This is a genomic window from Pseudomonas sp. RT4P38, assembly GCF_054897765.1.
Genome location: NZ_CM142703.1, coordinates 5598826 through 5656138, shown reverse-complemented (window position 1 = coordinate 5656138; position 57313 = coordinate 5598826). Strand labels below are relative to the sequence as shown.

Genomic DNA, 57313 nt, shown 5'->3' with positions numbered 1-57313 from the left:
ATGTGAAAATCAATAAGTTCGTATGGGCTCGGGGAATAGTTATCAGTGGCTATTTGTTCGTCGCGTTGTCTTTTAGCTTTTTCTTGATATCGAATGTCTTTTGGCGAGTAATCCTCCACAAAGCCCACCGGGCATACATCATCTGCATTGCCCCAAGGCAGTCTGGCCTTGGCAAAACGCATGATCCACGGGCGTTCGGTTGAACGTTCTTGCTGAGGTACCTCGCTCGCCCCATAGGCAGTCTCGGTGTAATGCGGTTCATTGGTCATTTGTTACTGTCTCGTGATTTATTTGTCATTTCGCCGGCCCAATGAGTTTTCTTAGCTCAATCGACATACGTCACATGTCTAGCCATCAAGTTCGGTCGCTCAAACGTGTCGATGGTGTCGACCCGTTGATGCATTTCAGTGATGGCGTGCTTGAACGTCGCATCGTCCATGTCGATCCAGTAACGCGGGTGGCGGCCGGTGAGGCGGTCGTGTTCGGCGGTGGTCGGGTCGAGGTGGCGGTATTCCTCGTATTGGGGCAAGTCCGGCAACGGGCGGCTGACGTCCATGTAGTTCTGGATGAAATCCCACAGGGCGCAGGCCTGTTGCGTGTCGGGGCCGGGGCAGAGCAGCGCGCCGAAGTTGATCATGATGTTGCGGTAGCGATGGGCGAGGTAGAGCACGTTTATCGGCATGCCCTGACTGTCCGGGGACGTGGCGATATAGGCGTCGAACTCGTAGAACGGCGCGGTGAGTTCGCCGATGGTGCCGTTCTTTTTATATTCACCGTTGTTTTTGTAGTCGAAGACAGTAACCAGGCCGGTGCGACGGTTGAGTTCCCAGATGGGGCCTCGGGAGGGTTTTATCCAGAGACTTGGGAAGAACTTAATTACTACTGTACCAGTCCCCCTGCACACTAAGGGAAGTCCCAGCAAAACAAAAAGAGTTTCGCTGTAGTCGTCTATGATATTGATCAATGGTTTTTTTGTATCTATAAGCTCGGCGGTTAATATGAAAAATGAGAGAGTCAGAAAAATTAGAAACAAAGTGCGTCCTACTCCTAGCATATAAATCCAGAAGTGGGAGCTTGCGGGAAGAAGGGCATACCGAAAGCGTTCGTGGTCATCCCTGATGTGAAAATCAATGTGTTCGAACGAACTCGGAGTATAGGTGTTTGTGGCTATTTGTTCTTCACGTTCTTTCTTGAACCCTTGATGGAGACGGAGTTTTTTTGGTGAGAATTTTTCGAGTATGCTTACAGCCGTTATGTCATCCGCATTGCCCCAAGGCAGTCTGGCCTTGGCAAAACGCATGATCCACGGACGTTTAGTTGAGCGTTCTTGCTGAGGTACCTCCCTCGCCCCATAGGCAGTTTCGGCGTACCACGATTCATTGGTCATGAATTACTGTTCCGTGATTTATTTGACACTTCGTCTGCCCAGTAAAGTGGACTTTCGCTGCCGAAAGCACGCCACGCATTTTTTCTCGCTCAGTCGACATACGTCACATATCTGGCCATCAGGTTCGGCCGCTCAAACGTGTCGATGGCGTCGACACGCTGATGCATCTCAGTGATGACTTGCTTGAACGTTGCATCGTCCATGTCGATCCAGAAACGCGGGTTGCGACCAGTGAGGCGGTCGTGTTCGGCGGTGGTGGGGTCGAGGTGGCGGTATTCCTCGTATTGCGGCAAGTCCGGCAACGGGCGGCTGACGTCCATGTAGTTCTGGATGAAATCCCACAGGGCACAGGCCTGTTGCGTGTCGGGGCCGGGGCAGAGCAGCGCGCCGAAGTTGATCATGATGTTGCGGTAGCGGTGGGCGAGGTAGAGCACGTTTATCGGCATGCCCTGACTGTCCGGGGACGTGGCGATGTAGGCGTCAAACTCATAGAACGGCGCGGTGAGTTCGCCGATGGTGCCGTTCTTTTTGTATTCGCCGTTGTTTTTGTAGTCGAAGACAGTGACCAGGCCGGTGCGGCGGTTGAGTTCCCAGATGGGGCCGCGGGAAGATTTTATCCAGAGGCTGGGGAAGTGTTTGATGACTAATGAACCGATTGCCCATGATAGGAGCGGTAAGCCGAGAACCCAAGAGTAGTACTCGAATATTGAACGTTTTGTTAGCTCCCAGAATGGTTCTGTTGTTGCTGACGTCATCACGAAGTGACTTGGGATGCTAATTATAAAAAATATGTAAAAGAAGCATTTTCCAAATAGCCTCATATATAGCCAGAAGTGGGAGCTTGCTGGAAGAAATGCATACCTGAAACGCTCGTGGTCATCCCTTATGTGAAAATCAATAAGTTCGTATGGGCTCGGAGAATAGGTCTCTTTGGCGATCTGCTCATCGCGTTCTCTCTTGGTTTTTTCTTGATATCGAAGGTCGTTTGGCGAGTAATCCTCTACAAAACTTACCGGGCATACATCATCTGCGTTACCCCACGGCAATCTGGCCTTGGCGAAACGCATGATCCATGACCGTTCAGATGAACGCTCTTGCTGAGGCACCTCGTTAGCCCCGTAGGCAGTCTGGGCGTACCACGATTTATCAGTCATTAGTTGCTGTTCCGCGATTTATTTGTCACTTCGTCTGCCCAGTAAAGCTCACCCTCGCTACCGAAGTTGGGTTTGTTATGGGTTGCCTCAAAGGACGTACCATCCTTGGGCGGTGGCGCAGGAAAGTGCCAACGTTGATTTTGTTGCTCCAGCACACACTGCGCTCTAATTTGCCATTGTTGTGAGATACCTGATGATCCTGCGACCAAATCGAAGGCGTAGTTCGGTGGGGTTTCGAAAAACAGTTCCAGGCCCTGTGGTAGCAGCCGTTGTGCTTTGGGCGATACAACTTGGCTGTTAATCAGTTTTTTGAACGGCACGGTTTCACTTTTGAGGCGCCCACCTCTGAGTTCGAACGTATTGAGTCGGAAGTGAGCATTGATATTGATCGCGCCCATGTGGGTAACCAACCCCGGCAAGTTGCTTTCGATGCGAATGAAAGTGTTGGACGAAATCACTTGATAAGGCGTCTTGGCGTGAACGTCATGTTTGGCATTGGGTACGAACTCTGGGTTGCTGCCTATATTGATGCGAATGTCGGCAAACAAACTGATCAGGTAGTAGAAACCGCGTTGCGGATCTAGCAGGTGCGTATTGTCTGGATGAACTTGAGTGCCGAACGGGCCATTGACCAGCCATTCTTCGATGGGTTTGTCGGTCAGCCACCAGTCCGGCACCGATCACGATCAATATTAGCGCTACCCAACCGCCCGGACCCAGTTCAAGAAAGGTGACGGTACTAATGACCAGATTGCTGAGAGCACTGATGGAACCACCCACGGCCATCATCAGATACCCCCACATGGCATCATCGCCCCATCTTTGGGCGTACCAAACGTCGTACAAACTAATGAAGGTAAAGACAGACCCTGAGGCTATTTGCGCAATAAGTCGCCCGGTAAATTTTCTGACTAAACGCTTGGCATAAGAACCGAAGATTTTTTTCGCGACCTCATCTGAAATAGTAAAAAGAACTTTACGACCCGCCGCTAAAATGGATTGGGTGCCGGCGAGTTTCAACGTAAGCATTTCCACCGCAATGGCCAAGTCCAAAACTGCACCAGCAAAGCCAGCACTTACACGAAATGAACCCTTCTCCCTCGTTACTTGCTCCCGCCCCTGCCACTCCATCCTTACATTCCAAATCTCCAACATCAAAACCCCAGCCGCAAACGGCAACGAGCCCAGCACCCGATAAACCCTACTGTTAGCCAACCCCGCATGCTCATCCACGCCCCGCTGCAACGCACCTTTCACTTTCGCGCTGTCAGCCCCCCGAGCCTCCACATCCTCTTTATGCACCGCATTAATCCGCCGATTCAGCGCACTAAGATTGCGCGCTGTCGGATGATCCACCGGCATCACCAGCAGTTTGTAGTTACCGCCGCGAGGAACGCTCGGGGCCTCGAAAACATCAGCAGCATTCCCGACCTTCAACACCCGTCCCTGAGCATCCAGATACTCCCCCATCACCCGCCGTGGCCGCTGATCCCCAGCCGGCACATCGGACAAACCAAAGAGGTAATAACGCTGCGGATCAGCATCACGGCGATTGATAAAGTGCATTTCACCAAAAGTCTTGGGCATCAGGCTGCGCAACAGCCCCACGCCAAGGCCATGCAGATAGGCGCTCGTGGGGGCATGGGTGGCTTGTGCCCCGGACGATTTGTTCACCGCACTGCTGGCCGTTTCAACGGCGCCCGCAAGGTTTTCATAAATGCTGACCAACGTCCCGACCGCCGCTTTTGATTGGCCGGTGAGCGTGCTGCTCAGGCTGCCGCTGGCCAGTAACCCTTCAAGCAAGTGCCCGTCGAGGTGTTCGACCTGCGGGTAATAAGGCCCCGGATCGCTTTCGAATACGGCAAGGTGTTCGGCGCGCAAACGACCATCGCCGTCGTTGCTGGTTTTCTCGGTGGACGGCAGATAAGGCGCAGCCAACGCGGCTTCATCAACGGCGAGCCAGAGCATCCCGTGCAGCGGATGCGCCAGGTCGTCGGCGATGTCGTTGAGCAATGTCTGGCCGACGCTGGCCTGCGGTCTGAAGAGACTCAACCCGGTCACCGCGTTGGTGACATCACCATTGCTCGCCAGCGGATCGAGTTGCGCGGGCACGGTAGCGAGGCTCGCGAAAATCTGGCTGACGGCAAACAGCGCGGCGAGGTAGTCAAAACTATCCAGACTCAAATGATCGGCCAGGGTCTGCTGCGTGACCGGTTGTTGCAGGCACTCGGCAAGCAGCGTCTGCGCCATGTTCAGTTGTTGCCAGAGCAGGGCACGTTCTGCGGTGGCGGTGAAGCGGTTGATGTCACGGCGGCCGGCCTCCTTCACTTTGTCGAAACAGGCATGCAGCGGGTTTTTCTGGCCGCCGAGGGCGGCCGGCACGATCAGTTGCTGGACCATTACAGCGCTGGCGTGGTGGGGGTGAAAACTGGCGCGTTCGGCATACAGCGTCAGCAGTTGCTGTTGCTGCTGGATCTGTGAAACCAGGTGCCGCAAGCGGTAGCGAGGGTCCTCCAGCAACACGCCGCACAAGCGCCGTTGCCGAGCCGCTTCCAGCACATCGACGACGGTGGGCTGGGGTTGCCAGAGATCCGCTTCATCGGCGGGTGGCGTTTTTCCATGCAAGTGGTCCAACAGTGTGGCGAGGCAATCGGCCCAGGCGCTGCTTTCGAATGTTTCAGGAAGCGAGGGTGTGGCGCCTTGCTCCCACTGATCAAGGCAGGCCTTGGCTTCGGTTTTGCGCTGCGCAGCGAATTGTCCCGAAAGGTCGCACACGTAACGCCCCGGATGCTCCAGCACATATTCGAAACCGCTTTGGCGTGCCCGTTGCGCGGCGACCAGGCTGACTGGGAAGGCCCGTTCGGAGAGGTTTCGCCAGGTGACACTGGCTTTCGTTGCGCTATCAGACGCTTGTGCATCCCACGCATTGAAGTGACTGAAGGCCTCCAGCATTGCCTGTCCATCGGGCTGCTGGTCGAAAAGTCGTTCGAAGGTGTGGCTGTCGCATTGCAACGCGGGGCTCTGACAGCGCTGGGCGCGCAACGCCGGGTCTTCCTCTAGGCGTTTGAGGCGTGCAGCGCTGAGCTGGATGTCGCTGAAACACAGTTGCACGGCTTCGGCAGCTTGATTATTCCAGGTGGCGGGGAGCCAGATTTCGTTTAGGTCAACGCCGCTCGCCTGTCGGTAATCGCCGCTGAATCCGTCACTCTGGCGATACGCCTGCAGGTCGATGTCGCGGTAAGTCGTGAGTTCGTCGTCCTGCTGCACTTCCAGTTCACGCCAGAGACGATCGCGGTAAAACACATAGACATAGCCGCTGCGGCACAGTAGCGGCGTGCCGAGGTCGTAGCGGCTGCGAGTCCCGGGCAGCGCGACGAAAGGCAGGATCGGTACGATCTGATTCCACTGGGCTTCCAGCTGACGCGGGGTTACACGTACGTCATCCAGCAACGGCAGGCGAATGGGCGGCCCTTGGGTGGTGGCAATTTCAAGCCACAACTGGTGCTTGAGCTGTGCGGACCAATCCCACACAAACAGCTCGCTATGGACGCTGGTGGAACGCTCTGTTTCGCACACCACCTCATCGGTCAGGGCCTGGAGTTGTTCGAGGCCCGACTGATCGAAAATCACCAGTCGCTGGTTTTTCGAATGGGCAGTGCCAATGACTTGAACAATCAGCTTGTCGGGCTCGCAGCAGGGGCCGTCGGTCAGTCGCCCGAGGCGCTTCATGACTGAACCTTCGTGCAGTGGACGCTCAGGAAGTCGCTGATGGCGTCAGAGCGGTCGATGCCTTGGGTCAGCGCTTGTTCCATCAATTCAGTGGCGTGGACAAACGAGTGCTGTGGATGTTGCTGCCACCAGTCATAGAGAAACTGTTCGTTGCGCTGGCGAGTCAGGGCGTCTTCCTGTGCGGCACTCAGGGACAAAACCCCGTGTGTGCGTTCAATGCTCCAGTCCGTCGCATGGAGGTTGTCTAGCTGGTTCCAGCTGGCCTCGCCTGCCGCCTTGACGACCCACGTCGCACCGAACCAGCGCAGACGATTGATCGGGCCCAGCCACAGGCCGAGGTCTTGCGCCGTACAAGCGCCAAAAAAATAGCTGGCGACGGTCGGGTTACTGTAGCGCAGGACGCCTTTGCGTTGTTGGTCGAATTTGACGATCAGCATCTGTCGCAAATGAGCGAGTACAGAGGGTGCGTCACAGGTACTTTCGATCAGCAGCCCTGGCCATTGAGCCGGGTTTTGCTCGATCGCCTGATTGAGCGTTGGCTGGTTGTTTAGTCTAACCAACAGGGGGCTTTGCTCGGCGAAGCTGCTTAATTGAGTGTCGGCGAACAGCATTTGGGTGTCGGGATGGGGCGCGAGGCTGTACAGCGTTTTGAGCTGCGCGGCGGGTCGCTCCAACAGAATCCAGGTGTTCATGAGCGATCTCCATAGCCCAAGGCTTTACGGCACTGGCAGTCGCTCAGCGGGCAGTCCATGGGCGTACCACCCCTGGGCATCTGGCAGAGTTCAATCAATGCTTCGTCGCCAAGTAGTTGTTTGAGTAGCGCGGTTGAAACCGTTTCGGGTAGCGGTGGTTCGGTCGTGTCGAGACTGATCGGAGCGGCGGCCATCAGGGGCATCGGTGCGCCACCGACCTGAATCGGTACGCTACTGAAAACCCCTGTCGAATTGATCGTGATCCAGGCGCCATTGACCTGAAGGGTGACGCTGGCGCCGCCGTCGATGACGACGTTCTGGCCAGCACCCATGTGCACTTGCTGTTGAGCGCTCAACCGATGGTTGGTGGCGCGAACATGGCGGTCGCCATGCACCGTCAGGTGGTCGTCTTGCCTGATTTCCGTCAGTCGGTTGCCGTGGGTGATGTGCTGTTCTTCGGCGCGCAGTTCATGACTGGCGTTACCGCCAACCACGATGCTGCGCTGGTTGTCGACTTGCACCCGCTCGTCGTTCAGCACGTGTTGTACGTAATCGCGCTGGGCGCGGATGGATATTTCTTCGGCTCCCGTGCGATCTTCGATGCGCAGTTCGTTGAAGCCTCCGCCGCCGGGGCTGCTTTGGGTCTTGAAGGTGCTGCGGGTTTTCTCGGCGGGGAGATCGAGCGGAGGGCGATTGGCACCATTGGGCAGGCAGGCGACGATTAACGGTTTGTCCGGGTCGCCTTGATAGAAGCCGACGATCACTTCCATGCCGACGCGGGGTAGCAGCACGCTGCCGTAACGGTCGTGAGCCCAGCTGCTGGCGACTCGTACCCAGCAACTGGAGTGATCATTGTGGTCGCCGTCGCGGTCCCAGGGAAACTGAATACGTACACGACCGTATTCGTCGCAATGGATTTCTTCGCCGGACGGGCCGCAGACCACTGCATGCTGATACCCATTGATCGTGGCTTTGGGGTGATCGAGCGCGGGTCTGAAGGGCACGCCCCACGGTGTGGCGAGAAAAAAGTTGCGGTAGCCGTGAGAAAACTCGCCGCTTGTGGCAAGGGTGATCGGCTCTTGCAGCACTTGCGGTTGTTTGCCGGCATGGATGACTTCGGTCAGCAGCCATAAGTCATTCCATTCCTGGCGCGGGTGACCGGTCAGGGGCAGGAAATGACCACTGAGCAGCATCGGCTGATCACTGCGTCCAGTGGCTTGTCGATAATCGCTGCGGTGCCGTTCAAGTGCTCGTCGAGCGCGGTGTTTTCCGTGTTCGCGGTCGGTGAAATGACCGGGAAATCCGTAGTCTTCGAGTCGCAGCGGCGAAGGATCTTTCGCGGCACTCTCCAATTGCAGCAAAGGCTTCTCGAAGTCGTAGTCGCGGCGGGTCACGCCAGTGGGGCGGGTTTCCAGCGCTAGGGTGAAGGCATTGATTGCCGGCTCATCGGGGACCAGTCCGCTGTCTTGCAGGTAAGCGGTGGGGCGGTGGAGTCTGGGGAATGCCGTTTGATCATCGCCGAACACCAGCACATGCCTCTCGCGGCTGTGCTCAAAGTGGTAATGCAGGCCTTCTTCTTCGCAAAGTCGCTGCAGGAAATGGAGACAACTCTCGCCGTACTGGACGCAATAGTCCCGTGGGCGGTAATCCGTGCCGAGGGCAAAGCGGTAGGAATCGCCGAGGATTCCTTGGGCTTCCAGTACCTCGGCGATGATCTTCGGCACGCTCAGTTTCTGGAATATTTTGTGGTCGAAACGGTGACCCAGATAGGCGAGGCGCGGCATCAGACTGAGCTGATAGTGGGTCTGGCGCTTGCCTGAATCGCCCTGGCCGACGCTATAAACCTGACCGTGAACTCCGGCGCCGTGGCGATCAAAGCCGAGGAATGCCGGGCGATGCAGAAGGCTTTTCAGATCCAGGTCGGGACGTTCGCTGACCAGTTTCAGATCGAAGCGGAAGGGTTGACTGATGGCTTCCTTGCCGGTGAACTCAAGGACTTGCAGGTCGTCGGTAAAATCCTCGATGTCCAGGAGGAAAGCGGCTTGGTTGGCAGGGCGGAACATCACACATCCCTTGTGCTGATTTAGAAGGGCGGGACTGTGAATGAGTGAATGCAGGTTTGATGCAGGGCAAGTCTGTTTCTGTTGTAGGAAGAGTACTTTTGCTGGTTGGGATTTTTCTTAGCGAAGGTTTCCTTCATTTGAGGCTGTCAAAACGGAATTGGACGGCATTCAGTCCGCCAGGCGGGCTGCCGTGACAGCCTGATTACGTTATACTCGCCGGCTTTCAAAAGTTCGCCAACGAGTGCTGCCCGCCATGGAAATCAACCCGATCCTTAACAGTATCAAGGACCTGTCCGAGCGCTCCGAAACTATTCGGGGGTATCTTTGACTACGATCAAAAGCATGAGCGTCTGACTGAAGTCAATCGCGAGCTTGAAGATCCGAATGTCTGGAACAACCCGACGTACGCTCAGGAGCTGGGCCGCGAGCGGTCCCTGCTGGCTCAGATCGTCGAAACCCTCGACGAAATGCACACCGGCCTGGCCGACGCCAAGGACCTGCTGCTGATGTCCGCCGAAGAAGAAGACCAGGCTGCCGTCGATGACGTCGCTGCCGAAGTCGAGCGTCTGCGCGAGTCCCTGGAAAAACTCGAATTCCGTCGCATGTTCAGCGGTGAGATGGACGCCAACAACGCCTACCTGGACATCCAGGCCGGCTCCGGCGGTACCGAGGCTCAGGACTGGGCCAACATCCTGCTGCGCATGTACCTGCGCTGGGCCGATAAACGCGGTTTCGACGCGACCATCATGGAGCTGTCGGCCGGTGAAGTCGCCGGGATCAAGGGCGCCACGATCCACATCAAGGGCGAATACGCTTTTGGCTGGTTGCGTACCGAAATCGGCGTGCACCGTCTGGTGCGCAAGAGCCCGTACGACTCCGGTAACCGTCGTCACACCTCGTTCTCGGCCGTGTTCGTGTCGCCGGAAATCGATGACAACATCGAAATCGACATCAACCCGTCGGACCTGCGCATCGACACCTACCGCTCCTCCGGTGCCGGTGGTCAGCACGTAAACACCACCGACTCGGCCGTACGTATTACGCACGTACCGACCAACACCGTGGTCAGCTGCCAGAACGAACGCTCCCAGCACGCCAACAAAGACACCGCGATGAAAATGTTGCGGGCGCGCTTGTACGAGCAGGAAGTGCAGAAACGCAACGCCGCCTCGCAAGCCCTGGAAGACACCAAGTCGGACATCGGCTGGGGTCACCAGATTCGCTCTTACGTGCTCGACCAGTCGCGGATCAAGGATCTGCGCACTAACGTCGAACGCAGTGACTGCGACAAGGTGCTCGACGGCGACATTGACGAATACCTGGTGGCCAGCCTGAAACAAGGGCTCTAAGGCACGCGCTACAGGGGTGTCATGCCCCTGTAGGAGCGAGGCTTGCCCGCGAACCCTGCCGGTCAGGCAGGGGCAACGAACCTGTGATGGAATTTTTAAAGACATGAGCGACCTAGAACTCGATCCGCAAGCCCTGCAACAGGAAGAAAACTCCCTGATCGCCCTGCGCAAGGAAAAGCTGGCTGCCGAGCGCGCCAAGGGCAATGCCTTCCCGAACGACTTCCGCCGCGACAACTACTGCGAAGACTTGCAGAAACAGTACGCGGACAAGACCAAGGAAGAGCTCGCAGAGGCTGCAATCCCGGTCAAGGTTGCCGGTCGTCTCATGCTCAACCGTGGTTCGTTCATGGTGATCCAGGACATGTCCGGGCGGATTCAGGTTTACGTCAACCGTAAAACCCTGTCCGAGGAAACCCTGGCTGCGGTGAAAACCTGGGACCTGGGCGACATCATTGCCGCTGAAGGCACCCTGGCGCGTTCCGGCAAGGGCGACCTGTACGTCGAAATGACCCGCGTGCGCCTGCTGACCAAGTCCCTGCGCCCACTGCCGGACAAGCACCACGGCCTGTCCGACACCGAACAGCGCTATCGCCAGCGTTACGTTGACCTGATCGTCAACGATGACGTGCGCCAGACCTTCCGCGTTCGTTCGCAAGTGATTGCGCACATCCGCAGCTTCCTGATGCAGCGTGACTTCCTTGAAGTCGAAACGCCGATGCTGCAAACCATCCCCGGCGGTGCTGCAGCCAAGCCGTTCGAGACTCACCACAACGCGCTGGACATGGGAATGTTCCTGCGTATCGCGCCGGAGCTGTACCTCAAGCGCCTCGTTGTTGGCGGCTTCGAGAAAGTGTTCGAGATCAACCGCAACTTCCGTAACGAAGGCGTTTCGACTCGTCACAACCCTGAATTCACCATGTTGGAGTTCTACCAGGCTTACGCCGACTACGAAGACAACATGGACCTGACCGAAGAACTGTTCCGCGAGCTGGCTCAGCTTGTTCTCGGGACTACCGACGTGCCTTACGGCGACAAAGTGTTCCACTTCGGCGAACCGTTCGTGCGTCTGTCGGTGTTCGACTCGATCCTCAAGTACAACCCTGAGCTGACCGCTGACGACCTGACCGACATCGACAAGGCCCGCGCCATCGCCAAGAAGGCCGGCGCCAAGGTGCTGGGCTTCGAAGGTCTGGGCAAACTGCAGGTGATGATTTTCGAAGAGCTGGTCGAGCACAAGCTGGAGCAGCCGCACTTCATCACTCAGTACCCGTTCGAAGTGTCGCCACTGGCCCGTCGTAACGACGAGAACCCGAACGTCACCGACCGTTTCGAACTGTTCATCGGTGGCCGCGAAATCGCCAACGCCTACTCCGAGTTGAACGACGCGGAAGACCAGGCCGAGCGCTTCATGGCGCAGGTGGCCGACAAGGATGCTGGCGATGACGAAGCCATGCACTACGACGCCGACTTCGTTCGCGCGCTGGAGTACGGCATGCCGCCAACCGCCGGTGAAGGTATCGGCATCGACCGTCTGGTGATGCTGCTGACCAACTCCCCGTCGATCCGCGACGTGATCCTGTTCCCGCACATGCGGCCGCAAGCGTAAGTGTTTCAACTAAAAAGCCGCCTAAAACAGGCGGCTTTTTATTGCCTGTCTGGTACAAACGTATCAATTGGTTACTTTTGAAGTAAGAGAGGAATACCTGTCGTGAACCGTGCAATTGCTCAAGAGGGTGCAGCGGACGTCGCCACTGCGGTCGCTGAAAGTGTTCAGTACCAGGGCCGCAAGGCCAGCCGACAGGGCAGCGAGCAGCGTCGACAGGACATTCTCGATGCGGCGATGCGCATTGTCGTGCGCGATGGCGTGCGGGCCGTGCGTCATCGCGCGGTGGCTGCCGAGGCCGGTGTGCCGCTGTCGGCCACCACTTACTATTTCAAGGATATCGATGACCTGCTCACCGATACCTTTGCCCAATACGTGGAACGCAGCGCGGCGTTCATGGGCAAGCTGTGGGCCAGCAATGAAGGCCTGTTGCGCGAGATGGTTGTCAGCGGCGATGGCACTCCCGAGTCCCGTTCACAGCTGGCGGACGATATTGCGCGGCTGATGGCGGACTATGTTCATCGGCAATTGATCAATCGCCGCGAGCACTTGATGGCCGAGCAAGCCTTCCGCCAGGAGGCGTTGCTCAATCCGCGCCTGGCGTTGTTGGTGCGTTCACATCAGCAGATTTTGCTCCAGGGCACCTGCCAGCTTTTCGAGGTATTGGGTTCCCGTGAACCCCAACAGGATGCCAAAGTGTTGACGGCGATTATCGGACGGATGGAATATCAGGGCCTGCTCAACGAAGCCGAGCCTGGGGCCGAAGCAGAAATGCTCGGCATCCTGACCCGCTACATGCATTTGGTATTGGCGTCGGTGTAATCCTGAAGGAACCCACACCCCTGTGGGAGCGAGCTTGCTCGCGATGACGGTTTAACATTCGACATAGATGTCGCCTGACACTCCGCTATCGCGAGCAAGCTCGCTCCCACAGGGTCCGGGGTCGGTTTGAGATCGCGGTGTATCGATAGGGAGTGTTGAATGAAAGCCTGGCGTGTCGTTGTGATCGCCTTGTCGATCCTGCTGCTCAGTGGCTGTCTGGTGACCTTCAAGGAGCCGCTGCTCTCGAGTGAACCCGCGCCCAAAGGGTTGCTCGGCAAATGGACCAGCACCAATGCCTGGGGCGAGCCGCTGAATCTGGAGCTGACGCGCCTGGGCGATAATCGCTATCAGGCGGTCAGCTACTTCAAGGCTAAACCCAAGGAACGCGAAGCCTACCCCTTCACGGTGACCCGCCATGGCAGTCGCTGGTACTTGTCGGCGAAGGTGCCAGCGCAGTTCGGTGGGCATTACACCATCGCTGGTTTCGAACTCACCGATAAGCACGAACTGGTGGTCTACAACCTCGACCTCGAGCAGATCAACCAGGCCCTGGGGCAGAAAGTCCTGAGTGGCAAAGGCTTCCAGACCGACGAGGGCGACGGCGTGTTGATCAACAACAACCTGGACCAGGTGTTTGCCTACCTCGACGACCCGGCCAATTCCGATGTCTTCGTTGAGGCGGTGCGCTATCAGCGCCTGGCCAAAGCCAAAGCTAAAGTTAAATAAAGCCAGCACCTAACGGTTTTTCTACAGGAGTTTCGGGTGGACGATTACCAGCAGACGATACGCATTTTGTCCGATCGCATTGTGCTGGCGCAGACGCCGATTCGCGTCCTCGATGCGGTCAAGTGGGACGACGGCATCCGCAAGGGTTTCCTCAAGGGCAAGGGCAAGGAAATGCCGGCCGTGGACCGTGACTATTACCTCAGTCGGCCGCTGTCTTTTGACTCCAGCAAAGTGAAACTGGAATTCCAGAACATCGAGCGCGACATCACCCGTCAGTTGGGTCAGTTCAACCCGGTCGGCCAGATCATGCGCCGCATGTGCAAGGAATACCGGATGGTGGTGCGCATGCTCGAAGCGCGCGGCACCGAGGATTTCGGGCTGATTTCCCAAGAGTTGTACGGTGCCGCGTCCGACGCGTTCCACGCCGGCGACCCGACCCTGGCCGACTTGGGGCTGATGCTCTCCGATTACCTGAACAACATCGACGGCCGTGGCGATCTGAAGGACGAACCGAAAACCCTCACCGCCAAGGAAGCCGTCAGCCAGCTGCAACATCGATTGAACAAGGTGTTTGGCGAGGCCGAAGAAACCATTCGGGTGTTCGAGTCCGACGGGATCGTCGCCGATGCGGCGGCCGGCGCCGACTACATCAAGATTCGCGCCGACGCGATGTTCAACGAGCGTGACGTGCGCGCTCTGGAAGTCCACGAAGGGCTGGTGCATGTGGGCACCACGCTCAATGGTCTGAACCAGCCGATCTGCACCTTCCTCTCCAAAGGTCCGCCGTCGTCGACGGTGACTCAGGAAGGCCTGGCGATCCTGATGGAAATCATCACCTTCGCCTCCTACCCGAGTCGTCTGCGTAAACTGACCAACCGCACCCGCGCCATCCACATGGTGGAAGAGGGCGCGGACTTTATGCAGATCTTCGAGTTCTTCCGCGAGCAGGGTTTCGAAATGGCTGAAAGCTACGGCAATGCCAGCCGGGTTTTCCGCGGCTCGGTGCCCAATGGACTGCCATTTACCAAAGACTTGTCCTACCTCAAGGGCTTTATCATGGTTTACAACTACATTCAGTTGGCCGTGCGTAAAGGCAAACTCGAGCAGATCCCGCTGCTGTTTTGTGGCAAGACCACGCTCGAAGACATGCGGACCTTGCGCCAGTTGGTGGATGAAGGGCTGGTGGTGGCACCGAAGTATCTTCCGGATCAGTTCCGTGACTTGAACGCGCTGTCGGCGTGGATGTGCTTCTCCAACTTCCTCAATCACCTGAGCCTGGACCGGATCGAAGCGGATTACTCCAACATCCTCTAAGAACGGCGATATCCCTGTGGGAGCGAGCTTGCTCGCGATGGCGGCTTAACATTCAACGTAGATGTTGGCTGATCCACCGCTATCGCGAGCAAGCTCGCTCCCACAGGTAATTCATTTCCCACAGGATTGTGTTCCAACTCCATTTCTTGCGAGGTTTCAACGGATGAGAATCCTCGGCTTTTTCTGCCTTCTCCTGACCTTGAGCGGTTGCAGCTCGCTGCTGTTCTACCCCGAGCCCGGCCAGCTGTTTACCCCGGAAAAAGCCAAACTCGAATTCCGCGACGTTACCCTCACCACCGCCGACGGACTCAAGCTGCACGGCTGGTGGTTGCCGGCGAAAAAAGGTGTCGAGGTCAAAGGCACCGTGCTGCATCTGCATGGCAACGGCGGCAATCTGCCCATGCATCTGGGTGGGAGTTGGTGGTTGCCGGCACAGGGTTATCAAGTGCTGCTGGTGGACTATCGCGGTTATGGTTTGTCCGAAGGGGAGCCGAGCCTGCCGGCGATCTATCAGGACATCGACGCCGCGTTCAAATGGCTCGATCAGGCGCCGGAGGTCAAAGGCAAGCCATTGATCCTCCTGGGGCAAAGCCTCGGCGGATCGATGGCCGTGCATTACCTGGTTCAGCACCCTGAACGCCAGAAACAACTCAAGGCCTTCGTGCTCGACGGCGTGCCTGCCAGTTATCGCAGTATCGGCCGGTTTGCCCTGAGCACTTCGTGGCTGTTCTGGGCGTTTCAAGTGCCGCTGTCTTGGCTGGTGCCGGATGGCGACAGCGCGATCAACTCCATGGCGCAGCTCAATGGCGTACCGAAACTGATCTACCACAGCATCGACGATCCGATCGTGCCCCTTTCCAACGGCATCCGTCTGTATCAAGCTGCGCCGCCGCCGCGAGTGCTGCAACTGACCCGTGGAGGTCATGTGCAGACGTTCGCCGACCCGGTCTGGCGCAAAGTCATGCTGCGTTATCTCGATGACCCGCAACATTTCAACGGTTTGCGCCGACTGGGTGAAGTCCCGAATTACCCGGCGCCGAAAAATTCTGAAGATGAACCACCAGAGAGTCCGCAATGAGTGAAGAACGTAACGCCATCCCGCTGATCATCACCGGTATCTGCAGCATCCTCGGCACTGTCGGGGCCCTGTGGTTCTACGGCTACCTGCACTTCGCCAAACCCGAAGATGCGCTGTTGCTCAGCGACTTCACCCTGCTCAAGACTGTGCCGGGCGAAGACTACAAAGTCTCCCTGGAGCCGGCCGCGCAAGTAGCCCAGTGCATCGATGGCGTGCTGGTGATGTTCGACACCGAACAGAAAGGCCTGAGTGGTGTGTTGGTCAACAACAAGAAAAAAGCCGTGCGCTGCATAGGTCAGGAAACCCCGCAAAAACTGCAACCGTAACGCGCCTTTTGATCTTGAAAACAAAAGCCCCGCCTGATCAGATCAGGCGGGGCTTTTGTGTTTCAGTAGACGAAGCTTAGTTCGAGCTAATAGCCGAACGCGGGATCACCGGCTGGTTGTCATTGGAAATGGTCACTTCCACCCGACGGTTCATTGCACGACCCGAAACGCTGGTGTTCTCGGCCACCGGGTATTCCTTGCCATAACCCTGGGCCACGATGCGCGCTGGATCTACACCCATCTTGATCAAGGCCACTTGCACGGAAGTCGCACGGCGTTCGGACAGCGACTGGTTGTAGTTCGGCGCACCCGTGCTGTCGGTGTAGCCTTCGATAATCACTTTACGGTCCGGGTTTTCCTGAAGGAACTGGGCCAGTTTGTTGATATTCACCAGACCGCTGGACTTCAGCTCGGCCTTGTTGGTGGCGAACAGCACGTCACCGAACGTCACCAGCGTGCCGCGATCGGTCTGCTTGGCGTTCAGGCTGTCTTGCAATTGCTTGATCTGCGAGTCGCGCGCGTCCAGACGGGCCTGGGCACGTTGCGCAGAGGCATTTTTCAGATTGGCTTCGGCGGTGCGCAGCGCGATGGTCTGCTTCGCCACTTCAACACGTTGATTGGTCAGGTATGCCAGTTGGTCGACCTTGGCCTGGTCCTCTCTGTCCATGTAAGCCTTGTCGGCCTTGTCCAGGTAATCGCTGGCTTCTTTGGTTTCCAGCGCCGCGACTTTGCTGGCTTGCGGGTTGGTTTGCAGGCCGGTGTAGTTGGTACGGGCCTGTTCCAGGTTCGCGTTAGGCGGGGTGGAGCAGGCGGCCAGTGCAACGCTTGCGGCCAGCAGGGCAGGGATCATCAGTTGTTTGCGCATCATGGTTTCGTCCTTTTAGTCGAGTAAGAAGTGCGTCGTGCCGCGCCGCTTATTGCACGGTGCGCTGGCTTTCCTGACGCAGTTCCTGAACCCCTTTCTGAGAGTCCTTCACAGCCTGTTCGGCTTTCATCGCCTGGGCTTTGCGTTCAGCCACTCGAGCGTCCCACTCGGCCTGTTCGGCCAGAATCTTGGCTTCGTCATACTTCTTGTCGTGCAGGGCGATTTCGGCTTGTTTGAGCTTGTCCTGAGCGGACTTCATTTCCACTGCCGCGAATTCGGTACCGCCGGCACTGACGGCGCTGTTGACCGCCGATTCCGTCACGGCGAATTGCTCGCTTGGCGGGTTGCCGGCACAACCGGCCAGAACGAGGCTGCTGCCGATGGCCAGTGCAGCCAGTTTCAAGCTACGCAGAGGTGGGAACGAGGATTTGGCAGTTCGGGTTTTCATGGTCTTCAACTCCATTGGAATAACTCCTGAAAAACTTAAAAATCCATCCTGGGCAAGGAGCCGCAACCTTCAATTTCCGGGGGTGTTATGAAACGGCCGTCCCAGGCGTGGTTAATGGGTGTGACCCGAGGCGTTTTTCAAAAGTTCAGAGAATATGGCCCATTGCCTGAAAAAACGTTGACCGAACGGACAAGGCTCTAAATCGGGAATTACCATCATATGCAGCAGTACTCCCGGCCCTGAACGAGCCCGGGAATATGCATTTTTGGAGGGGAAAAGAAGCGCGGTAATCAGTGTTTCTGTTTGTCGTCAACGGCCGACAAATCGTGCAAATGACGACGGGACAACGCGAGGAAGCGCGGAGTTGGACCGACGTCTTCGTACAGCGGATCACCTTCTTCGTCGGTGGCCACAACCGTTGAGCCCTTCACATACGGGAAGCTCTTTTCGAGCTCTTCAAGCGCGGCGCCGATCAGCTCGCCGAGCAGTTCTTCGGGGTGTCGTTTGGGGTACATCTCGATAATTGCCGCCAGCCGTGCGGCGGCTTCCACATCCAGATGAATCGAGTATCCGGTATCGGTCAGGCGACCCTTGGCGTTTTCTTCCCAGTGATGGGCGAGCTCGCGGATTTTCATAGTGACCTCATTGCGCACCTGCTCGTGGCAGGCAGTGTCAGTGTCCGGCAATGGCCGGCGGCAGCCGTTGGCTTACTCTTCAGACTAGCTTTAACGCCCAAGGTTTAAAGTCCCTTCGTCGTCTAATGGTGAACGTTGCCTCGGTGCTTCAGGCGTTCGCACTCATTTGTGGCGGGGGTTCATGGGGGGGATTGGGTGTATATCCGTTTCTGCGGTAGCGGCTGCTATCGGTTTCGCTTTTACAGCCATCCCTTTCAAGGTCTTTGATAAAATCCTCAAAACTCCAGTCAGGACGGCGAGACGATGTGGGCAGAAGTTTTAGCGCGGTTCGAGAAAAAAGCGCCGGCCAGTGTCATGGCCAAATTGGTTTTGGAGCAGGCCGTTGCGGCAGAGTGGGTTGATCAGGTGTTCGAAGAACATCGTCAGCGCCAGTACCCGCGCGAGCTTTTGTTTTCGACCATTATTGAGCTGATGTCCCTCGTTTCACTGGGTTTGCGACCCTCGCTACATGCCGCGGCGCGGCAGATGGAAGATCTTCCCGTCAGCTTGGCGGCGCTTTATGACAAGGTCAGCCGCACGGAGCCCGCGCTGCTGCGTGCGTTGGTAGTCGGCAGTGCGCAACGCCTGGCTCCGACGATTGAAGAATTGGGCTGCTCGGCCATTTTGCCTGGCTGGCAACTGCGGGTGGTTGACGGCAACCACCTGCCTTCCAGCGAAAAACGTCTGGGCGCGTTGCGCCGTGAACGAGGCGCCGCCCGGCCTGGTTTTTCGGTCGTGGTTTACGACCCTGATCTGGACCAGGTCGTCGATCTTCAGCCCTGTGAAGATGCTTATGCCAGTGAGCGCGTCGGCGTGCTGCCGTTGCTGGAAAACGCCAGTAGGGGCCAGTTGTGGATGGCTGATCGGCTCTATTGCACGCTCCCGGTCATGGAGGCCTGCGAAGACGCTGGCGCTTCTTTCATTATTCGTGAGCCGAGTAAGCATCCGCGCCTGCTTCAGGAAAGCGACTGGCAAGAACCTGTCGCGGTCGAGGCGGGAAGCGTGCGCGAGCAAACCATCGAAGTGAAAGGCGGACGTCAGTGGCGGCGTGTTGAACTGAACCTGCAAAAAGCTACCGAATCAGGCGACACCATGCTGTTGTTCTGGAGCAACTTGCCCGACACCATCACCGCTGAGCAAATCGCCGATTTGTATCGTCGTCGCTGGAGTATCGAAGGGATGTTCCAGCGCCTGGAATCGGTGCTGGACAGTGAAATCGAAAGCCTGGGCAACCCCAAGGCGGCTCTGCTGGGATTTGCCGCGGCCGTGTTGGCTTACAACGTTTTGTCAGTGCTTAAGCGCAGCGTTGAACAGGCTCATCGCCAGACGCAACCAGAGGGATGGGAGGCATCGATTTTCCATTTGGCAGTGCAAGTGCGCAGTGGTTATGAGGGCATGCAGATCGCGTTACCGTCGGATTATCTGTCACTTCAATCGACCTCAGAAACGCTGGCACAGCGCTTGTTGGCGCTGGCAAGGAATATCAAGCCCAAACAGGTTGCCAAAAGCATACGCGGCCCCAAAATCGCCAAGCCCAAGGAGTGGCTGGAGGGAAAGGCTGCGAATGCTCATGTGTCGACCGATCGAGTGCTCAAAGCCCATAAAGGGAAAACACCTTGAAAGGGATGGCTTTTACAGCGAGTCACTTGGAAAAGCCCCAAGTAACCAAGGGCTCTTGCCCCTGACGTTCGGTGCCTCGCTAAGGCTCGGCATGCCCTCGCTCCGGTCCTGCTCCGTGGGCCCGCCGCCATCGGCCATCCATGGCCGGGGGCGGCTAACCCGGCATCCATGCCGGGTTGCCCACTGCGCAGAACCTCCACTCGGCCTCTCGAGGGGGCGGTGCATCAACATCAAAAGCTGCAGGCGAGCTAACGCTCGGCCAGTTGAGTGGTGAAGAGCGAAAGCCGTACGCCGATCTGCTTTGTGTGTGCGGGCTTGCTCGCGAAGCTGTTGATCTTGCTGTTGCTTTGCTTTGGCTTCAGATCTGCCGCCCCTTTCCCAGAGGCCGAACGCAGGCGTTGCGCAGGGGGCACCGCGGCAAGGATGCCGCGGTAGCCGCCCCCGGCCATGGATGGCCGATGGCGGCGGGCCCCCGGAGCAATGCCGGAGTGAGGGCATGCCGAGCCTAAGCGAGGTACCGAATGGCGGGGCAAGAGCCCTTGGTTACTTGGGGCTTTTCCAAGTGACTCGCTGTAAAAGCGAAACCGCCAGCAGCCGCTACCGCAGAAACGGATATGTACCCCACCAATCCCCAATCCCAAAACTTTCTCGGTCGAACAGCATTCCCGTAGTCGTCCGCTTGTAAGAACCGCTTTACAGCGGCACTCTCTAACTCAAGAGCATGGACACAAGTCACCCGGATTTTCGCTGGAGAACTGCTGATGACCGATATTGATGCACGCTTGCGCGAGGACGTTCACCTGTTGGGTGAGCTGCTGGGCAACACCATTCGTGAACAGTACGGGGACGGTTTTCTCGACAAGATCGAGCAGATCCGCAAGGGCGCCAAGGCCGACCGTCGTGGTTCGATGGACGCTGAGCTGAGCGCCAGCCTCAACCAATTGAGCGAAGAAGAGTTGCTGCCGGTGGCGCGGGCGTTCAACCAGTTTCTCAACCTGGCCAATATCGCCGAGCAATATCAGCTGATTCACCGTCGCGAAGAGTCGCAACCGGCGCCGTTCGAAGCGCGAGTACTGCCGGAATTGCTGGCTCGCCTGCTTGCCGAAGGCCATGGTGCCGAATCCCTGGCCAGGCAACTGGGGCGGCTGGAGATTGAACTGGTCCTCACCGCTCATCCAACCGAAGTGGCGCGCCGCACGCTGATCCAGAAGTACGACGCCATTGCCGCGCAGCTGGCCGCCCAGGACCATCGCGACCTGACCACTGCCGAGCGCGAGCAGATCCACGCGAAGTTGCAGCGCCTGATCGCCGAAGCCTGGCACACAGAAGAAATCCGCCGCACCCGCCCGACGCCCGTCGATGAAGCCAAATGGGGCTTCGCGGTGATCGAGCATTCGCTGTGGCAGGCGATCCCCAACTATTTGCGCAAGGCCGATAAGGCCCTGCATGACGCTACTGGCCTGCACTTGCCACTGGAGGCAGCGCCGATTCGCTTTGCCTCGTGGATGGGCGGTGACCGGGATGGCAACCCCAACGTGACCGCTGCTGTAACCCGTGAAGTCTTGCTGCTGGCGCGGTGGATGGCCGCGGACTTGTACCTGCGCGATGTCGATCACCTGGCGGCCGAGTTGTCGATGCAGCAGGCCAGCGACGACTTGAAGGCCAAGGCTGGCGACAGCGCCGAACCTTACCGCGCGGTGCTTAAACAGCTGCGTGAACGCCTGCGCGCGACGCGTAACTGGGCTCACGCCGCCTTGACGAAGACCACGCCGGCACCCGCCGATGTGTTGCAAAACAACCGCGAGCTGCTTGATCCGCTGGAGCTGTGCTTCCACTCGCTGCATGAGTGCGGCATGGGCGTGATCGCTGATGGACCGCTGCTCGATTGCCTGCGCCGGGCGGTGACGTTCGGGCTATTCCTGGTGCGGCTCGATGTGCGACAGGACTCGTCGCGGCATACCGCGGCCATGACGGAGATCACCGATTACCTGGGCCTGGGGCGATACGAAGACTGGAACGAGGAAGAGCGCATCACCTTCCTGATGCGCGAACTGAACAACCGTCGGCCGTTGCTGCCGGCGTACTTCAAGCCATCGGCCGACACCGCCGAAGTGCTGGCGACCTGCCGGGAAATCGCTGCCGCGCCGGGCGCATCCCTCGGTTCGTATGTGATCTCCATGGCCGGCGCCGCTTCCGACGTGCTGGCTGTGCAACTGCTGCTCAAAGAGTCTGGCGTGTTGCGGCCGATGCGCGTGGTGCCGCTGTTCGAAACCCTTGCCGACCTTGACAACGCCGGCCCGGTGATCGAAAAGCTGTTGCTGTTACCGGGTTATCGCGCGCGCCTGCAAGGACCGCAGGAAGTGATGATCGGCTACTCCGACTCGGCCAAGGACGCCGGCACGACGGCGGCGGCCTGGGCGCAGTATCGGGCGCAGGAGCGCTTGGTCGATATTTGCCGCGAGCAGCAAGTAGAGCTGTTGTTGTTCCACGGTCGCGGTGGCACCGTGGGGCGCGGCGGCGGTCCGGCGCACGCAGCGATTCTGTCGCAGCCGCCGGGTTCGGTGGCGGGGCGTTTCCGTACCACCGAGCAGGGGGAAATGATTCGTTTCAAATTCGGTCTGCCGGACATCGCCGAGCAAAATCTCAATCTGTACCTGGCAGCGGTATTGGAGGCGACCTTGCTGCCGCCGCCGCCACCGGAGCCTGCCTGGCGCCATTTGATGGACGAATTGGCCGCTGACGGTGTCAGCGCTTATCGCGCCGTGGTGCGGGAAAACCCGCAGTTCGTTGAGTATTTCCGCCAGTCCACTCCGGAGCAGGAACTGGGACGCTTGCCGCTCGGCAGTCGCCCTGCCAAGCGCCGCGCTGGCGGGATTGAAAGCCTGCGGGCGATCCCGTGGATCTTCGGCTGGACCCAGACGCGTCTGATGCTACCGGCCTGGCTCGGCTGGGAAGCTGCGTTGAGCAAAGCGCTGGAGCGTGGCGAAGGCGAGCTGCTGGGGCAGATGCGCGAGCAGTGGCCGTTCTTCCGCACGCGCATCGATATGCTGGAAATGGTGCTGGCCAAGGCAGATACCGATATCGCCCGATCCTACGATGAGCGCTTGGTCGAGCCGGATCTGCTCCCTTTGGGTGCGCATTTACGCGACCTATTGTCGCAGGCCTGCTCGGTGGTCCTGGGGCTGACCGGTCAGTCGCAGCTACTGGCACATAGCCCAGCCACGCTTGAATTCATCCGCTTGCGCAACACTTACCTCGACCCTCTTCATCTATTGCAGGCCGAGTTGTTGGCGCGTTCGCGACAACAGGAAGTGGCACAGGGCAGCCCGGTAGAACAGGCGCTGCTGGTGTCTGTGGCGGGGATTGCCGCCGGTTTGCGTAATACCGGCTAAGGTTTTCGTCGTGGGGCAAGGCACTCGGCGCGAGCGTCGAGTTGCCTGTGGGCGAGGGGTTGAAAAGTGCTGCCAGGCGACAGTTAGTGATGAGGTTGCGACTAGGGTTACCCCGACGAAAGGTCACGTCAGGCGCGGGTTTCTCCGACTTTCGGCGGCTTGTGTGCTCCGGGCCTGCTGTGTATCTTGATCAGCCTTTGACCGTTTGGGCGGTCACGACCCTTATTTTGAGATTGGCCCCACGAGGCGAATCTGACGTTATTTATATAAAAAATTGAGGAGCACATCGATGCGCGTCATTCTGCTGGGAGCTCCCGGGGCCGGTAAAGGTACTCAGGCTAAGTTCATCACCGAAAAATTCGGTATCCCGCAAATTTCCACCGGCGACATGCTGCGTGCCGCGGTCAAGGCCGGCACCGAACTGGGCCTGATCGCCAAGAGCGTCATGGACAGCGGTGGTCTGGTTTCCGATGACCTGATCATCAACCTGGTCAAGGAACGCATCAGCCAGGCTGATTGCGAGAACGGTTTTCTGTTCGACGGTTTCCCGCGCACCATTCCTCAGGCTGAAGCCCTGGTGAAAGCCGGCGTGGAGCTGGATCACGTGGTCGAAATCGCCGTCGACGACGAAGAGATCGTTCAACGTATCGCCGGTCGTCGTGTTCACGAAGCCAGCGGCCGCGTGTACCACACCGTCTACAACCCGCCGAAAATCGCCGGTAAAGACGACATCACCGGTGAAGCACTGGTGCAGCGCAAGGACGACACCGAAGAAACCGTGCGTCATCGCCTGTCGGTCTACCATTCCCAGACCAAGCCTCTGGTCGAGTTCTACCAGACGCTGTCTGCTGCTACTGATGGCAAGCCGAAGTACAGCCACATTGCGGGCGTCGGCTCGGTTGAAGTGATCACCGGTAAGGTGCTTGAAGCACTGAGCTGAAAAGTCTGAATCGCTTCATCTTCTACGGCCCGCTTGCGGGCCGTAGTTGTTTATACTGGCGCACTTTTTCTGAACTCTCTTACGGAAACATCGATGAGCACCTTGCTGGCCCTGGACACCGCGACTGAAGCTTGCTCCGTTGCCTTGCTGCATGACGGCAAAGTCACGAGCCATTACGAGGTGATCCCGCGCCTGCATGCGCAGAAGTTGCTGCCGATGATTCAGCAGTTGCTGGCGGATGCCGGGACCACCCTGCAAGCGGTCGATGCCATCGCTTTCGGACGTGGTCCGGGTGCGTTCACCGGCGTGCGGATCGCCATCGGCGTGGTGCAGGGGCTGGCGTTTGCGCTGGATCGTCCGGTGTTGCCAGTATCGAACCTGGCCGTGTTGGCGCAGCGGGCGTATCGCGAACACGGCGTGAGCCAGGTCGCAGCCGCCATCGATGCGCGGATGGATGAAGTGTATTGGGGTTGCTACCGCGAAACGGCGGGGGAGATGCGGCTGGTTGGCAATGAAGCGGTGTTGCCGCCGGAAGTGGCAGCGTTGCCGGTTGATGCCAGTGGTGAGTGGTTTGGCGCCGGCACTGGTTGGGGTTATGCCGAGCGTATCGCCGTGAGCCTGACCGGGCAGGATGCGGGCATGCTGCCTCACGCTGAAGACCTGCTGACCCTGGCACGTTTTGCCTGGGCTCGCGGTGAGGCGATCGTGGCTGATGAGGCTCAACCGGTGTACTTGCGCGATAAAGTGGCGACACCGAAAGCACGTTAATTTCCGAGAGCGAGTTGGCTTCATCGCGAGCAAGCTCGCTCCCACAGGTTTTGGGTCGGCCGCAAAAATGTGTGAACGACACAAACCCTGAGCGAGGCTTGCCCGCGAAGGCGATCTAAAGGATGTAACCAATCGTCGATTTACACTCCCGCTTTTAAACCTTTTCCATTTTCTGTGTTCTAGTTATCACTCGGCGGTTTGCGAAGTGGGTTATGTGCCACTAAACTGCCATTACTGATACCGGACATGTACTCATGCGTATAGACGGCGTTTCCTCCCAGTCCTACCCCATCAAGCGCAAGCCTCGCAAAGGCCCGGTGGCGGATGATGACTACGTCGATATCGACGGCGAGCTGGAAATTCCTTCCGAAGAGCAATTGGCCGCCCGTGCCGCCAAAGCTTCCGCGCAACGCCTGAGCAATCTCCCGGCCCGTCAGCAAGACATGATCTACCACCGCGCCATGAGCAAAAGCGTCGCCACGGCACTCGCCAGCTACTTGAGCACCGCCGGTTTCGTCGATTGGGATACGGACGTGCTGGGCCTCGACCTGTACATCTGATGTTGCTGCCTTACTACCTCGGCTGTCCGTCCTGGAGTGAAAACGCCTGGCGCGACTATCTTTATCCGGCAGATGCCAAACCCGCCGAATTTCTGAATCTCTATTCCCAAGTGTTCAACGCCGTGGAAGGCAATACGACCTTCTACGCGAGTCCGCCTGCGACCACCGTGCAGCGTTGGGCCGAGACCATGCCGGAACACTTTCGCTTCACTGCCAAGTTCCCAGGTGACATCAGCCACAGCGGTGACCTGCGCGAACAATTGACCGCTGCCGACACCTTCCTGCAATTACTCAGCCCCCTCGGTGAACGGGTTTCACCGCTGTGGCTGCAACTGTCCAAAAGCTTCACGCCGCAACGATTGCCCGAACTGGCCGGATTCATCGATGCGCTTGAGCGGCCTCTGGCAGTTGAAGTACGGCATGACGAATTCTTCGCCAAGGGCGATGCCGAGAGAAGGCTCAATCGTCTGCTGCTGGATCGAGGGGTCGAGCGTATCTGCCTCGATCCCCGAGCGCTGTTCAGCTGCACATCGACCGATCCCTCGGTACTTCACGCCCAATCGAAAAAGCCCAGGGTGCCGACCCGTCCGGCAGCCTTTACTCAATGTCCGCAGGTACGCTTCATCGGCCATCCGCAGCTTGAGGCCAACGACCCGTTCCTGCTGCCGTGGGTCGAGAAAATCGCCGTGTGGATCGAAGAGGGCCGTACGCCTTATATCTTCCTGCACACCGGCGACAATTTGCTGGCCGCCAAACTGGCGCAACGTTTTCACGCAAAACTGATGCTGCGTTTGCCTGGCCTGCCGCCGCTGCCTGAGCTATACAGAGAGCCCGCTGCCGAGCAACTTGGCCTGCTCTGAAGCGGATTCCTTGTCTTTTTCTGGAGCCTGCCAATGGATGCGCAAACCCTTCGAGCCCAAGCGTTCAAAGCACTGCACGAACGCGCGGGGGCTTTTGTCATTCCCAACCCGTGGGATGCCGGCTCGGCGAAAATGCTCGCCAGCCTTGGCTTCGAAGCGCTGGCGACCACCAGTGCCGGATACGCCTTTTCCAACGCCCGCCCCGATGGCGCGCTGACGCTGGACGACACCCTGGCAAACGTTCGGGCGATTGTCGCGGCAACTAATCTGCCCGTCGCCGTCGATCTGGAAAACGGCTTCGCTGACGATCCAGCCGAATGCGCACAGAGTATTTTGCGTGCGGCAGAGGCCGGTGCGGTCGGCGGCTCGATCGAAGATGCCACGGGCCGTGAAGAAGCCCCTATTTACTGCTTCGAGCATGCCGTCGCGCGCATTGAAGCGGCGGTCGCAGCGGCTCGCAGCTTGCCTTTCCCTTTCATGCTGACGGCCCGAGCTGAGAACTTTCTGCACGGCAACCCTGATCTCGCCGATACCATTCGCCGCTTGCAGGCGTTTGCCGAGGCGGGTGCCGACGTACTTTATGCGCCGGGTCTGCGCAGCGCTGAGGATGTGTTGGCGGTGGTCCGTGCCGTGGCGCCGAAACCGGTCAATGTGTTGATGTCTGGCGGATTGAAATTGACGGTTGAGCAGTTGAGCGAAATGGGCGTCAAACGCATCAGCGTCGGTTCGGCGCTGGCCCTGGCAGCCTATGGCGAGTTTTTCCGCGCTGCCGAAGAGATCAAGACGTCGGGCACGTTTGGATTCACATCGCGATCCATGCCGTACGCCCAGGCCAATCAATTGTTCAAAGGCTGACGATGCGGTTTCGGTGGTGGCTGCTGTTGATGCTATTGATCATGGGCGCGGCGGCCGTGAGCGTCTGGCGCGGCTGGATCTCTCTGCCGCCGCGGTGGAACCCCTGGGCACCGCTGGACGTGAAGGCCGCGCCCAATTTTCTGACCCGCTACAAACTGATGCGCCTACGCGATGATCCGCAGTTGTGCGATCAAGCCCTGAGCAGCTCTGGATTGCGCGTAACCCATCAGGCCGACAGCCCCGATGCGACGTGTCCGTTGATCAACACCTTGCGTGTGCAAGGCGGCGAGGTGGCGCTGAGCAGCAGTTTCCTCGCCAGTTGCCGCCTGGCGGTGTCGTTTGCCCTGTTCGAACACCACGCCCTGCAACCCGCCGCACAGGCGGTCTACGGCCAAGCGGTAACGCGTGTTGACCATCTCGGCAGCTTTGCCTGTCGCAACGTCTACAGCCGTGAAAATGGCAGACGCAGCCAGCATGCCAGCGCCAACGCGCTGGATATCGCCGGGTTTCGGCTGGCCGATGGCCGATCCATCAACGTGCTCAAGGATTGGCCGAAGGATAATCAGGACGCACGGTTTTTACGTCAGGTCCGCGATGGCGCCTGCGACATGTTCAGTGTGGTCTTGAGTCCGGATTACAACGCCGCCCATCGCAATCACTTTCATGTGGATGTCGGGCCGTGGTGGGTGTGTCGCTGAGGGCCTGTTATTGAAGGTCAGGCGGCGATGCGCAGGTTTTGCAGGACGATCGGGCGAGCCCAGCCGTTATCGAAATCGAGTTGTTTCTGTTGTTCCACCAGCGCTTCGGCCGAGAACGGCGGGAATGGCTTGTCCAGCAGATCGAGTTCGAATTCGGCGATCGGCAGGTGCAGCGGACGCGGTTGCGGTGCGGTGCCAGGCGCTGGCAGCGGTTGACCGGCAGTGAGCACGATCGGGCGGACCCAGCTGCTTTCGAAGTCCTGTTGCTTCTGTTGAGCGACGATTTCTTGTGCCGGGAACGGAGGGAAAGGTTTGTCGGCCAGGTCCATTTCGAACTCGGCAATCGGCAGGAACAGTGGCTCGGGAGGGCGGACCTCGGTTTCTTTCACATCGCATTCTCGCTGGGAAATGATGTGAGCCAGCAGTTCGCTGCCAACGGTGGGTTCGACCGGGCTGTCGAGATCGACCGGTGGAAAGTTGAGAGAAGCCGGTACGACATCGCCCGACTGATCGGCCAGGGCCTGGGCAAAGAAATCCTGCCACAGGTGACTGACGCCGCTCAGTGCTTGGGAGTTTCGTAGGCCAAAATCGCCGTGGGGCGAGATGTAGCCTATCGATGTGCGTTGAATGTCTGACATTTCTCTCGGTCGACGCTCAGGTCTGGCAAAATGCTCGATAGTTTTGTTATCGGCCGTTTTTGCCGATCATTAATTTTTTGAGCGTGTTTTCCCATGATTGAGCAACCTGCGGCCTGCCGCATCCATGTCGAGGCCCTGGCCGCGACTTATCAGCCACAGGCCGAACAATGGGCCGAGCGCCTGGGCTTGCCCATGCAGGTGGATGACGGCGAGTTTGCGTTGCAGGTGGGCGAACAGGGTTTACAGCTGCAGCAACTGGGCCCGGACGCGCCGGGGCCGGTGCGGGTGGACTTCGTCGAGGGCGGTGCGGCCCATCGCCGTTTGTACGGCGGCGGTAGCGGTCAGATGATCGCCAAGGCTGTCGGGGTTGCCCAAGGCGTGCGTCCGCGGGTGCTGGATGCCACGGCGGGGCTAGGCAAAGATGCGTTCGTGCTGGCGAGCCTGGGCTGCGAGATGAGCCTGATCGAGCGTCAGCCGCTGATTGGCGCTTTGCTTGAAGATGGCCTGGCACGCGGCGCGGAAGACTTTGATGTGGCGCCGATCGTGGCGCGGATGCGCTTGCTCAAGGGCAATTCGATCGAGGTGATGCGCAATTGGGAAGGCGAGCCGCCGCAGGTGATCTACCTCGACCCGATGTTTCCCCATCGTGAGAAAACTGCCTTGGTGAAGAAGGAAATGCGCCTGTTCCGGCCGCTGGTCGGCGATGATCCGGATGCGCCGGCGTTGCTTGAAGCTGCGTTGGCGTTGGCCAGCCACCGGGTGGTGGTCAAGCGGCCGCGCAAGGCGCCGTGTATTGAAGGGCCGAAGCCGAGCCATGCGCTGGATGGTAAATCCAGTCGGTATGACATTTATCCGAAGAAGGCGCTGAAGCCTTAAGACCGCGTCGCCCCCATCGCGAGCAAGCTCGCTCCCACAGGTTTTGTGTTGAGCACAACATCTGAGAACACCTCAGAACCTGTGGGAGCGGGCTTGCCCGCGATAGCGTCAGTCCCGGCACCCACAATCTGTCAGGCTGTCTCTGGTCGATAAGCCCGCATAAACAACCCCACCACTTCCCGCACATGGCTCTCGGCCGCCTCCCCGGTCAACGGCTCGCCACACCCGTAAAGCAGCCTGAAATTCCCCGCACCCTTGAGCAAGCAGAAGAAATGCTCGGCCGCATTGTGCGGTTTGTCGATGCTCAAGGCACCGCTCTGATCAACCTTGATCAGCAACCGCTCCATGCCATGCAACATGCGCTGGGGGCCGGCTTCGAAGAAGATCAGCGAAAGTTTCGGGTCCTGGCTGCCCAGCGTCATCATCAGCCGATGCAAGTTGACCGATTCGTCGCTGTTGATCAGCTGATGAAAACCGCGGGCGATGTTCAACAGCACCGTTTCTACGGCAATGCCGTCGGGCAACTCGAAAAACAGCGTCGGCAACTGCTCTTCGCACTTGGCCATCACGGCGGCGGAGAACAGTGTCTCCTTGTCGTCGAAATGGCTGTAGACCGTAAGTTTCGAGACACCGGCCTCGGCCGCCACGGCGTCCATGCTGGTATTCGCATAACCCTTGCTCAGAAACAGAATTTTCGCCGCATCGAGGATCGCTCGGCGCTTGGCCAAATCCTTGGGACGGCCTGGGCCGTTGGGTGCTGAAAGATTGTTAGGCATATGCGCTTTTATTACTGGACTGGTGAGTTTGCTATTAATAACATACTGCTCAGTATAATTATTCCAAGCACCATTAGCGAAAGGTCCTTCACCATGTTCCGCTATGCCTTGCCCCTCGCGTTGCCAGTCAGTCTGGCGTTTTTATTATCTGCGTGTGGTCACGAAGAGGCGCCCCAAGTCACCGTTCGCCCGGCCATGGTCGTGCAGCCAGAGCCTTCGGCCCAGGCGATGGAAAGTTTTCCCGGTGAAGTCCGCGCTCGCTTTGAGCCGGACCTGGCGTTTCGCATCGGCGGTAAAGTCAGTCGACGACTGGTCGAAGAGGGGCAGCGGGTCAAGGCCGACCAGCCTTTGGCGGAGCTCGATCCTCAGGACGTACGCCTGCAACTGGAAGCCACCCGTGCCCAGGTCGCCGCTGCCGAGGCCAATCTGAGCCTGGTGCGCGCCGAGCGTGATCGCTACAAGACCTTGATGGACCGTCAGATGGTCAGCCGTTCGCAGTACGACAATTCCGAAAACCTTTACCGATCCGGTGAAGCACGCCTCAAGCAAATCAAAGCTGAATTCAACGTCTCGACCAATCAGGCCAGTTACGCCGTACTGCGAGCGCCTCAGGATGGCGTGGTGGCCAAACGTGCGGTCGAAGTCGGGCAAGTCGTGGCGGCCGGGCAAACGGTGTTTACCCTCGCCACCGATGGCGAGCGCGAAGTGTCGATCAGCCTGCCGGAACAAAGTTTCGGCCGTTTCAAGGTGGGTCAGCCGGTGTCGGTAGAACTCTGGACTCAACCCGACCAACGTTTCGCCGGGCGCATCCGTGAACTGTCGCCTGCTGCCGATCCAAAATCGCGCACCTTTGCCGCCCGCATCGCTTTCACCACCGGCAAGGTCCCCGCAGAGCTTGGTCAGAGCGCCCGAGTGTTTATCCAGACCGCCGACGTGGTGTCGCTGTCGGTACCACTGTCGGCCGTCACCGCGGAAAACGGTGCCACCTACGTTTGGGTGCTTGGCGCCAACAATACCTTGAAAAAAGCCCCGGTCCGGGTCGGTGCCTTTGGCGAGAAAACCGTGCCGGTGCTCGAAGGCCTGAACGCCAGCGATTGGGTGGTGGCGGCTGGTGTTCATGTGCTTCATGACGGGCAGCAAGTGCGCCCGGTGGATCGCTCCAACCGCGTGGTCAATCTGGCGGACAAGGAGTAATCCCCGATGGGTTTCAATCTTTCCGAATGGGCACTGCGTAATCGTCAGATCGTACTGTTCCTGATGCTCTTGCTGGCAGTTGTCGGCGCACTGTCCTACACCAAACTTGGCCAAAGTGAAGACCCTCCGTTCACCTTCAAGGCCATGGTGATTCGCACCAACTGGCCGGGTGCCACGGCGCAGGAAGTGTCGCGCCAGGTCACCGAGCGTATTGAAAAGAAACTGATGGAAACCGGCGAGTACGAACGCATCGTTTCGTTCTCCCGTCCGGGCGAATCCCAAGTGACGTTCGTTGCCCGTGATTCCATGCACTCGGTGGAAATCCCGGACCTCTGGTATCAGGTTCGCAAGAAGATCGGCGACATTCGTCAGACCCTGCCACCGGGCATCCAGGGGCCATTCTTCAATGATGAGTTCGGCACAACGTTTGGCAACATCTACGCGCTGACGGGCGAAGGTTTTGATTACGCGGTGCTCAAGGACTACGCCGACCGCGTGCAGATTCAGCTGCAACGGGTCAAGGATGTGGGCAAGGTCGATCTGCTCGGGTTACAGGACGAGAAGATCTGGATCGAACTCTCCAACGTCAAACTCGCCACCCTCGGCCTACCTTTGTCAGCGGTGCAGCAGGCCCTTGAAGAGCAGAATGCGATGTCCACCGCCGGGTTTTTCGAGACCACCAGCGAGCGCTTGCAGCTACGAGTCTCGGGGAATTTTCAGACAGTCGAAGAGATCAAGAGCTTCCCGATTCGCGTAGGAGATCGCACCTTCCGCATCTCCGATGTGGCGGATGTGCGTCGCGGTTTTAATGATCCGCCGGCGCCGCGTATGCGCTTCATGGCCGAAGACGCCATCGGTCTGGCCGTGGCGATGAAGGACGGTGGTGACATTCTGGTGCTGGGCAAGGCGCTGGAAATCGAGTTCGACCGGATCCAGAAAAATCTCCCTGCCGGTATGCAGCTGCGCAAGGTCTCCGACCAGCCCGCCGCCGTGAAAAGCAGTGTCGGTGAGTTTGTTCAGGTGCTGGTGGAAGCGCTGGCAATCGTCCTGCTGGTGAGCTTCTTCTCCCTCGGTGTGCGCACCGGCATGGTGGTCGCGCTGGCGATTCCTTTGGTATTGGCGATGACATTCGCCTGCATGTATTACCTGGGAATCGGCTTGCACAAGATTTCCCTCGGGGCGTTGGTGCTGGCGCTGGGTCTGTTGGTGGACGACGCGATCATCGCCGTGGAAATGATGGCGATCAAAATGGAGCAGGGCTTCGACCGGATCAAGGCGGCCAGTTACGCCTGGACCAGCACCGCATTCCCGATGCTCACCGGTACGCTGATCACCGCTGCCGGCTTCCTGCCGATTGCCACTGCGCAATCGGGTACCGGCGAATACACCCGTTCGATCTTCCAGGTGGTGACCATCGCGCTGCTGGCCTCGTGGGTGGCCGCCGTGGTGTTTGTGCCGTATCTGGGGGAAAAACTCCTGCCGGATCTTGCGAAGATTCATGCAGCCAAACACGGCACTGGCAATGGCCAGCCCGACCCTTATGACACGCCGTTCTATCAGCGCGTCAGACGCCTGGTGGAGTGGTGCGTGCAGCGGCGCAAGACGGTCATTGTCCTGACGGTTGTGTTGTTCGTCGGGTCTGTCGCGCTGTTCCGATTTGTCCCACAGCAGTTCTTCCCGGCTTCCGGTCGTCTGGAGTTGATGGTCGACCTGAAGCTGGCTGAAGGTGCGTCCCTGAGCAACACGGCCGACGAGGTGAAGCGCCTCGAAGCACTGCTCAAGGATCACGCCGGCATCGACAATTACGTGGCTTACGTCGGCACGGGATCGCCGCGCTTCTACCTACCGCTGGATCAACAACTTCCTGCGGCGAGCTTCGCGCAGTTTGTCGTCCTGGCCAAGACCATCGAGGAGCGCGAAACCCTGCGCACCTGGCTGATCGAAACCCTCAACGAACAATTCCCGGCCCTGCGTTCGCGGGTTACGCGTCTGGAGAACGGGCCACCGGTTGGCTATCCGGTGCAGTTCCGGGTCACCGGTGAGCACATCGAGGAAGTCCGCGCGCTGGCTCGTAAAGTCGCGGCCAAGGTTCGCGAGAACCCGCACGTGGCCAACGTCCATCTGGACTGGGAGGAACCGAGCAAAGTTGTTTATCTGAACGTTGATCAGGACCGTGCCCGGGCGCTTGGCGTGAGCACTGCGAACCTGTCGAAGTTCCTGCAAAGCTCACTGACCGGTTCGAGCGTCAGCCAGTACCGTGAAGACAACGAATTGATCGAGATTCTGTTGCGCGGCACGTTGCATGAGCGCACTGAGCTGTCGTTGCTGCCGAGTCTGGCCGTACCGACTGACAACGGTCGCAGCGTAGCGCTGTCGCAGATCGCGACGCTGGAATACGGTTTCGAAGAAGGCATCATCTGGCACCGCAACCGCTTGCCTAACGTGACGGTGCGCGCCGACATTTACGGCAAGGAACAACCGGCGACGCTGGTGCAGCAGATCATGCCGACTCTCGATCCGGTTCGCGCAGAATTGCCGGATGGCTACTTGCTGGAAGTCGGCGGCACGGTAGAAGACTCGGCCCGTGGGCAAAACTCGGTGAAGGCCGGTGTGCCGCTTTTCATCGTGGTGGTGCTGACGTTACTGATGCTGCAACTGCGCAGTTTCTCACGCACCGTGATGGTGTTTCTGACGGCACCTTTGGGTTTGATCGGCGTGACCTTGTTCCTGATGGTGTTTCGTCAGCCTTTTGGTTTCGTCGCCATGCTCGGGACCATCGCGCTGTCCGGGATGATCATGCGTAACTCGGTGATTCTGGTGGACCAGATCGAGCAGGACATCGCCGCCGGGCTCAAGCCGTGGCAAGCGATTATCGAAGCTACGGTGCGGCGTTTCCGGCCGATTGTGTTGACTGCGCTCGCGGCGGTGCTGGCGATGATTCCGCTGTCGCGCAGCGTGTTCTTCGGGCCGATGGCGGTGGCGATCATGGGTGGGTTGATTGTGGCGACGGCGTTGACGTTGCTGTTTTTGCCGGCGCTGTATGCGGCTTGGTTCAGGGTCAAGAAAGAGGCCGTTTGATCTTTTGATCTTGGCGGCCTTCGGGCCGACCATGCGCTTGTTGATTGAGTACATATCCGTTGCTGCGGTAATGGCCACTAATGGTTTCGCCCTTACGGCGACTCCCTTTGGCAAACGCCCCAAAGGAAGCAAAGGTCTCGCCCCAAGCGTCCGGCCCCTCGCTTAGGCTCGGCGTTCCTTCGCTCCGGTGTCCATCTGGGGGCATCGCCTCCGGTCGGCTTCGCTTCGACCTCCTCTCGATGTGTTCGACTGCGTCGAACGGCGCTGCGCGCCTCCCCCCAGATGAACACCTCCACTCAGCCTCCCGAAGGGGCGGGAGGGTCAAGGTCAAGAGCTGCAGGCGAGCTAACGCTCGGCCTGTTGAGTGGTTTGGGACGATTCAACAGATGATTTCGTTGTTAGCGTTGTTGGTATATCGCGTCCTGGATCACCTCGATCCGCAGCAATATCACAAACGAAAAAGCCCGCTGAACCTATAAAGGTCAGCGGGCTTTTTGTGAGTTTCAGTCACTCAATAATTACAACGTACCAAACACCTTCTTCGCCAGACTGGTCGCTGCCGCCGCAGGATTCTGGCGGATGGTTTCTTCCTGTTTACCAATCATCTCGAACAAACCGTTCAACGCCTGCTCGGTCACGTAGCTTTCGATGTTGGCGTTCTTCGCATCCACGACACCCAACGTCGCGGCTTGCCCTGCGAACGAGTTGTATTGTTTGGCCAGGCCCACCTGATCGGTGGCTTGCTTGACGATCGGCAGGAATTTCACGCGGATCTGTTCGCGGCTGGTTTTGCTCAGGTACTGAGTGGCTGAGTCCTTACCGCCGCTGAGAATGCCCTTGGCATCCTCCACGCTCATTTTTTTCACAGCCTCCACCAGGATCGGCTGGGCCTGGGTCACGGCGGTTTCCGCCGCTTTGTTCATGCTGGTTTCCAGCTGATCGACCTGATCACCCATGCCGAAGGCTTTCATCTTGCTGGCGACCTTGCCGAGCTTGCCCGGCAATTCGATCTTCACGTCCGGGTTGTTACTGAAGCCGCCCGGCGTGCCGAGTTGTTTCACGGCCAGTTGCGCGCCTTGGGTCAGGGCATCCTTGAGGCCGCCGGTGGCGTCTTGTTGCGACAGGTCGTTGAGCGACAGCGCTAGGGCACTCGCGGAGATCATCAAGCCTGCGCACAGGCTGGCGAAGCGAAGGGTAGGGCGGAGCATGGCTGCTTCCTTGTTCAGAAAAGAGGATTAGCGGACGGCGTCGACGCGGATTTTCAGTGGCTGCGGGTCGCTGCCATCAAGCTGTACGGCGTGATGTTCGGTGGTGATGAACATCAGTTTGCCGTCAACTTCGATGCGTGCGCTGACTGAATAGCGATGACCCGGCTTGACCTGCGCCGGATCGTAACTCAGATGAAACGGCAGCGGCACCTGGCCTTTGATCGAGCCTTTCTGTTCGTCGAGGATCACGGCGGGTGCGTCGGCAAGAGACACGTCCTGCAAGCCGCTCAAGGTGACGCTTGGCGGGAGGGCAATGCGTTGGAGGTAAAATACTTCGCCATCAAGGCTGGTTTTAGCGGCCGGTTGTAAGGTATGGCAGGCTCCGAGCAAAGCAGTAAGCCCCAGTAGCGAGAGTTTTTTCATGAGTTAAGTCCTTGGCGCCCGGAGAAAAACAGCGCCAACGACAATTTAACGGATTTTTAAGGTGATTTCGCCCCATGTGATGTCGGGCAGTTGGGCTTAGGCGTTGCTGTCCGGATTTTTACGGACGTTGCGGACCACGACGTCCTCAGGGCGCAGATGGTTGACACCCAATTCCACCCGGTGAGGTTTGGTTGTTGCAAAGATCACCTCGTCGTTGGTTTCGATGCGTGCGGTGATTCCATAGCTGTGGCCGGGCAGCACATCAGCGGCCGCGTAAGTCAGATTAAAGTCCAGGCCTGCGGTTTCTGCATGAGGGATAACTTGCTGGGCGAGTTCTTTGACAGGCGCAGCCGGAGTGACATCTTGCAGGCTGACGTGAAGTGTCGAGTTCGGCGACAGCAGAATCTTTATCAGATAGTGCACGGTACCGCTGATGCTCATTACATGTTCGTTGCTCATTTGATCTCCTTATCAAATTAATCGTCGGAAATGACGAGCCGTCAGCATATCGCCGGGGGCACCGAACCGTGTGTAGGAGTATTCCTGCGTTTGGGGGCGAATTTATAGCGGGATAGATCAGAAGCATCCTTGCTTCTGAATAACGGTGCCGCGTAGTTCCCTCGATGGATCAGAGAGGCTTTACCAGCTCCGCCGCATCTTCACTGCGATGCAACGCCACCTGACGGATCGACAAGCGAATCTCTGCCGACAACACCCGTTTGGCCGCACCTTCCGCCAGTTCTCCCAGCAGGTCGTGATAACTCAGCTTGCCGGCCTCATCGCGCTTGAGCACGTCGAGGTCGAGCATGGTCTGGATGAAGTGGCGGAACAGGCTCTTGTCGAAGAACTCCGGAGCGTTCAGGCCATGCAGGATCGACAGACGTTGTGCCATGACCGTGCACAGGTCTTCCAGTTCTTCGGCGCTGATGCTGTTTTGGCCACTGTTGAGCAGCAGCGAGACCGTCATATAGAAGCGTTGCAGGGTCTGGGCGATGCTTTTCGACAGCAGCGTCAGCAACACGAAATGCCGCGAACTCGGCGCCGGACGCAGGTAGACGTCATTCTCAAAACGCAGCAGACCTTGCTCGACGAACGCTTCGAGCCATTGATCGATCACCGCATCCAGCTCGTCCAGCGACCAGCGAATGAACAGCTCCGATTGCAGGTACGGGTACAGCGCGCGGGTGTAGCGCAGGATCTGTTCGCGGCTCATGCGCGAGGCGCTCTGGAAGAAACTCGCCAGCAGCGCGGGCAGGGCGAAGATGTGCAGCACATTGTTGCGGTAGTAGGTCATCAGGACGGCGTTTTGCTCGTCCAGATACAGAATCTTGCCCAGGGCATCGCTCTGCTCGGACAACAAATCCATGTCTTTCACATGCTCTATCAACGCTCGGCCGTCACCTTCCGGCAGTGTGGTGTGCGGCGAATACGGCACCTTGCGCAACAGCGCCAAATACAGATCAAGTACGCGCGCCATGGCGCGATCATCCAGAGCCAGACGGCTGGTGGACAGCAGCGCCAGGGCCACGAGGTTGACCGGGTTGATCGCCGCGGCTTCGTTGAGATGCTGTGCGACTTTCTCGCCGAGGCGGTTGGTGGTTTCGTTGAGCCAGACCGGTTTGAACTGCGGGCCGAGTTCCTGTTTACGCCAGTCCGGCTGTTCGCTGTCGAGGAATTCCGCCAGTTTGATCGGTTCGCCAAAGTTCACCGCCACTTGGCCGAAGCGCTGCTTGAGGGCCCCGATGACTTTGAAGATGTCGAAGATCGATTCTTTCTTCTTGCTCGCGCCACGCAGTTCGCCGAGGTAGGTCCGGCCTTCCAATACGTGCTCGTAGCCGATGTAGACAGGGATGAAGACAATCGGCATCCGCGACGAACGCAAGAAGCTGCGCAAGGTGATCGCGAGCATCCCGGTTTTCGGTTGTAGCATGCGCCCGGTGCGCGAACGGCCACCCTCGACGAAGTACTCCACCGGGAAGCCTTTGGTGAACAAGGTGTGCAGGTATTCGTTGAACACCGAGGTGTAGAGCGGGTTGCCTTTGAAGGTGCGGCGCATGAAGAACGCACCGCCGCGCCGCAGCAGGCTGCCGATCACCGGCATGTTGAGGTTGATCCCGGCGGCAATGTGCGGCGGGGTCAGGCCGTTGCGGAACAGCAAATAGGACAGCAGCAGGTAGTCGATGTGGCTGCGGTGGCAGGGTACGTAGATCACTTCGTAACCCGGGGCGACCTTTTGCACGCCTTCGATGTTATTGACCTTGATGCCGTCGTAGATTTTGTTCCAGAACCAGCTCAGCACCACTTCCATGAAGCGGATCGCGGTGTAGGTGTAGTCGGAGGCGATCTCGTTGCCGTAGCGCAGGGCCTGGGCCTTGGCTTTCTCCGGGGAGATGTTCTCGCGCTCGGCTTCATCGAGGATCGCTTGCTTGACCAAGGGCTGGTTGAGCAGGCCTTTGACCAGATTGCGACGGTGGGAAATGTCCGGACCGATCACCGCGGCTTTCAGATTACGGAAATGCACCCGCAGAATTCGCTGGGCCATGCGCACGGTGCGCTCGTGGCCTTTGTTGTGGTCGATCAGCTCACGCAGGTGAATCGGCGCCGAGAACTGCACCCGGGTCTTGCGCCCCAGCACGATGATGCTCAGCAACCGGCGCAGACGCCCGGTGACCGCCCAGCTGTCGGCGAAGAGCAGTTTCCACGGGCTCGATTCGCTGTCCGGCGACTGACCCCAGAACACGCTGACCGGAATGATCTGCGCATCTTCAGCGGCGTTCTGGCTCAGGGCGCTGACCAGGCGATTCAGGGTCGGCGGCGCGCCACGTTTGTCCTGGCGGCCGAGCCAGTCGGGCTCCGGCGTCAGGTAAAAGAACGCGGCGGGTTCCACCAACGTACCTACCGATACCGGCAACACCGGGCGCGGCAGGCCGGCCTTGCTGCACTCGGTATCGACCACGGCGAGATCGGTCAGCGAAGGGTTTTGCAGGACGTAGAACACCGGACGACTGCGGTCGAGGTTGAGGGTGAACGAAGACTGATTGATCGTCTCCGAGCGAACCCAGAGATACAACAGTCGGCGCAGAGTGCCAAACACAAGACGGCGGAGCGGGGAACGGGTCATACGGCATCTGCATGAGTGAATAAAACCGAGCGTTTGCTCGGGCGGCCGATAGTGTGCCGTATTCGCCGAAAATCGGCAAAAAAGCGGTTAAGTAAAGTTGAGTTGAGAGTTTTGGCGGCTGTCATATACTCGGCCGTTCAAAATAAAAAGAAGAGGGACTGATACATGGCTACGCGCGAAACCGGCAACGTGAAGTGGTTCAACGACGCCAAGGGTTATGGCTTCATTCAGCGCGACGACGGGGTGGACGTGTTCGTGCACTACCGCGCGATTCGCGGCGAGGGGCATCGCTCCCTGGCTGAAGGTCAGCAGGTGGAATACGGCGTGGTGACTGGCGAGAAAGGCTTGCAAGCTGAGGATGTTGTAGGCCTCTAAACCCACTCTCCAGATCACCCACAACCACTGTGGGAGCGAGCTTGCTCGCGATAGCGGACTGACATTCAATATTGATGTTGTATGAAAGGACCTCATCGCGAGCAAGCTCGCTCCCACAGGTTTTAAACAGTTTTCCAGGTGATCTCTTCTTCACCATCAGCGCTGATGCGCATCCAGCGATCCGCTGTCTCTTCACCTTCTTCCTCGACCCAGCTACCCGGTGCACAACGCACTTCGACGTTCAGCGCGGCAAACGCAGCGCGGGCGCAGGCGATGTCGTCTTCCCATGGCGTCTGGTCGCTGTCCAGGTACAGGCTGTTCCATTTGCCCACGGCTTTCGGCAGCCAGGTGACCGACACGTTGCCGGCCTTGCACTTGTAGGTCTGGCCTTTCTGGACCCAGTCGGTACATGGGCCCAAAGCCGCGCCGAGCCAGGCCGCGACGGCCTTGTAGTCGACGTCGGCGTCTTTCAGGTAAATCTCGATATCGGGTTGGCGCATGGATGTCCTCACTGCGGGTCTGAAAAATCCATTCGCGGATTTAGCCGGCCTCAAGCTATTGCTCAAAGCCAAAAATTATTGAAGTACGAAGTAATCGTAGCGCATTGAAACAGTGACCTCGAACGGCTCGACCTGTTCGATGACCGCCGCCCGGCGTTCAGCACTGGCGCGCCAGCCGTGTGGCGTCATGGCCAGCAGGTTGGCGCGATCCTGACCCTTTTCCAGCGTCAGTTTGAATTCCAGGGTTTCACTGTGTTGCAGCGTCATGCCTTCCGGCACCAGGGCCAGATGCTTGTCGTCGGTGTATTCACGCACTTCGTCGTACAGCCGCTCGCGCAACTCCATCAGATGGCCGCTGGTCGGCCCGACTTTCATCAAACCGCCGCCGGGGCTGAGCAGGCGTTTGGCTTCCTCCCAGTCCAGCGGGCTGAAGACGCTGGCGAGAAACTGGCAGCTGCCCGAGGCCAACGGCACCCGCGCCATGCTGGCGATCAACCAGGTCAGTTGCGGGTTGCGTTTGCAGGCGCGTTTGACGGCTTCTCGGGAAATATCCAGCGCGTAACCGTCGGCGTTCGGCACGGCCTCGGCGATTTGCGCGGTGTAGTAACCCTCGCCACAACCGATGTCCAGCCAGCGCTGGGGTGCGTATTGCGCAGCCAGTTCGGCCAGACGCTTGGCCACCGGTGCGTAATGACCGGCGTTCAAAAAATCTCGCCGGGCTTCGACCATCGCCAGGTTATCCCCAGGGTCGCGGCTGTTTTTGTGCTGCACCGGCAGCAGGTTCAGGTAACCCTGACGAGCGCGGTCGAAACGATGCCCGGCGGGGCAGGCCACGCCGTTGTCCACCGCGTTCAGCGGTTCGCTGCAGATCGGGCAGGCGAGCATCAGGCGAGCAACTTGATCAGGGTCTGGTAGTAGATTTCGGTCAGCACATCGAGGTCGGCGGCCAGCACACGCTCGTTGACCTGGTGGATCGTCGCGTTGACCGGGCCCAGTTCAACCACCTGAGTGCCCATGGTCGCGATGAAGCGCCCGTCGGAGGTGCCACCACTGGTGGAGGCGCGGGTTTCGCGGCCGGTGATGTCCTTGATGCTCGACGCGACGGCATCCAGCAACGCACCTGGCTCGGTGAGGAACGGCAGACCGGACAGCGCCCAGTCGATGTGCCAGTCCAGGCCATGTTTGTCGAGGATGTCGGCGACGCGTTTTTGCAGGCCTTCGACGGTGGATTCAGTGGAGAAGCGGAAGTTGAATACCGCCACCAAATCACCCGGGATCACATTGGTCGCGCCGGTGCCGGAGTTCACGTTGGAAATCTGGAAGCTGGTCGGCGGGAAGAAGTCGTTGCCGTGGTCCCAATGCTCGGCGGCCAGTTCGGCCAGCGCCGGGGCAGCAAGGTGGATCGGGTTCTTCGCCAGGTGCGGATACGCCACGTGGCCTTGCACGCCGCGCACGGTCAGCTTGGCACCGAGGGAGCCGCGACGGCCGTTCTTGACCACGTCGCCCACCAGGGTGGTGCTCGATGGTTCGCCGACGATGCACCAGTCCAGACGCTCCTTACGGGCGGCAAGGCGTTCGATCACAGCTTTGGTGCCGTGGTGCGCCGGGCCTTCTTCGTCGCTGGTGATCAGGAAAGCAACCTTGCCCTTGTGGTCCGGGTAGTCGGTGACGAAACGCTCGGCCGCCACGGTCATGGACGCGAGGCTGCCTTTCATGTCCGCCGCACCACGGCCGCAGAGCATGCCGTGTTCGTCGATCACCGCATTGAACGGGTCGATCTGCCAGGCGGTCACCGGGCCGGTCGGCACTACGTCGGTGTGGCCGGCGAAGCACAGCACCGGACCGTCGTGTTTGCCGTGGATCGCCCAAAAGTTATCCACATCTTCGATACGCATGGGTTCAAGCGCAAAACCGGCATCGCCCAGGCGCTGCATCATCTGCTTCTGGCAATCGGCGTCGACCGGCGTCACGGACGGACGGCGGATCAGGTCGATGGCGAGTTGAAGGGTCGGCGAAAGGTCGGCGTGGGCCGTCATGGGGAACTCCGAAAGCTGGGGGCAAGGCGCGCAAAATGGCGGTTATCTTAAAGCAAAACGGCGGCCATTGGCCGCCGTTTAGTGCATCTGTCGCGATTTAGACCGCTGGTAGAGTCTCGGCCTCGGCTGCCGGTTTTGGCAGAGAGGACAAGAACGCCATGATCAGCGCCGCCAGGTATGGCAACGATTGCACCAGCAACATGGTCACCCAGAAACGCATGTCGTTGCTCGGCATGCCGTTCACCAGGTATATCCCCAGCGCCGCGCCCCACAACAGCAGCATGATGAACACTTCTTCGCGAGCTTCCGAAATCGCCACCCAGAAGCCGTGATTATCGGCGTTCTTCGGTGTACGGAAAAACGGAATGCTGCTGGTGAAGAAGCCGTACAACACCGCTTTGGCGATGGTGTGCGACAACGCCAACCCTGCCAGTGCCGCGCAGAATGCGTCCTTGAGGTTGACCCCGACCGCACGACGGTAGAGGAAGATGATCTTGCCAACCTTGAACACGAACAGCGCCAGCGGCGGGATCGCGAAAATCAACAACGGCGGATCGACCCGCTGCGGCACGATGATCATCGCCGCCGACCACAACAAGGCGCCCACGGTGAAGAAGATGTTCATGCCGTCCGCCACCCACGGCAACCAGCCCGCGAGGAAGTGGTAACGCTGGCCACGGGTCAGCTCGGTACCCTTGCCGCGCAACAGGCTGGTGGTGTGACGCTTGATGATCTGAATCGCGCCATAGGCCCAGCGGAAGCGCTGTTTCTTGAAGTCGATAAAGGTATCGGGCATCAGGCCTTTGCCGTAGCTGGTGTGGTAATACGCCGCCGACAGACCCTTTTCGAACACGCGCAGACCCAACTCGGCGTCTTCACAGATGCACCAGTCAGCCCAGCCGAGCTCCTCGAGCACCGAGCGCCGGGTCATGGTCATGGTGCCGTGCTGGATGATTGCGTCACGGTCGTTACGGGTAACCATGCCGATGTGGAAGAAGCCTTTGTATTCGGCGTAGCAGAGCTTCTTGAAAGTGCTTTCGTTCTGGTCGCGGTAATCCTGTGGCGACTGCACCACGGCGATTTTCGGATCGGCGAAGTGCGGCACCATGTGCTTGAGCCAGTTCGGGTCGACGCAGTAGTCCGAGTCGATCACCGCAATCACTTCGGCATCCTTGGCAGTATGCGGAATCAGGTAATTCAGCGCGCCACCCTTGAAACCGGCCAACGGTGCGACGTGGAAGAACTTGAAGCGCGGGCCGAGGGTTTCGCAGTAGGCCTGCACCGGTTCCCAGACCGCCGGGTCCTTGGTGTTGTTGTCGATGATCAAGACTTCAAAGTCCGGATAATCGAGGTTGGCCAGCGCATTGAGGGTCTGTTTGACCATCTCCGGCGGCTCGTTGTAGCAAGGGACGTGAATCGAGACTTTCGGTCGGTAGTCCGAATCGCCCACCACCGGCAGGAATTCACGCCGGCGCTTGTGGGTCCAGACCGCTTCGGCCAGTTCGTGGGCCTCGGTCAGCAGCACGATAAACACACCGAGTGCACCGAGGGCAAGGAGGAATCCCACCGTCAGGCTGAACCAGGTGCTGTATTGCAGGCTGTAGTCGTAACCGATCCACACCAGCACCGAACCGCAAAGGAACGCGATGAAGGTCAGGAAGGTACGGCCGCGTTGACGCAGGGCCGAACCGTCGATCATCAGCAAGGTCAGGGAGAGCAGGGCCAACACCACCGAACCGACAGCGAGCACGCGCCATTGCGGAATAGCGACGACCGGGCCGTCGAAGTTGAATTTCTGCTGACGAGCGGCGTTGAACACGCCCCAATAGGCGCCTACCGAGCCTTCGTCGCTGGCTTTCCAGGGTTGGTCAAACGCTTCGATCACGAAGTAGTTGAAACCCTGGCGGTTGAGCTTGTTGACCAGTGTGCGCAGGTAAATCGCCTGGTCTGCCGGCGACGCATCGGCACCGCCGCGCATGCGACCGTTGCTTGGCCAGCCGACTTCCGACAGCAGCAGCGGCTTTTTCGGGAACATCTTTTTCAGGTCGCGGGCGCGGTCGAGTACGAACTGGCCGGACTGCTCCATCGGAACATGTTCCCAGTACGGCAGGACGTGGGCAGCGATCAGGTCGACGTGCTTGGCCAGGCTCGGGTTTTCTTCCCATACGTGCCATTGCTCGGAGGTCGTCACCGGCACTTTGACGGCCGCGCGGACGCGATCAAGGATCACGCTCAATTGTTCGGCGTTGATTTCCTTGCGAAAGATCGCCTCGTTGCCCACCACCACGCGAACCACGCTGCGGGAGGTATTGGCCAGGTCGATGGCGCGCAGGATTTCACGCTCGTTGCGCGCAAGATCCGGGCTGATCCAGATACCCAGCGTCACGCGCAAACCGAACTCTTCGGCAAGCTTGGGAATATCGCCCAGCGTGCCGTCGACCGAGTAAGTACGGATGTTGTCCGTCAGCTTGCTCATGATCTCCAGATCGCGACGCATTTCATCGTCGGTCGGATACTGTTCTTTTTGTGGGTACTGGCCTTGCTGGAACGGCGAGTACGAAAAGCCGGAGATCTGTTCAGGCCAGTTCGGGGCGGTGACCGGGCGATTGATCAGCGCCCAGAAGCCGGTAAACAAGGCAGCGATGGCGAGCACCACGACCAGGTTGAGTCCAAATTTACGCGATGACATAGCTATTTCAGGTTCCAGGGGCTGCAGAACGAAGGAACGGTCGGCGGCTGGTTGCCAAGAGGCCGGGGGCGCGCATCCTACACCGTGCTTTCACTTACCGTACAGCAGGCAGGGAAAAGCTTGACGTTGGGCAATCCGGTTTCATTAAAGTTCTTTCACTTTGTCGCGTGTAACTTAGAACTTGTCGCTGTGTAGCCCTTATAATGCGCGCCGGTTTTTGGGGTAATGGTCATGAGTACAGAAGATCCGCGGTTTGCAGGCATCGCCCGTTTGTATGGCATCGACGGCCTGGAGCGCCTGCGCGCGGCCCACGTGGCGATCGTCGGCGTTGGTGGCGTCGGTTCCTGGGCGGCGGAAGCTGTTGCCCGTTGTGGCGTGGGCGAGATTTCGCTGTTTGACCTGGACGACGTCTGTGTCAGCAACGCCAACCGTCAACTGCATGCGCTGGACAGCACCGTCGGCAAACCCAAGGTCGAAGTGATGGCCGAGCGCCTGCGCGGGATCAACCCGGACTGCACGGTGCACGCCGTGGCGGATTTCGTCACCCGCGAGACCATGGCCGAATACATCACGTCGAACATCGACTGCGTGATCGACTGCATCGACAGCGTGAATGCCAAGGCTGCGCTGATCGCCTGGTGCAAGCGCCGCAAGATCCAGATCATCACCACCGGCGGCGCGGGCGGGCAGATTGATCCGACACTGATTCAGGTCTGCGACTTGAACCGGACATTCAATGATCCATTGGCCTCGAAAGTGCGCTCCACATTGCGCCGCGACTACAACTTCTCCCGTACCGTTACTCGCCATTATAGTGTGCCGTGCGTGTTTTCGACCGAACAACTGCGTTACCCGAAACCGGATGGCAGCATTTGCTTGCAGAAGAGTTTTGTCGGTGACGGTGTGAAGCTTGACTGCGCGGGAGGGTTTGGTGCGGTGATGATGGTGACGGCGACGTTTGGCATGGTCGCGGCGACCAAGGCTGTGGATAAGATAGTTGCTGGAGTGCGGCGGCCGGCGGATCGCATTAAACCTGCCTGACCTGATCGTTCCCACGCGGAGCTTGGGAACGATCAGTGCGCCAGCTCTCGCATCCGCTGCAGCACGGCATTGAGGCCGTTACTGCGCGACGGCGACAGCTGCCGCGACAAGCCCAGCTGATTAAACCACTCCGGCAAATCCACCTGCTGCAATTCGACAGCCGACAACCCGTTAACCCGCGCCAGCAACAACGCCACCAACCCGCGAATCAACCGCGCATCACTGCTCGCGGCAAACAGCCAGTGGCCATCCTGTAACTCGCCCACCAGCCACACTTGGCTTTCACAGCCATGTACACGGTTGGCGTCGACCTTATCCACATCGCTCAACACCGGCAGGCGATCGCCCCATTGCATCAGCAGACGCGCCCGCTGTTCCCAGCCAGCGGCATTCTGAAAAGTGTCCAGTGCCGTAGCGGCATCGGCGGGCAAGCTCATCGCAGCAACTCCAACGCCTGATCCAGCGCTTCAAAGAATCGCTCAAGGTCTTCGGAGTCGTTGTACAGCGCCAACGACACCCGAATCGCCCCGGCCAGCTCAAAACGCTTGAGCAACGGCATGGCGCAATGATGACCGGCGCGCACCGCGATCCCCTGTTCCGTCAGCAGGTGCGCCAAATCAGAGTTATGCACATCCTCGACGACAAAACTGGCCAGCGCCAGCTGCGGCTTGCCCAGCAAGCGAATGCCGTTGCGCGCTTCAAGGCCTTTGAGCAAATAGTCATGCAGCGCTGCTTCATGGGCAGTCACGGCGTCCTGATTGAGCCCTGCCAGATAATCCAGGGTCGCGCCCAGACCGATCACACTGGCGATCGGCGGCGTTCCCGCCTCGAACCCCAGTGGCGCTGGGCGAAAGCGAGCGCTGTGGTAATCCGCGTCCAGCACCATTTCACCGCCGAGTTGCCAATGACGCAGTTGCTTAAGCGCTTCGTTGCGACCGAACAATACGCCAAGACCCTCGGGGCCGTAGAGCTTGTGGCTGGAAAACACATAGAAGTCGCAGCCCAGCGCCTGCACGTCATGCCGACCATGGACCACGCCTTGAGCGCCATCGACCACGGTCAGCGCGTTGTGCACTTGGGCCATCGCCAACAGCGCGGGCAACGGCTGCCAGGCACCGAGGACGTTGGACAGCTGGCTGACAGCCAGCAAACGGGTTTGCGAACCAATCAACTGCGCCGCGGCATCAAGGTCGATCAAACCGTCGGCATCCAGCGGCAGGATCACCAGTTTCAGCTCGCAACGGAGGGCAAGCTGCTGCCACGGCAACAGATTGGCGTGATGCTCCAGGGCGCTGATGACAATTTCATCGCCCGGATTGAAAAGATGTTCCAGGCCATAAGCCAGGAGGTTCAGCGCAGACGTTGTGCCATGGGTAAAGATGATCTGCCCGCAATCGCCGGCATTGAGCCAATGGGCGACTTTGCTGCGGCTGGCCTCGAACGCCTGGGTGGCGTGGGCGCCGGGCAAATGTTGCGCCCGATGCACGTTGGCCGCGCCGTTGGCGTAGTAATGCGCCAGGGCATCCAGCAGGGCTTGAGGTTTTTGCGTAGTGGCGGCGTTGTCCAGATACGTCTGGTCTTGCCGTTGCAATGCGGCGATGGCCGGAAAATCGGCGCGCCAGGGGGAGGGAATCATCATGTTGTTCGGCCCTGGTAAACATGGGCGGATCTACGCCAGACCTGTGTAGGAGCGAAGCTTGCTCGCGAAGCTTTTGGCGCTAGTGATGACGCCTTCGCGAGCAAGCTTCGCTCCTACAGGTCAGGTGATTGTTTGACGCTCTGCTTAGTTGTGAGCGTGCAGCGCTTCGTTCAGTTCGATGGCCGACTTGTGGGTTTTGCATTCCACGGCACCGGTCTCCGAATTGCGGCGGAACAACAGGTCAGGTTGACCGGCCAGTTCACGGGCCTTCACGACTTTGACCAGTTTGTTGTGCTCGTCCAGCAGCGCCACTTTGGTACCAGCGGTCACGTACAGGCCCGATTCAACGGTGTTGCGATCGCCCAACGGAATACCGATACCGGCGTTGGCACCGATCAGGCAGCCTTCGCCGACCTTGATCACGATGTTGCCGCCGCCCGACAGGGTGCCCATGGTTGAGCAACCGCCGCCCAGGTCCGAACCCTTGCCGACGAATACGCCAGCGGAAACGCGGCCTTCGATCATGCCCGGGCCTTCGGTACCGGCGTTGAAGTTGACGAAACCTTCGTGCATCACGGTGGTGCCTTCGCCGACGTAAGCGCCCAGACGAATACGTGCCGCGTCAGCGATACGCACGCCGGCCGGAACCACGTAGTCGGTCATTTTCGGGAACTTGTCCACCGAGAACACTTCCAGCAACTCGCCACGCAGACGGGCTTCCAGTTGATGTTCGGCCAGTTCGGCCAGGTCGATCGCGCCCTGGCTGGTCCACGCCACGTTCGGCAGCAGAGGGAACACGCCGGCCAGGTTCAGGCCATGCGGCTTGACCAGGCGATGCGACAGCAGGTGCAGCTTCAGGTAAGCCTCTGGGGTAGAGGTCAACTGAGCGTCTTCGGCCAGAAGGGTCGCGACCAGCGGCTTGTGGCTCTCGGCCAGACGGGTCAGCAAGGCAGCCTGGGCAGCGTCGACGCTTTTCAGGGCCTCAGCCAGTTGCGAGGCCTGAGCGGTAGTGAACGCGATGGCCTGATTGCCTTCGGTGTAGCCCAGAACAGGCGCGATGGCAGCGACCAGTTCGGCCGACGGGTTGAGCAGTGGCTGCGCGTAAAACACTTCCAGCCATGCACCTTGACGGTTTTGAGTGCCGACACCAAAGGCCAGGCTGAACAGGGTAGTAGACATGTTGATACCTCTAACAAAATGGAACGGGCTGCCTTACTTGAGCGCTGCCGCGTAGATATCTGGCTTGAAGCCAATCAGGGTTCGGTCACCGAGATCAAGCACCGGGCGCTTGATCATCGAGGGTTGTGCGAGCATCAGTTCGATGGCTTTCGGCTGGTCGAGATCGGCTTTGCGTTCGTCGTCGAGCTTGCGAAAGGTCGTGCCTGCACGGTTCAACACCACTTGCCAGCTGTGCTCGTCGCACCATTGGGTCAGGTGTTCACGGTCGATTCCGACCGTTTTGTAATCATGAAAGTCATAGCTGACAGCGTGCTCATCGAGCCAGGTGCGCGCCTTTTTCATGGTGTCGCAGGCTTTGATGCCGAAAAGGTGCAACGTTTTGCTTGAAACGGTCAAGGAATTGCCCCCTTTGCAGGTGCTGGAAATTAAAGGTGACGGATTATGCCATGACCGGACGGTTTCGCGTCGGTCGTGGTCGGGTTTGTCTTTTTGACTTAGCCATCCGCTGTTCCATGCGACATCGGGGCAGCAGTCAGCCTTCAGTCTAAGCGGCGAATATGGCACTTCAATGGGGGCAACGATTCGACCCAAACACGAGCGTTGGCGTTTCGATGGATTTGCTGGAGCGGCGTTTGCGTTTGAAGGCGCTGCGGGCGCAGCGCCTGGAGTTTATATAGGCGCGAGGCTGTTACTTGCGGCGTTGTACGAAGTTGCGAATTCGCTCGGCGGCTTCCACACATTCGGCCAGCGGCGCGACCAGTGCCATGCGCACGCGTCCGGCGCCCGGATTGAAGCCATCAACTTCACGAGACAGATAAGAACCCGGCACCACGGTCACGTGTTCTTCCACAAACAGATCACGGCAGAACGCCTCATCGTCGTCGTCAACGTTTGGCCACAGGTAGAAACCGCCGTCCGGACGTTGTACGTCCATCACTGGGCCAAGGATTTCCAGCACCGCATCGTATTTCTCGCGATACAGCGCACGGTTGGCGCGCACGTGCACTTCGTCATTCCACGCGGCAACACTGGCCAGTTGGGTCTGAACCGGCATCGCGCAGCCGTGGTAGGTGCGATACAGCAGGAAGCCTTTGAGAATGTCCGCATCACCGGCCACAAAGCCCGAACGCAGGCCCGGCAGGTTGGAGCGCTTGGACAGGCTGTGGAACACCACGCAACGCTTGAAGTCTTTGCGGCCCAGTTCCACGCAGGCGCTGAGCAAGCCGGCCGGCGGGGTTTGTTCGTCGAAGTACAGTTCGCTGTAGCACTCGTCGGCGGCGATCACGAAGTCGTATTCGTCGGCCAGGGCGATCAGCTTCTTCAGGGTTTCAATCGGGATCAAGGCGCCGGTCGGATTGCCCGGCGAGCACAGGAACAGGATCTGGCAGCGTTTCCAGATGTCTGGCGAAACCGCATCGAAATCCGGGTTGAAGCCGTTTTCGTCCAGGCACGGCAGGTAATGCGGCTTGGCCCCGGCAAGGAATGCCGCGCCTTCGTAGATCTGATAGAACGGGTTCGGGCTGACCACCAGGGCGTCGTCGCCACGGTTGACCACGGTCTGGGTGAAGGCGAACAGCGCTTCACGGGTACCGTTGACCGGCAGCACATTGCGCGCCGGGTCGAGCCAGCCCTTCGGAACGCTGAAACGACGTTCGCACCACGCAGCGATGGCTTCACGCAGGACCGGGATGCCGAGGGTGGTCGGGTACACGGCCATCTGATCCAGATTGCTGGCCAGGGCTTCGGCGACAAAGCTTGGCGAACGGTGTTTCGGCTCGCCGATGGACAGTGCGATGGCACGTTTGTCCGGGTTTGGCGTGACGCTGCCGAGCAAGGCGCGGAGTTTCTCGAACGGGTAGGGCTGCAATTGGGTCAGAGCGTTGTTCATCGGTACGGGGTCTCGTTCAAAGCGGCTGAATCCTGGCGCGCGGCTAGATGCTGATGTGCGACAGTTTGATATCGGGTTCGTGGCTGACGCTGAGCTGTTTGACGATCGCATCCTGCAAGCGGCTGCACAGCAGCGGGTCGGACAGCGGCTGATTGTTCGCGTCGGTAATAAAGAACACGTCTTCCACGCGTTCGCCGAGGGTCGCGATCTTGGCGTTTTGCAGCGACAAGTCGAACTCCAGGAAGATCGTGCCGATGCGCGCCAACAGGCCGGGGCGATCCGGGGCGCTGAGCTCCAGCACCGTCACCTGGCGCTGGGCGTCGTTGTGGATCGTCACCTGTGGCGCAAACGCGAAATGCTTGAGCTGACGCGGCACCCGACGCTGGATGATCGTCGGGTAATCGTCCGGGTTTCGCAGGGCTTCGGTCAGGCCTTCGCGGATTTGCTTGACCCGTGCCGGGTTGTCGCCAATCGAGTCGCCGTCGGTGTCGAGCACGATGTAGGTGTCGAGGGTGAACTGGCTGCTGGAGGTAATGACCCGGGCGTCGTGAATGTTCAGGTTGAGCTGGTCCATCGCGGCCACGGTCACGGCGAAGAAGTCGTGCTGGTCCGGTGCATAGATGAAGATCTGTGTGCCGCCTTCGAATTCGCGCTGGGTGGTTTCCTTGATCAGCACCAGTGGCCCGCCGTCGGCCGGCTGCTGGAGGATCGCGTCACTGTGCCAGGCCACGTCGCCGGCGGTGTGGCGCAGGAAGTAGTCATCGCCCAATTGCGCCCACAGCTGCTCGACGTCGTCCGGGTCGGTACCGCCGCGCACCAGAATGTCCAGTGCGGCGCTCTGGGTCTGGCGAATCTGCTCTTCGCGGTCCACCGGGTTTTCCAGGCCACGGCGCAAGGCACGCTTGGTCTCGGTGTAGAGCTGGCGCAATAGGCTGGCGCGCCAGGAGTTCCACAGCGTCGGGTTGGTGGCGTTGATGTCGGCGACGGTCAGCACGTACAGATAATCGAGGTGGGTTTCGTCGCCGACGATCTGCGCGAAATCGTGGATGACCTGCGGGTCGGACAAGTCCTTGCGCTGGGCAGTGGTCGACATCACCAAATGGTTCTGCACCAGCCAGACGATCAGGCGGCTGTCCCACACCGGCAACTGATGGCGCTGGCAAAAGGCTTCGGCATCCACTGCACCGATTTCCGAGTGATCGCCATGCCGGCCCTTGCCGATGTCGTGGTACAGGCCGGCCAGGTAGATCAGCTCGGGTTTGGGCAGTTTGCCCATGAGCTTGCTGGCCAGCGGGAATTTTTCCGACACTTGGGTGTACTGTAATTTACGCAGATGTTTGATCAGGTTCAGGGTGTGAGCGTCGACCGTATAGATGTGAAACAGATCGTGCTGCATCTGCCCGACAATAAAGCCGAACTCCGGCAAGTAGCGCCCGAGGATGCCGTAACGATTCATCCGTCGCAGGTTGCGGTGGATACCGATCTTGCACTTGAATAGCTCGATAAACAGGCTGGTATTGCGGATGTCGTTGCGGAAATCGTCATCGATCAGGTGGCGATTTTCTCGCAGCAGGCGAATGGTATCGGCGCGCACACCTTTGATTTCCGGCTGCTGAGCCATCAGTACGAAGATTTCCAGCATGGCGAACGGTGTGCGGCGGAACACATTGTCGTTCCGTGCCTCGATGTAACCGTCGTGCAGCTGGAATCGCGAGTTGATCGGCTGCGGCGGCGCTTCGTCCTCCGGCGCGAGGATGACTTCCTCGAAATGCTGGATGATCAGGTCGCTGAGCTGGGCAATGCTCATGACCACCCGGTAATACTGCTGCATGAAGTTTTCGATGGCTTGCTTGGCGTCATCGCCTTTGAAACCCAGCAGCCCGGCAATGGTGCGCTGGTGATCAAACAGCAAGCGGTCTTCGGAACGGCCGGCGAGCATGTGCAGGGCGTAACGAACCTTCCACAGGAATTCCTGGGAGGAGGCCAGCAGGGCGTTTTCGCTCTCGACCAGGAAACCTTCGCCGGCCAGGGCCCGCAGGTTCAGGGTGCCGTACTCACGACGGGCCACCCACAGAATCGTCTGAATATCCCGTAGGCCGCCAGGCGAGCCTTTGACGTTGGGTTCCAGGTTGTATTCGGTGTCGTTGTACTTATGGTGACGAGCCTTCTGCTCGGCGCGTTTGGCCAGGAAGAAGTCCTTGCTCGGCCACATGTGCGCGGTGCTGGTGACGTCGAGCATACGTTGGCGCAGGCGCTCGGGGCCGCAGATGGTGCGGCTTTCCATCAGGTTAGTGACTACCGTCAGGTCGGCGCGGGCCTCCTGGACGCATTCGTCCACCGAGCGAACGCTCTGACCTACTTCAAGGCCGATGTCCCACAACAGCGTCAGAAAACGCTCGATGGAATCACGGAAAACTTCGTGATCGGCGCTGTCCAGCAGGATCAGCAAATCGATATCGGAATAAGGGTGCAGCTCACCGCGACCGTAGCCGCCGACCGCGACCAGCGCGATGTCGGCTTCGGAACTCAAGCTGAACTGCTCCCAGGCCTTTTGCAGGATGTTATCGACGAACCAGGCGCGATCCTCGATCAACCGGCGAATGTCGCGGCCGCTGCGAAAGCGCTCGTCGAGCACCTCGCGGGCCTGGCGAATCGCCTTCTTGAAGGCCGCGATCGGGCTTGCCTTCAGGGCCAGTTCAGCCTGGAACTGGCCACGGTCGAAGAGTTCGGGATCCACCTGCGGCATCGATTGGCTTTCCTGTCTGTAAGGCTAAGGAGCTGCGCGCCCGGATCAGGCCGAAACGCGCGGGATGGTGTCGTCGGCGCGCAGGGTGAAGATCTCGTAACCGGTTTCGGTCACCAGCAGGGTATGTTCCCACTGTGCCGACAGCTTGCGGTCCTTGGTGATCGCGGTCCAGCCGTCGCCCAATACCTTGGTGTCGGCCTTGCCCTGGTTGATCATCGGCTCGATGGTGAACGTCATGCCGGCTTTCAGTTCCATGCCGGTGCCGGCGCGGCCGTAGTGCAGGATCTGCGGCTCTTCATGGAACACCTTGCCGATGCCGTGACCGCAGAATTCGCGAACCACGGAAAAACCGTTCTTTTCAGCGTGCTTCTGAATGACTTCACCGATGTCGCCCAAGCGGCAGCCGGGTTTGACGATTTCGATGGCCTTGTACATGCATTCCTGGGTGATCTGCGACAGGCGCTCGGCCCAGACCGGCACGGTGCCGACGTGGAACATGCGGCTGGTGTCGCCGTGGTAGCCGTCCTTGATGACGGTGACGTCGATGTTCAGCGTATCGCCATCCTTCAATGGCTTCTCGTTCGGAATACCGTGGCAGACCACGTGATTGATCGAGGTGCAGATCGACTTCGGGAAGCCCTTGTAGTTGAGCGGGGCAGGGATGGCTTTCTGCTCGTTGACGATGTAGTCGTGGCAGAGGCGGTCCAGTTCTTCAGTGGTGATGCCCGGCTTGACATGTTCGGCAATCATTTCCAGCACATCGGCGGCCAGTTTGCCGGCGATACGCATTTTTGCGATGTCCTCGGGGGTTTTGAGGGTGACGGTCATACAGGCTCTCTCTGCGCTCGATGGCGCTTTCTAAAACGAAATGGGCGTTTCGCGATCGATCTTCACGGCCCTGAAAAACGCGATTCTAACAGACGAGCAGCGCAAATCTGAGCCTCTGTGCATCGCTTCTCCTTATAGAATGGCGCATTCTTGGAGGATTCCAAGGGACGGAACCAAGGCGCGCGCCAGGATTTAACAATCCGGGTTCCGTTTTTTCCAGCCTTGTGATATAAAATGCGCCGCTTTCCGGGGATCCCCTGAAAAGCCTAAATCCACACACGTGTCGACACGATGACCTGGGTGCCTTCAGCTGATGCTGCTGGTTGGTCATTGGGATACGTGGAGGCCAAACCCGACTTATTAAGGAACTATCATGTCCCAAGTCAACATGCGCGATATGCTGAAGGCCGGTGTGCACTTCGGTCACCAGACCCGTTACTGGAACCCGAAAATGGGTAAATACATTTTCGGCGCGCGTAACAAGATCCACATCATCAACCTTGAAAAAACCCTGCCAATGTTCAACGAAGCTCTGACTTTCGTAGAGCGTCTGGCCCAGGGCAAAAACAAGATTCTGTTCGTCGGCACCAAGCGTTCCGCTGGCAAGATCGTTGCTGAAGAAGCAGCACGTTGCGGTTCGCCGTACGTCGATCACCGCTGGTTGGGCGGCATGCTGACCAACTTCAAAACCATCCGTGCTTCCATCAAGCGTCTGCGTGACCTTGAAGTGCAAGCCGAAGACGGTACTTTCGCCAAGCTGACCAAGAAAGAAGCGCTGATGCGCACTCGCGATCTTGAAAAGCTCGATCGTTCCCTGGGTGGTATCAAGGACATGGGCGGTCTGCCAGACGCACTGTTCGTTATCGACGTTGATCACGAGCGCATCGCGATCACCGAAGCCAACAAGCTGGGCATCCCGGTTATCGGCGTAGTCGATACCAACAGCAGCCCGGAAGGCGTTGACTACATCATCCCAGGCAACGATGACGCAATCCGCGCTATCCAGTTGTACATGGGTTCGATGGCTGACGCTGTAATCCGCGGTCGCAACCACGTTGCTGGCGGCACCGAGCAGTTCGTAGAAGAAGCTCCGGTAGCAGCCGCTGAGTAATTGACGCCTTGGCGTTAACTCAGTAAGCAAAAAGGGGGCTTGGCCCCCTTTTTGCCACCTCGAAAACCGTTTGTCGGCGGCGCAGTTACAGCTTTGTAACCTGCAGCAGCCAGCAAGGGTGGTTCGGGAAGAATTGATCGCCCGTTCGATCGGGTGGAATGGTTGAAAACCTATCCAAGAGGATTTTTGAAATGGCAGAGATTACTGCAGCGTTGGTCAAAGAACTGCGCGAGCGTACCGGCGAAGGCATGATGGACTGCAAGAAAGCCTTGACCAAGGCTGACGGCGACATCGAAAAAGCCATTGATGACATGCGTGCTTCGGGCGCCATCAAGGCTGCCAAGAAAGCTGGCAACGTTGCCGCTGAAGGCGCTATCGCTCTGAAGGAAGACGGTAAATCCGCCGTTCTGCTGGAAGTGAACTCGCAGACCGACTTCCTGGCTTTGCAGGATGACTTCAAGGCATTTGTCGCTTCCAGCGTTGAAAAAGCGTTCGCTGACAAACTGACTGACGTTGCTCCGCTGATCGCCGCTCAAGAAGCTGATCGCCTGGTTCTGGTCGGCAAGGTTGGCGAAAACGTCAATATCCGTCGCCTGGCTCGCGTTGAAGGTGATGTTGTTGGCGGTTACCTGCACGGCAACAAGATCGGTGTTGTGGTTGCCCTTAAAGGCGGCAGCGTTGAGCTGGCCAAAGACATCGCCATGCACGTAGCGGCGACCAACCCTGAATTCTTGCTGCCATCGGAAGTTTCCGCTGAAGCGGTCGAGCGTGAGAAGGGCGTGTTCCTGACCCTCAACGCTGACAAGATCGCCGGCAAGCCGGAAAACATCGTTGAAAACATGGTCAAAGGCCGTATCAGCAAGTTCCTGGCTGAAGCGAGCCTGGTTGAGCAGGCGTTCGTCAAGAACCCTGAAATCAAGGTCGGCGAACTGGCCAAGAAAGCCGGTGCTGAAATCGTTTCCTTCACCTACTTCAAAGTAGGCGATGGCATCGAGAAGCCGGTCGACAACTTCGCTGAAGAAGTTGCTGCCCAGCTGGCTGCCGCCAAGCAATAAGACGGTTTTTTTAACTGTCGCCCTGAAGAGGCTGCCCGCTCACGCGCGCAGCCTCTTTTCAGATGGGGCACCAATTTTTAATTGGTTTCCTTTTGGAACTGGCTTACAAAGCCATGTTCCGATGGCGCTGAAGCAGTGCCAGGCTAGAGTGAGCGCCAGCTGTAAACAGCTCGCAAAGAATTTTTAAAATACGCCGCAGGAGAGATTCGCAATGGCTCAGCAGGGCAGTGGTTATCAGGCTCGCTATAAACGCATTCTACTCAAGCTTAGCGGCGAGGCCCTGATGGGCTCGGAAGAGTTCGGGATCGATCCGAAAGTTCTGGATCGCATGGCGCTGGAAGTCGGTCAATTGGTCGGCATCGGTGTTCAGGTCGGTCTGGTGATCGGTGGCGGTAACTTGTTCCGCGGTGCTGCACTGAGTGCGGCCGGCATGGATCGGGTCACTGGCGACCACATGGGCATGCTGGCCACTGTGATGAACGCCCTGGCCATGCGCGATGCGCTGGAACGTGCCAATATCTCGGCCATCGTGATGTCGGCCATTTCCATGGTTGGTGTGACCGATCACTATGATCGCCGCAAAGCCATGCGCCACTTGAACGCCAAGGAAGTCGTGATTTTCGCGGCCGGTACTGGCAATCCGTTCTTCACCACGGATTCGGCAGCGTGTCTGCGTGCAATCGAAATCGATGCCGATGTCGTGCTCAAGGCGACCAAGGTCGATGGCGTCTACACCGCTGACCCATTCAAAGACCCGCATGCCGAGAAGTTTGATCATCTGACTTACGATGAAGTGCTGGATCGCAAGCTGGGCGTGATGGATCTGACCGCCATTTGCCTGTGCCGCGACCACAAGATGCCGTTGCGCGTATTTAACATGAACAAGCCCGGCGCCCTGCTGAACATCGTACATGGCGGCGCTGAAGGGACCCTGATCGAGGAAGGCCAACAATGATCAACGAAATCAAGAAAGACGCTCAAGAGCGTAT

Annotated in this window: 51 protein-coding genes (2 of these 51 running past the window's edge); 24 read left to right on the top strand and 27 right to left on the bottom strand. The window is 58.8% G+C overall.

The annotated features are described in order from the left end of the window. The 7 genes from ACYZT7_RS26270 to ACYZT7_RS26240 all read right to left on the bottom strand — a co-directional run. Nucleotides 1-269, bottom strand: the 5' end (the start) of a protein-coding gene (locus ACYZT7_RS26270) for a hypothetical protein (protein WP_462038797.1). Its footprint begins 796 nt before the window's first position; only the first 269 of its 1065 coding nucleotides appear in the window; it begins with the start codon at nucleotides 267-269; its stop codon lies off the left edge, out of view. A gap of 56 nt (nucleotides 270-325) precedes the next feature. Further along, a complete protein-coding gene (locus tag ACYZT7_RS26265) occupies nucleotides 326-1387 on the bottom strand; it encodes a hypothetical protein (protein WP_462038796.1) in 1062 nt (353 codons plus the stop codon). A gap of 89 nt (nucleotides 1388-1476) precedes the next feature. After that, the gene (locus ACYZT7_RS26260) at nucleotides 1477-2541 is read right to left on the bottom strand and encodes a hypothetical protein (protein WP_462038795.1); all 1065 of its coding nucleotides are present in this window, start codon (nucleotides 2539-2541) and stop codon (nucleotides 1477-1479) included. Continuing rightward, the gene (locus ACYZT7_RS26255) at nucleotides 2541-2939 is read right to left on the bottom strand and encodes a hypothetical protein (protein WP_462038794.1); all 399 of its coding nucleotides are present in this window, start codon (nucleotides 2937-2939) and stop codon (nucleotides 2541-2543) included. Before ACYZT7_RS26255 ends, ACYZT7_RS26260 begins: the two co-directional genes overlap by 1 nt. 85 nt (nucleotides 2940-3024) lie before the next feature. Beyond that, nucleotides 3025-6270 carry a toxin VasX gene (locus ACYZT7_RS26250; RefSeq protein WP_462038793.1) on the bottom strand — a complete coding sequence of 1082 codons (3246 nt, stop codon included), beginning with the start codon at nucleotides 6268-6270 and terminating at the stop codon, nucleotides 3025-3027. Further along, the gene (locus tag ACYZT7_RS26245; RefSeq protein ID WP_462038792.1) at nucleotides 6267-6962 is read right to left on the bottom strand and encodes a DUF4123 domain-containing protein; all 696 of its coding nucleotides are present in this window, start codon (nucleotides 6960-6962) and stop codon (nucleotides 6267-6269) included. The genes ACYZT7_RS26250 and ACYZT7_RS26245 overlap by 4 nt, the downstream gene beginning before the upstream one ends. Continuing rightward, entirely contained in the window at nucleotides 6959-9025 is a 2067-nt protein-coding gene (locus tag ACYZT7_RS26240; RefSeq protein ID WP_462038791.1) for a type VI secretion system Vgr family protein, read from the bottom strand. Before ACYZT7_RS26240 ends, ACYZT7_RS26245 begins: the two co-directional genes overlap by 4 nt. A 253-nt stretch (nucleotides 9026-9278) precedes the next feature. Here ACYZT7_RS26240 and prfB point away from each other — a divergent pair. The 7 genes from prfB (at nucleotide 9279) to ACYZT7_RS26205 (ending at nucleotide 16243) form a co-directional block, all read left to right on the top strand. Next, nucleotides 9279-10374, top strand: a protein-coding gene (gene prfB / locus ACYZT7_RS26235) for a peptide chain release factor 2 (protein ID WP_140677704.1) whose coding sequence is annotated in 2 segments (ribosomal slippage) — nucleotides 9279-9350 and nucleotides 9352-10374 — 1095 coding nt in all. Because the reading frame shifts where the segments join, the coding sequence is not laid out codon by codon here. A gap of 103 nt (nucleotides 10375-10477) precedes the next feature. Next, nucleotides 10478-11980, top strand: coding sequence for a lysine--tRNA ligase (lysS, locus tag ACYZT7_RS26230; protein ID WP_462038790.1), 1503 nt, complete (start codon nucleotides 10478-10480; stop codon nucleotides 11978-11980). Between the two features lie 102 nt (nucleotides 11981-12082). Beyond that, nucleotides 12083-12799 (top strand): TetR/AcrR family transcriptional regulator, encoded by a 717-nt coding sequence (locus tag ACYZT7_RS26225; RefSeq protein WP_461973978.1) that lies wholly within the window; start codon nucleotides 12083-12085, stop codon nucleotides 12797-12799. A gap of 159 nt (nucleotides 12800-12958) precedes the next feature. Continuing rightward, nucleotides 12959-13525: a hypothetical protein gene (locus tag ACYZT7_RS26220; RefSeq protein WP_462038789.1), complete on the top strand. Its 567-nt coding sequence runs from the start codon at nucleotides 12959-12961 to the stop codon at nucleotides 13523-13525. A gap of 36 nt (nucleotides 13526-13561) precedes the next feature. Next, a complete protein-coding gene (locus ACYZT7_RS26215; protein ID WP_462038788.1) occupies nucleotides 13562-14839 on the top strand; it encodes a flavohemoglobin expression-modulating QEGLA motif protein in 1278 nt (425 codons plus the stop codon). 163 nt (nucleotides 14840-15002) lie between these two features. After that, on the top strand, nucleotides 15003-15917 hold the full coding sequence (locus ACYZT7_RS26210) for an alpha/beta hydrolase (protein ID WP_462038787.1): 915 nt from the start codon (nucleotides 15003-15005) through the stop codon (nucleotides 15915-15917). Continuing rightward, nucleotides 15914-16243, top strand: coding sequence for a hypothetical protein (locus tag ACYZT7_RS26205; protein ID WP_461965830.1), 330 nt, complete (start codon nucleotides 15914-15916; stop codon nucleotides 16241-16243). Before ACYZT7_RS26210 ends, ACYZT7_RS26205 begins: the two co-directional genes overlap by 4 nt. Nucleotides 16244-16319: 76 nt before the next feature. Here ACYZT7_RS26205 and ACYZT7_RS26200 read toward each other — a convergent pair whose 3' ends face one another. From ACYZT7_RS26200 to ACYZT7_RS26190, 3 genes are all read right to left on the bottom strand, one after another. Further along, entirely contained in the window at nucleotides 16320-17108 is a 789-nt protein-coding gene (locus ACYZT7_RS26200) for an OmpA family protein (protein WP_462041866.1), read from the bottom strand. Between the two features lie 49 nt (nucleotides 17109-17157). After that, nucleotides 17158-17571, bottom strand: coding sequence for a DUF4398 domain-containing protein (locus ACYZT7_RS26195; protein ID WP_462038786.1), 414 nt, complete (start codon nucleotides 17569-17571; stop codon nucleotides 17158-17160). 275 nt (nucleotides 17572-17846) lie between these two features. Further along, nucleotides 17847-18191, bottom strand: a complete 345-nt coding sequence (locus tag ACYZT7_RS26190; RefSeq protein WP_415759296.1) for a pilin assembly protein — start codon at nucleotides 18189-18191, stop codon at nucleotides 17847-17849. A 354-nt stretch (nucleotides 18192-18545) separates the two neighbouring features. On the opposite strand from ACYZT7_RS26190, the gene ACYZT7_RS26185 reads away from it, so the two are divergent. The 8 genes from ACYZT7_RS26185 to ACYZT7_RS26150 all read left to right on the top strand — a co-directional run bounded on the left by ACYZT7_RS26185 (nucleotide 18546) and on the right by ACYZT7_RS26150 (nucleotide 27923). Next, nucleotides 18546-19850, top strand: coding sequence for an IS4 family transposase (locus tag ACYZT7_RS26185; RefSeq protein ID WP_462038785.1), 1305 nt, complete (start codon nucleotides 18546-18548; stop codon nucleotides 19848-19850). A 761-nt stretch (nucleotides 19851-20611) separates the two neighbouring features. After that, on the top strand, nucleotides 20612-23242 hold the full coding sequence (gene ppc, locus ACYZT7_RS26180) for a phosphoenolpyruvate carboxylase (protein ID WP_462038784.1): 2631 nt from the start codon (nucleotides 20612-20614) through the stop codon (nucleotides 23240-23242). A 289-nt stretch (nucleotides 23243-23531) separates the two neighbouring features. After that, entirely contained in the window at nucleotides 23532-24182 is a 651-nt protein-coding gene (adk, locus tag ACYZT7_RS26175) for an adenylate kinase (protein ID WP_449644890.1), read from the top strand. A 93-nt stretch (nucleotides 24183-24275) separates the two neighbouring features. Further along, nucleotides 24276-24950 carry a tRNA (adenosine(37)-N6)-threonylcarbamoyltransferase complex dimerization subunit type 1 TsaB gene (gene tsaB, locus ACYZT7_RS26170; protein ID WP_403144256.1) on the top strand — a complete coding sequence of 225 codons (675 nt, stop codon included), beginning with the start codon at nucleotides 24276-24278 and terminating at the stop codon, nucleotides 24948-24950. 254 nt (nucleotides 24951-25204) lie between these two features. Further along, nucleotides 25205-25510 carry a hypothetical protein gene (locus tag ACYZT7_RS26165; protein WP_462038783.1) on the top strand — a complete coding sequence of 102 codons (306 nt, stop codon included), beginning with the start codon at nucleotides 25205-25207 and terminating at the stop codon, nucleotides 25508-25510. After that, on the top strand, nucleotides 25510-26370 hold the full coding sequence (locus ACYZT7_RS26160; protein ID WP_462038782.1) for a DUF72 domain-containing protein: 861 nt from the start codon (nucleotides 25510-25512) through the stop codon (nucleotides 26368-26370). Before ACYZT7_RS26165 ends, ACYZT7_RS26160 begins: the two co-directional genes overlap by 1 nt. Before the next feature lie 33 nt (nucleotides 26371-26403). Continuing rightward, the gene (locus ACYZT7_RS26155) at nucleotides 26404-27225 is read left to right on the top strand and encodes an isocitrate lyase/PEP mutase family protein (protein WP_462038781.1); all 822 of its coding nucleotides are present in this window, start codon (nucleotides 26404-26406) and stop codon (nucleotides 27223-27225) included. A 2-nt stretch (nucleotides 27226-27227) separates the two neighbouring features. Next, a complete protein-coding gene (locus ACYZT7_RS26150; protein ID WP_462038780.1) occupies nucleotides 27228-27923 on the top strand; it encodes an extensin-like domain-containing protein in 696 nt (231 codons plus the stop codon). A 17-nt stretch (nucleotides 27924-27940) separates the two neighbouring features. Here the strand turns inward: ACYZT7_RS26150 and ACYZT7_RS26145 are convergent, their stop codons facing one another. Then, nucleotides 27941-28561 carry an energy transducer TonB gene (locus ACYZT7_RS26145; protein ID WP_462038779.1) on the bottom strand — a complete coding sequence of 207 codons (621 nt, stop codon included), beginning with the start codon at nucleotides 28559-28561 and terminating at the stop codon, nucleotides 27941-27943. A gap of 93 nt (nucleotides 28562-28654) precedes the next feature. On the opposite strand from ACYZT7_RS26145, the gene ACYZT7_RS26140 reads away from it, so the two are divergent. Then, the gene (locus ACYZT7_RS26140; RefSeq protein WP_462038778.1) at nucleotides 28655-29437 is read left to right on the top strand and encodes a class I SAM-dependent methyltransferase; all 783 of its coding nucleotides are present in this window, start codon (nucleotides 28655-28657) and stop codon (nucleotides 29435-29437) included. 131 nt (nucleotides 29438-29568) lie between these two features. Here the strand turns inward: ACYZT7_RS26140 and ACYZT7_RS26135 are convergent, their stop codons facing one another. After that, nucleotides 29569-30213, bottom strand: coding sequence for a TetR/AcrR family transcriptional regulator (locus ACYZT7_RS26135; RefSeq protein WP_462038777.1), 645 nt, complete (start codon nucleotides 30211-30213; stop codon nucleotides 29569-29571). 93 nt (nucleotides 30214-30306) lie between these two features. Here ACYZT7_RS26135 and ACYZT7_RS26130 point away from each other — a divergent pair, with 93 nt between their 5' ends. Both ACYZT7_RS26130 and ACYZT7_RS26125 read left to right on the top strand, forming a co-directional pair. Then, nucleotides 30307-31407, top strand: coding sequence for an efflux RND transporter periplasmic adaptor subunit (locus ACYZT7_RS26130; protein ID WP_449644897.1), 1101 nt, complete (start codon nucleotides 30307-30309; stop codon nucleotides 31405-31407). A 6-nt stretch (nucleotides 31408-31413) separates the two neighbouring features. Beyond that, a complete protein-coding gene (locus tag ACYZT7_RS26125; RefSeq protein WP_462038776.1) occupies nucleotides 31414-34485 on the top strand; it encodes an efflux RND transporter permease subunit in 3072 nt (1023 codons plus the stop codon). A gap of 518 nt (nucleotides 34486-35003) precedes the next feature. Here ACYZT7_RS26125 and ACYZT7_RS26120 read toward each other — a convergent pair. The 4 genes from ACYZT7_RS26120 to plsB form a co-directional block, all read right to left on the bottom strand. Beyond that, entirely contained in the window at nucleotides 35004-35693 is a 690-nt protein-coding gene (locus ACYZT7_RS26120) for a DUF4197 domain-containing protein (protein WP_462038775.1), read from the bottom strand. A gap of 27 nt (nucleotides 35694-35720) precedes the next feature. After that, on the bottom strand, nucleotides 35721-36116 hold the full coding sequence (locus ACYZT7_RS26115) for a YbaY family lipoprotein (RefSeq protein WP_462038774.1): 396 nt from the start codon (nucleotides 36114-36116) through the stop codon (nucleotides 35721-35723). A 96-nt stretch (nucleotides 36117-36212) separates the two neighbouring features. Beyond that, entirely contained in the window at nucleotides 36213-36575 is a 363-nt protein-coding gene (locus ACYZT7_RS26110; RefSeq protein ID WP_462038773.1) for a YbaY family lipoprotein, read from the bottom strand. Between the two features lie 169 nt (nucleotides 36576-36744). Further along, nucleotides 36745-39237 (bottom strand): glycerol-3-phosphate 1-O-acyltransferase PlsB, encoded by a 2493-nt coding sequence (plsB, locus tag ACYZT7_RS26105; RefSeq protein ID WP_462038772.1) that lies wholly within the window; start codon nucleotides 39235-39237, stop codon nucleotides 36745-36747. A gap of 165 nt (nucleotides 39238-39402) precedes the next feature. Here plsB and ACYZT7_RS26100 point away from each other — a divergent pair, with 165 nt between their 5' ends. Next, the gene (locus tag ACYZT7_RS26100) at nucleotides 39403-39612 is read left to right on the top strand and encodes a cold-shock protein (protein WP_462038771.1); all 210 of its coding nucleotides are present in this window, start codon (nucleotides 39403-39405) and stop codon (nucleotides 39610-39612) included. Between the two features lie 122 nt (nucleotides 39613-39734). Here ACYZT7_RS26100 and ACYZT7_RS26095 read toward each other — a convergent pair whose 3' ends face one another. From ACYZT7_RS26095 to ACYZT7_RS26080, 4 genes are all read right to left on the bottom strand, one after another. Further along, on the bottom strand, nucleotides 39735-40112 hold the full coding sequence (locus ACYZT7_RS26095) for a hypothetical protein (RefSeq protein ID WP_462038770.1): 378 nt from the start codon (nucleotides 40110-40112) through the stop codon (nucleotides 39735-39737). A 75-nt stretch (nucleotides 40113-40187) separates the two neighbouring features. After that, nucleotides 40188-40997, bottom strand: coding sequence for a putative RNA methyltransferase (locus ACYZT7_RS26090; protein WP_462038769.1), 810 nt, complete (start codon nucleotides 40995-40997; stop codon nucleotides 40188-40190). Continuing rightward, nucleotides 40997-42148, bottom strand: a complete 1152-nt coding sequence (dapE, locus tag ACYZT7_RS26085; RefSeq protein ID WP_462038768.1) for a succinyl-diaminopimelate desuccinylase — start codon at nucleotides 42146-42148, stop codon at nucleotides 40997-40999. Before dapE ends, ACYZT7_RS26090 begins: the two co-directional genes overlap by 1 nt. A 97-nt stretch (nucleotides 42149-42245) precedes the next feature. Further along, nucleotides 42246-44837 carry a glycosyltransferase gene (locus ACYZT7_RS26080; protein ID WP_462038767.1) on the bottom strand — a complete coding sequence of 864 codons (2592 nt, stop codon included), beginning with the start codon at nucleotides 44835-44837 and terminating at the stop codon, nucleotides 42246-42248. A 231-nt stretch (nucleotides 44838-45068) separates the two neighbouring features. Here ACYZT7_RS26080 and tcdA point away from each other — a divergent pair, with 231 nt between their 5' ends. Next, nucleotides 45069-45878, top strand: a complete 810-nt coding sequence (gene tcdA / locus ACYZT7_RS26075) for a tRNA cyclic N6-threonylcarbamoyladenosine(37) synthase TcdA (RefSeq protein ID WP_462038766.1) — start codon at nucleotides 45069-45071, stop codon at nucleotides 45876-45878. A gap of 32 nt (nucleotides 45879-45910) precedes the next feature. Here tcdA and ACYZT7_RS26070 read toward each other — a convergent pair whose 3' ends face one another. The 7 genes from ACYZT7_RS26070 to map form a co-directional block, all read right to left on the bottom strand. After that, nucleotides 45911-46315, bottom strand: coding sequence for a SufE family protein (locus ACYZT7_RS26070; protein WP_462038765.1), 405 nt, complete (start codon nucleotides 46313-46315; stop codon nucleotides 45911-45913). Continuing rightward, nucleotides 46312-47517 (bottom strand): aminotransferase class V-fold PLP-dependent enzyme, encoded by a 1206-nt coding sequence (locus tag ACYZT7_RS26065; protein WP_462038764.1) that lies wholly within the window; start codon nucleotides 47515-47517, stop codon nucleotides 46312-46314. The genes ACYZT7_RS26070 and ACYZT7_RS26065 overlap by 4 nt, the downstream gene beginning before the upstream one ends. Before the next feature lie 144 nt (nucleotides 47518-47661). After that, nucleotides 47662-48696, bottom strand: coding sequence for a 2,3,4,5-tetrahydropyridine-2,6-dicarboxylate N-succinyltransferase (gene dapD, locus ACYZT7_RS26060; protein ID WP_462038763.1), 1035 nt, complete (start codon nucleotides 48694-48696; stop codon nucleotides 47662-47664). Between the two features lie 33 nt (nucleotides 48697-48729). After that, nucleotides 48730-49092, bottom strand: a complete 363-nt coding sequence (locus tag ACYZT7_RS26055; protein ID WP_462038762.1) for an ArsC family reductase — start codon at nucleotides 49090-49092, stop codon at nucleotides 48730-48732. Nucleotides 49093-49384: 292 nt separating this feature from the next. After that, on the bottom strand, nucleotides 49385-50584 hold the full coding sequence (gene dapC / locus ACYZT7_RS26050; protein ID WP_462038761.1) for a succinyldiaminopimelate transaminase: 1200 nt from the start codon (nucleotides 50582-50584) through the stop codon (nucleotides 49385-49387). A gap of 43 nt (nucleotides 50585-50627) precedes the next feature. Next, nucleotides 50628-53330: a [protein-PII] uridylyltransferase gene (locus ACYZT7_RS26045; RefSeq protein ID WP_462038760.1), complete on the bottom strand. Its 2703-nt coding sequence runs from the start codon at nucleotides 53328-53330 to the stop codon at nucleotides 50628-50630. Nucleotides 53331-53375: 45 nt separating this feature from the next. Next, nucleotides 53376-54158: a type I methionyl aminopeptidase gene (gene map / locus ACYZT7_RS26040; protein ID WP_462038759.1), complete on the bottom strand. Its 783-nt coding sequence runs from the start codon at nucleotides 54156-54158 to the stop codon at nucleotides 53376-53378. A gap of 373 nt (nucleotides 54159-54531) precedes the next feature. Here map and rpsB point away from each other — a divergent pair, with 373 nt between their 5' ends. The 4 genes from rpsB to frr all read left to right on the top strand — a co-directional run. After that, the gene (rpsB, locus tag ACYZT7_RS26035; protein ID WP_003219330.1) at nucleotides 54532-55269 is read left to right on the top strand and encodes a 30S ribosomal protein S2; all 738 of its coding nucleotides are present in this window, start codon (nucleotides 54532-54534) and stop codon (nucleotides 55267-55269) included. A gap of 191 nt (nucleotides 55270-55460) precedes the next feature. Further along, nucleotides 55461-56324: a translation elongation factor Ts gene (gene tsf / locus ACYZT7_RS26030; RefSeq protein WP_462038758.1), complete on the top strand. Its 864-nt coding sequence runs from the start codon at nucleotides 55461-55463 to the stop codon at nucleotides 56322-56324. Nucleotides 56325-56535: 211 nt separating this feature from the next. Further along, entirely contained in the window at nucleotides 56536-57279 is a 744-nt protein-coding gene (gene pyrH, locus ACYZT7_RS26025; protein WP_003172271.1) for a UMP kinase, read from the top strand. Continuing rightward, nucleotides 57276-57313, top strand: partial view of a ribosome recycling factor gene (gene frr / locus ACYZT7_RS26020; protein ID WP_462002529.1) — the 5' end (the start) only. It continues 520 nt past the right edge of the window; the window shows 38 of its 558 coding nt (coding positions 1-38); its start codon is at nucleotides 57276-57278; its stop codon lies beyond the right edge, outside the window. Before pyrH ends, frr begins: the two co-directional genes overlap by 4 nt.

Coding starts and splice junctions, on each gene's coding strand:
- pyrH (WP_003172271.1), top strand. CDS start 56,536: ATGGCTCAGCAGGGCAGTGGTTATCAGGCTCGCTATAAACGCATTCTA.
- dapE (WP_462038768.1), bottom strand. CDS start 42,148: ATGACGGCCCACGCCGACCTTTCGCCGACCCTTCAACTCGCCATCGAC.
- dapD (WP_462038763.1), bottom strand. CDS start 48,696: ATGTCTACTACCCTGTTCAGCCTGGCCTTTGGTGTCGGCACTCAAAAC.
- ACYZT7_RS26165 (WP_462038783.1), top strand. CDS start 25,205: ATGCGTATAGACGGCGTTTCCTCCCAGTCCTACCCCATCAAGCGCAAG.
- ACYZT7_RS26115 (WP_462038774.1), bottom strand. CDS start 36,116: ATGAAAAAACTCTCGCTACTGGGGCTTACTGCTTTGCTCGGAGCCTGC.
- ACYZT7_RS26245 (WP_462038792.1), bottom strand. CDS start 6,962: ATGAACACCTGGATTCTGTTGGAGCGACCCGCCGCGCAGCTCAAAACG.
- ACYZT7_RS26070 (WP_462038765.1), bottom strand. CDS start 46,315: ATGAGCTTGCCCGCCGATGCCGCTACGGCACTGGACACTTTTCAGAAT.
- ACYZT7_RS26260 (WP_462038795.1), bottom strand. CDS start 2,541: ATGACTGATAAATCGTGGTACGCCCAGACTGCCTACGGGGCTAACGAG.
- plsB (WP_462038772.1), bottom strand. CDS start 39,237: ATGACCCGTTCCCCGCTCCGCCGTCTTGTGTTTGGCACTCTGCGCCGA.
- ACYZT7_RS26140 (WP_462038778.1), top strand. CDS start 28,655: ATGATTGAGCAACCTGCGGCCTGCCGCATCCATGTCGAGGCCCTGGCC.
- ACYZT7_RS26265 (WP_462038796.1), bottom strand. CDS start 1,387: ATGACCAATGAATCGTGGTACGCCGAAACTGCCTATGGGGCGAGGGAG.
- ACYZT7_RS26145 (WP_462038779.1), bottom strand. CDS start 28,561: ATGTCAGACATTCAACGCACATCGATAGGCTACATCTCGCCCCACGGC.
- map (WP_462038759.1), bottom strand. CDS start 54,158: ATGACCGTCACCCTCAAAACCCCCGAGGACATCGCAAAAATGCGTATC.
- ppc (WP_462038784.1), top strand. CDS start 20,612: ATGACCGATATTGATGCACGCTTGCGCGAGGACGTTCACCTGTTGGGT.
- ACYZT7_RS26110 (WP_462038773.1), bottom strand. CDS start 36,575: ATGAGCAACGAACATGTAATGAGCATCAGCGGTACCGTGCACTATCTG.
- ACYZT7_RS26065 (WP_462038764.1), bottom strand. CDS start 47,517: ATGATGATTCCCTCCCCCTGGCGCGCCGATTTTCCGGCCATCGCCGCA.
- ACYZT7_RS26150 (WP_462038780.1), top strand. CDS start 27,228: ATGCGGTTTCGGTGGTGGCTGCTGTTGATGCTATTGATCATGGGCGCG.
- ACYZT7_RS26120 (WP_462038775.1), bottom strand. CDS start 35,693: ATGCTCCGCCCTACCCTTCGCTTCGCCAGCCTGTGCGCAGGCTTGATG.
- ACYZT7_RS26205 (WP_461965830.1), top strand. CDS start 15,914: ATGAGTGAAGAACGTAACGCCATCCCGCTGATCATCACCGGTATCTGC.
- ACYZT7_RS26135 (WP_462038777.1), bottom strand. CDS start 30,213: ATGCCTAACAATCTTTCAGCACCCAACGGCCCAGGCCGTCCCAAGGAT.
- ACYZT7_RS26080 (WP_462038767.1), bottom strand. CDS start 44,837: ATGTCATCGCGTAAATTTGGACTCAACCTGGTCGTGGTGCTCGCCATC.
- tsaB (WP_403144256.1), top strand. CDS start 24,276: ATGAGCACCTTGCTGGCCCTGGACACCGCGACTGAAGCTTGCTCCGTT.
- ACYZT7_RS26100 (WP_462038771.1), top strand. CDS start 39,403: ATGGCTACGCGCGAAACCGGCAACGTGAAGTGGTTCAACGACGCCAAG.
- ACYZT7_RS26090 (WP_462038769.1), bottom strand. CDS start 40,997: ATGCTCGCCTGCCCGATCTGCAGCGAACCGCTGAACGCGGTGGACAAC.
- ACYZT7_RS26220 (WP_462038789.1), top strand. CDS start 12,959: ATGAAAGCCTGGCGTGTCGTTGTGATCGCCTTGTCGATCCTGCTGCTC.
- ACYZT7_RS26210 (WP_462038787.1), top strand. CDS start 15,003: ATGAGAATCCTCGGCTTTTTCTGCCTTCTCCTGACCTTGAGCGGTTGC.
- ACYZT7_RS26190 (WP_415759296.1), bottom strand. CDS start 18,191: ATGAAAATCCGCGAGCTCGCCCATCACTGGGAAGAAAACGCCAAGGGT.
- lysS (WP_462038790.1), top strand. CDS start 10,478: ATGAGCGACCTAGAACTCGATCCGCAAGCCCTGCAACAGGAAGAAAAC.
- ACYZT7_RS26045 (WP_462038760.1), bottom strand. CDS start 53,330: ATGCCGCAGGTGGATCCCGAACTCTTCGACCGTGGCCAGTTCCAGGCT.
- ACYZT7_RS26130 (WP_449644897.1), top strand. CDS start 30,307: ATGTTCCGCTATGCCTTGCCCCTCGCGTTGCCAGTCAGTCTGGCGTTT.
- rpsB (WP_003219330.1), top strand. CDS start 54,532: ATGTCCCAAGTCAACATGCGCGATATGCTGAAGGCCGGTGTGCACTTC.
- ACYZT7_RS26125 (WP_462038776.1), top strand. CDS start 31,414: ATGGGTTTCAATCTTTCCGAATGGGCACTGCGTAATCGTCAGATCGTA.
- dapC (WP_462038761.1), bottom strand. CDS start 50,584: ATGAACAACGCTCTGACCCAATTGCAGCCCTACCCGTTCGAGAAACTC.
- tcdA (WP_462038766.1), top strand. CDS start 45,069: ATGAGTACAGAAGATCCGCGGTTTGCAGGCATCGCCCGTTTGTATGGC.
- ACYZT7_RS26185 (WP_462038785.1), top strand. CDS start 18,546: ATGGCCAAATTGGTTTTGGAGCAGGCCGTTGCGGCAGAGTGGGTTGAT.
- ACYZT7_RS26200 (WP_462041866.1), bottom strand. CDS start 17,108: ATGCGCAAACAACTGATGATCCCTGCCCTGCTGGCCGCAAGCGTTGCA.
- ACYZT7_RS26160 (WP_462038782.1), top strand. CDS start 25,510: ATGTTGCTGCCTTACTACCTCGGCTGTCCGTCCTGGAGTGAAAACGCC.
- ACYZT7_RS26240 (WP_462038791.1), bottom strand. CDS start 9,025: ATGTTCCGCCCTGCCAACCAAGCCGCTTTCCTCCTGGACATCGAGGAT.
- ACYZT7_RS26095 (WP_462038770.1), bottom strand. CDS start 40,112: ATGCGCCAACCCGATATCGAGATTTACCTGAAAGACGCCGACGTCGAC.
- ACYZT7_RS26255 (WP_462038794.1), bottom strand. CDS start 2,939: ATGGGCGCGATCAATATCAATGCTCACTTCCGACTCAATACGTTCGAA.
- ACYZT7_RS26195 (WP_462038786.1), bottom strand. CDS start 17,571: ATGGAGTTGAAGACCATGAAAACCCGAACTGCCAAATCCTCGTTCCCA.
- tsf (WP_462038758.1), top strand. CDS start 55,461: ATGGCAGAGATTACTGCAGCGTTGGTCAAAGAACTGCGCGAGCGTACC.
- ACYZT7_RS26155 (WP_462038781.1), top strand. CDS start 26,404: ATGGATGCGCAAACCCTTCGAGCCCAAGCGTTCAAAGCACTGCACGAA.
- adk (WP_449644890.1), top strand. CDS start 23,532: ATGCGCGTCATTCTGCTGGGAGCTCCCGGGGCCGGTAAAGGTACTCAG.
- ACYZT7_RS26250 (WP_462038793.1), bottom strand. CDS start 6,270: ATGAAGCGCCTCGGGCGACTGACCGACGGCCCCTGCTGCGAGCCCGAC.